The following is a 57,052-nucleotide window of genomic DNA, read 5'->3' as shown; positions in this document are numbered from 1 at the left end:
TGCTGAAGGACGAGAGCCGGCGCGACATGGAGGCGATCAAGGTGATCGGCAATGCCTGCATGGACAGCGCGGATTTCCGCGAGGGCCGGCAGGCCTTCATGGAAAAGCGGAAGCCGCAGTTTAGGGGGAAGTAATTTCGTCGTGGAGAGAGGCCAGGAGCACAGCCCCTACAGCGCTCCCAGCACCGCTTTCGTGATGTCAGCCGTGCCATTGCCGCCGCCGAATTCCATCGGCTTGATGCCGCCGGCATAGACCTGGTCCACCGCACGCTCGATCGTCTCGCCGGCTTCCGCAGCGCTCTCGATGCCGTGCTTGTCGGCGAGCCAATCCAGCATCATCGCGGCGGACAGGATCATGCCGGTGGGGTTGGCCTTGCCCTGCCCCATGATGTCAGGCGCCGTGCCGTGGCACGGCTGGAACACCGCGTATTTGTCACCGATGTCGGCGGACGGCGCCATGCCGAGGCCGCCGATCAGGCTCGCGGTGATGTCGGAGACGATGTCGCCGAACATGTTCTCCATCACCATCACGTCGAAATCCCAGGGACGCTTGACCAGCATCGCCGAGCAGGCATCGACATAGAGCCGGTCGGTCTTCACGTCAGGATGCTTCTTCTCGATCTCGTCGAAGATGCCGCGGAAGAACGCGAACGCCTTGAATACGTTCGCCTTATCGACGCAGGTGAGCGCGCCCGGCTTGCCGCGCGCCTTGCGCCGCTCGGCAAGGCGAAACGAGAACTCGAACAAACGCTCGGAGGTTTTGCGCGTGATCACCATGGTCTCGCGCGCGTCCTCGTGGGTGACGACGCCCTTGCCCATCGAGGCGAACAGGCCTTCGGTGGACTCGCGGATCACGACGAGATCGATGCCGCGCTGGTCCGCGCCGACGATCGGGCTCGGTACGCCCGGAATGAGGCGCGCCGGACGCACGCCGGCATAGAGATCGAAGATGAAGCGCAGCTCGATCTGCGGCGCGATCTCGGTGTTGTCGGGGTAGCGCACCGACGGCAGGCCGCAGGCTCCGAGCAGGATCGCGTCCGCCTCCTCGCAGAGCTTGATGGTGCTATCCGGCATCGACTTGCCGGTCGCGAGATAATGGTTGGCGCCGGCCGGCGCCTCGGTGAAGCGGAAGCCGAGGCCGGACTTCTCGCCGACCTTGCGCAGCACCTCCAGCGCCGGCGCCATGACTTCAGGGCCGATGCCGTCACCGGCGAGCACGGCAATGTGGAAGGCGTTGTTTGCGGACATTTAAGGCCTCAAGGGAGGTGTCAACCAGGTCGTCATTGCGAGCGAAGCGAAGCAATCCAGAACTGCATCCACGGAGACATTCTGGATTGCTTCGTCGCTTCGCTCCTCGCAATGACGAGGGAGAGAGCATTCGTTACGGCGTCAGCACCGTACGCCCGACCACCGCGCCCTGCTGCAATTGCAGCAGCGCGTCGTTGGCCTTGGCGAGCGGTTGCGGCGTCACCGGGATCGGCGGCACCTTCTTCGACCGCACCAGGTCGAGCAGCTCCTGCGTCTCGCGCAAGTTTCCGACATAGCTGCCCTGGATCGTCACCGCCTTGATCGGAATCAGCGGCAACGCCCAGGTCGCGCCGCCGCCGAACAGGCCGACAAGGACGAGCTTACCGCCCTTGGTCAGGCAGTCGAAGCCGAGCTGCGTCGTAGCAGCGTTGCCGACGAGGTCGATCACGGCGCGGATAGGGCCGCCCGCCTTCTTGGCAAGCTGCTCCAGCGCGTCAGGGGCCTTGGGATCGACGGTCGCAAGCGCACCGGCCTTCTCCGCCGCCTCGCGCTTCCTCGCGTCGATATCGACCATGATCGCGCCCTTGCCGCCCATCGCCTTGAGCAGCGACAACGCCATCAGGCCGAGGCCGCCGGCGCCGAACATCACGATCGGCGTGTCGAAATGCTGCTCGACCTTCTTCAGCGCGCTGTAGGTGGTGACGCCCGAGCAGGCATAGGGCGCGGTCGTTGCAGGATCGAGGCCTTTCAGATTGAGCAGGTAGCGCGGATGCGGCACCAGCATGTGATCGGAATAGCCGCCGTCGCAATAGACCCCGAGCGAGCGCGGCGTCAGGCACATGTTCTCGTCACCGGCGAGGCACGTGGCACATTTGCCGCAGCCGATCCAGGGATAGACCAGCCCGACATCGCCGACCTTCAGGTCGCCCTGATCGGTCGGCTTCACGTCGGGGCCGAAGGCGAGGACTTCGCCGACCGTCTCGTGGCCCATGGTCAGCGGCAGGTTGATGCCGCGGTCCTTCAACGAGAGCGGCTTGCGGCCATGGCCGAGATCGTAGCCGCCTTCCCAGATGTGGAGGTCGCTGTGGCAGACGCCGGCGGCCTTCACCTTGATCAGCACCTGCGTGCCCGAGGGCTGCGGCGTCGCCTCGTCGACCTCCTGCAGCGGCGCCTTGAAATCGGCAACCTTGAAACTCTTCATCGGCGTCCTCCCGCATGCTTCTTGTTGTCGCGCCACCATGCCATGGTCGGCGCGACCAGACAAACCGGTCTTAGTTCAGGCCAGCGGATGGTGGCAAGCCGCGAACTGGCCGGGTGCGACCTGGCGCAACTCCGGTATCTCCGTGCTGCAACGCTGATCTGCGCGCGGGCAGCGGGTGCGGAAGCGGCAGCCGGACGGCGGCGCAATCGGCGATGGCGGCTCGCCGGCCGCCACACTTTCGGCGGGTCGCACGTCCGGATCCGGCACCGGGATCGCCTGCAACAGCAGCGCGGTGTAGGGATGCGCAGGCCGCGCGAACAATTGCTCGGAGGGGGCGACCTCGCAGAGCCGGCCGAGATACATCACCGCGACGCGGTCGCTGACCGCTTTGACCACCGCGAGGTCGTGCGCGATGAACAGCAGCGTCAGGCCGAAGCGCGCCTTCATCTCCTCCAGCAGGTTGAGGATCTGCGCGCGGATGGAGACGTCGAGAGCCGACACCGGCTCGTCGCAGACGATGAATTCCGGGTTGAGCACCAGCGATCGCGCGATGCAGATGCGCTGGCACTGGCCGCCGGAGAATTCGTGCGGCAGGCGGGTCGCCACGAGATCGGGGTCGAGCCCGACCGCGGAGAGCACCTCGTGAACGCGCCGTTTGCGCTCGGCGGCATCCTTGATCCCGGCGATGATCAGCGGCTCGGCGACGATGTCGCCGATGCGCCGGCGCGGATTGAGCGAAGCAATCGGATCCTGGAAGATCAGCTGCACGCGGCGGCGCATCCGGCGCAGCGCCTCGCCCTCCATCGCGGTGAGGTCCTCGCCGTCGAACATCACGCGACCGGATTTGGCGCGGCGCAGTTGCAGCACCGCGCGGCCGAGCGTCGACTTGCCGCAGCCGGATTCGCCGACCAGCCCAAGCGTCTCGCCGCGCGCGACCTGGAGGCTGACACCGGAAACGGCATGAACAATCTTGTTGCCGAGGCCGTATTCGACCACGAGATTGTCGACGTTGAGAAGCGGCGCGGGGCGCGCGGCAAGCTGCATCATGCCTCGATCCCCTCCGTCATCCGGATCGGATGGAAGCAGGCATAGAGATGTCCCGACACCTCTGCGCTGGTCAGGACCGGTTTGGCCTCATGACAGCGCCCGCCGGCATAATTGCAGCGCGGCGCGAAGGAGCAGCCCTTCAGCGGGCGCGTCGGATCGGGTGGACGGCCCGAGATCGCCGGCAGCGGCGTATGCGGCGCGGTATCGAGCTTCGGGATCGCCGCCAGCAGCGCCTCGGTGTAGGGCATGTGCATGCGCTTGAACAAGGCTTGCGTCGGCGCGCGCTCCACCACCCGGCCGGCATACATTACCGCGACCTCGTCGGCGCGGCCGGCTACCACGCCGAGATCGTGGGTGATGATGATCATCGCCATGTGGCGGCGGCGCTGCTCGCGCGCGAGCAGATCGAGGATCTGCGCCTGGATGGTGACGTCGAGCGCGGTGGTCGGCTCGTCCGCGATCAGGAGCTTCGGCTCGCAGGACAGTGCGATCGCAATCGCGATGCGCTGGCGCATGCCGCCGGAGCATTGATGCGGATATTGCGCGAGCCGCTGCTCCGGGGCGGGAATGCCGACGGCGGCGAGCAGCTCGATGCTGCGGGCCTTCGCGGCGGGAGCGTCAAGCTCGAGGTGCTCCTGGATCGTCTCCATCAGCTGCGTGCCGATGGTGAGCACAGGGTTGAGCGAGGTCATGGGGTCCTGGAATACGACCGCGAGGTCGCGCCCGCGCAGCCGCCGCAGGCTTTCAGCCTCGAGCCGCACCAGATCCTCGCCGTCGAACATCACCTGGCCCGTCAGCTTCGCCCTCTTCGGCAGCAGCTGCAGCACGGCGCGCGAGAGCATGGTCTTGCCGCAGCCGGATTCACCGACGATTCCGAGCGTGCGGCCGGCCTGCAGCGAAAGGTCGACGTGATCGACCGCGCGCAGGTTTCCGCGCGGGGTCGGCAGCTCGACCGCGACATCCTCGATGGCCAGGAGCGGCGCGGTCACAGTGCCCCCTGACGTGGGTCGGTGAGAGCCCGCAAGGTGTCGCCGACGAGGTTGAACGCCAGCACGGTCGCAAACAGTGCTGCCGCCGGCAGAAAGGCGAGGCGCGGCGCGACGTCCAGACTGTCACGTCCCTCCCCGATCATGCTGCCCCAGCTCGGCATCGGCGGCGGCACGCCGAGGCCGAGGAAGGACAGCGCGCCCTCGACCACGATGGTGACCGCGACGCCGAGCAGGAAGAAGGCGAGCAGCGGCAGGATGACGTTCGGCAGCAGCTCGCGCAGCAGGATGCGCGCATGGCTCGCCCCTAACGCCTCGGCGGCGATCACGAACTCGCGCCGCGCCAGCGTCAGCGTCGCCGCGCGCGCCACGCGCATGAAAGCGGGAATGCCGAGCACGCCGAGGACAATAGTGAGGTTGGGGACCGACTGCCCGAGATAGGCGACCACCGCGAGCGCGAAGATCAGCGGCGGAAAGGCGAGCAACACATCCATGCTGCCGACCACCAGCGTCTCGAACCGGCCGCGGAAATAGCCGGCCAGCAGGCCGAGCGCGCCGCCGATGACGAGGCCGATCATGGGCGCGATCAGCCCGACCGTTAGCGACACCCGCGCACCAAAGATCAGCCGGGCGAGCTCGTCGCGGCCGAGCCCGTCGGTGCCGAGCCAATGTTCCCCGGAGAAGGCGGCGCGCCGTTCCAGCATGTCCATATCGGTCGGGTTCTGCAGCGGCAGCACCGGCGCCAGGATCGCTAGCGAAAGGATGATCGCAACCCAGGCGCTTGCGATCCAGAACAACAGGCCGAGCTTGGGCTTGCGGCCGACCGGCGCAGCTACCTCCTCGTCCTGGATCGACAGCTCAAGCGTGGCCATGGCGGATCCTGGGGTCGAGCACGGCATAGAGCATGTCGACGATGAAGTTGACGATGACGAAGCCGCAGGCGACCAGCAGCACCACGCCCTGGAGAATGACGAGGTCCCGGGTGTAGATCGCCCCGACCAGCAGCCGGCCGATGCCGGGCAGCGCGAAGATCGTTTCCACGATCAGCGTGCCGCCGAGCAGGCGACCGATATTGATGCCCGTCACCGTCACCAGGGTCAGCGAAGAAGGCTTCAGCGCATGCACCAACAGGATGCGCGATGGCTTGAGACCCTTTGCTTTCGCCAGCGCGATATAGTCCTCCTGCAACGTCGCGATCATGTCGGAGCGCAGCACCCGCATGATGCCCGGCCATTCCGCCAGCGCCAGCGTCAGCGCCGGCAGCACGAAGAAGCGCAAATTGGCCAGCGGCGCCTCGGTGAACGGCACATAGCCGGTCGCCGGCAGCCAGCGCAGCTCGACCGCGAACAGATAGATCAGCAGGATCGCAGTCAGGAACGACGGCATCGACAGCATCGCGAAAGCGCTGCCGGTCATGAAGCGGTCGAACGCACCGCCGGCGCGCGCGGCACAGGCGATCGCAACGGGAACACCGATCAGGAGCCCGATGAACTCGGCCATCAGCATCAGCTGCAGCGAGACCGGGATGCGTTCGGCCACCGCCTGCAGCACCGTCTGCCCGGTGCGAAACGAGCGGCCGAGATCGCCCTGCACCACGTGGCCGAGCCAGCTCAGGTAACGCCACCACAGCGGCTGGTCGAGTCCCATGTCGCGGCGCAGCGCCGCGACGTTCTCCGGCGTTGCCTGATCGCCCAGGATGACGAGCGCGAGATCGCCCGGCAGCAGCGAGGCGATCAGGAACGTCAGCAACGAGACGGCGAGCAGGACCGGCAGCATGGCAAGCAGCCGCCGCGCGACGAAGTTCAGCATCGCGCGGTCATTCCAGCCAGGTGGTCGAGACGTCGATCACGCCGTTGTAGATCTTCGGAAAGCCCTTCAGCCTGGCGCTGGACAGCGCGTAATAGGTATTCTGGAAGGTCCAGAACCAGATCGCCTCCTTGTTGATCAGACGGCTGATGGCGCAATAATCCTCGGTGCGCTGGCCGATGTCGGCGGTGACGCGCGCATGGTCCAGAAGCTTGTCGAGCTCGGGGTTCGCGTATCCGGCGAGCGCCAGCGGGCTGCCGCTGCGGAAATTCGCGTACATCTGCGGATCGGGATCGGCGAGATCGACGATGCGCCACGGCGTCAGCTGGAACTGCCGGGTGAAGGCGCGCGTCGGAATCGTGGCCTGGTCGACCTGCTCGATCTCCATGTTGGCGCCGACGCGCTTCCAGAATTGCTGCAGCACTTGGCCGACCATGCGGCCGCGCGGCGTCGCCGTCACCAGCATCTTGAACTCGACCGGCTTGCCGTACTCCTTGATCAGCGCCTTGGCCTTCTCAACGTCGAACGGCAGCGCCCCGTCGTCCTTGCACTTGACCCAGGAGCCGTCGCCGTAAGGATTGCTCGCGGGCCGGCTCAGGCCGTTGCTGATCGCTTGCGACATCTTGGGACGGTCGATCGCCATCACCAGGGCCTGCCGCACCCTCACGTCATCGAACGGCGCCACCTTGGTGTTGAAGGCGTAGACCTGCGCGCCCGAGCCCTTGTAGGTGTGCACGGTGAGCTTGGGGTCCTTCTGCGCCCTCATGATGTTGTCGGCGTCGTTCTCGTCATCCCAGATGATGTCGGCCTCGCCCGATTGCAGCGAGGCAAAGCGCGACTGCGCGTCGGGCAGCGGCTTCAGGACGATGCGGTCGAGATACGGGCGACCCTTGTCCCAGTAGTTCGGGTTCTTCTCCAGCACCATGCGGTCGCCGGCGGTCCATGATTTCAGGACGTACGGGCCGGTGCCGACGGGATTGCGGTTGTAATCGTCGCCCTTGGTCTTCCAGGCGGTCGGCGAATGGATGACGTTGTTCTGGCTCTGGATGGTGATCGTCGCCGGCAGGTTCACGGAAGGATCAGTGAGATTATAGACGATTGTGTATTCGTCCGGCGCCAGCACCTCCTTGACGTTGGTGATGTAGAAGGCGCAGCGGCACTTGTTGGCGGGGTCCTTCTGCCGGTCGAAATTCTCCTTGAAGGCCTGCGCATTGAACGGCGTGCCGTCGTGGAATTTGACGCCTTCGCGGAGCTTGAAGGTCCAGGTCTTGTAGTCCTCGGAATGGCTCCAGGACACCGCGAGCTTCGGCGCGGCCTCGCCCTTGTCATTCAGCGTCGTCAGCGTGTCGAAGATCGCGGCGGCAGCGGTGAAGGTCGAGGTGTCGTAGACGCCGACCTTGAGCGGATCGAAGCCTGCGATCTCCAGCTCCTGTCCGACCGTGATGCTGCCGCCTGATTTCTGCGCCTGCGCTGGCGTTGCCAGTGCAAATGCCGCAACGAGGAAAATAGGCACGCGCCTGCGTGCCAAGGCCGCCGCGTTCGTCATGGTTCCTCCCGGGATCCCTCGTCCGATGTTTCGGATCGTGAATGACTCGGAGGCGAGCTTGGCGACAAATGCCCGCCTCGGCAAGAGGAACGAACGAGAGTTCGAACGCCGCATGTGGCGGCGATGAGACTCAGGATGTCGCGGCCGTTTTGCCTGGCGGAATTGCCGTACCGTCCGCAAGGCCGATCTCCTGGCGCAACGCGTCGGTGTGCTCCCCGAGCACGGACACGGTCTTGGCCGGCGCCGTGTCAGCCCCCGACATCCGAAACGGCAGGTTGAGCACCTGGAACGAGCCGCCCTCGTCCCGCACCTCGGAGAGTGCCTGGCGGTGCGCAAGCTGCGGATCGTCCAAGGCCTCGGACACGCTGCGATAGGCCGAGGCCGGCACGCCGGCAGCGCCAAGCACGCGCAAGCACGCATCGGTCGAAAGCTGCCGCGACCAGATTTCGACGCCGTCCATCAGCTCGGCCCAGTTCGCGCGCCGCGCGGCATAGGTGGCGAAACGCGGATCGGAGACCCAGCCCGGGCGGCCGATCACCCCCATCAGGGCCTGGAACGTCTTCTCGCTGGCGATCGTGATCATGACGTAGCCGCTTGCCGTCTCGGTCGGTCCGAACATCGGGCGTGGCGGCGGCGGCACCGCGAATTGCGAGCTCTGCAGCTCGGTCAGCGTCAGCGACAGCATGGTTTCCAGCATGGAGACGTCGATGTGCTGGCCGGCGCCCGTCACGCTGCGTTGATAGAGCGCCGACGCGATCGCGCCAAAACCATAGGTCCCGGTGACGACGTCGGCGTGGTAGATACCGCAATAGTCGGGACGGTTGCGGCCCGGCTGGTAGGCGAGATGGGCCATGTCGTAGCCCGAGGCCGCGTGGATCACCGGGGCGTAGGCCGGCAGCTCGGCCGAAGGGCCGGTCTGGCCATAGCCCGAGATCGAGCAGTAGATCAGCCTCGGGTTGACCTGACGCAGGCTGTCGTAGTCGAGCCGAAGGCGGCGCATCACGCCGGGACGGAAGTTCTCGACCAGAATGTCCGACGTCGCGGCCAGCCGGCGCACCGCCTCCTTGCCATCCTCGGACTTGAGGTCGAGGACCACGCTCTTCTTGCCGACATTGAGCTGACCGAACGCGGTGCTGCAGCCGTTGCGGAGGGGAGGCCGCGTCCGCATCGTCTCGCCGCCATCGGTCTCGATCTTGATGACCTCGGCGCCCATGTCGGCGAGCATCCGTGTGCAATGGGGCCCGGCGATGGTGGTCGAAAAATCCAGCACCCGCAGGCCCGCGAAGGCCTTTGTCGTCGTCCCCTCATGCTTATCTGCTAGCTGCATGCCTGCCTGCGCCTTGAACTCGTGGAACCATCGAAGATCTTTGTTGTTGATGCGGCGACCCTAGAGGGCGGCGGCTGAGTAGGAAAGTGTTTACCGAACAGACGTGCCGCGTGGGCGGGCTTTGGATTTCCAGCACAACTGGACCCGTTCTTGCATAGCAGCAAGCGGGGTCGAAAGAGGGCGGTTGTTCTTGAGGGTCTTGTTCGTCACCACAGAGATGGACGACTTCGTTCGCGTCGGCGGACTGGGCGCCGTTTCCGCCGCCCTCCCCCGCGCACTTCGCTCCTTCGCCGATATCCGGATCATGCTGCCCGGCTATCGCGACATCATCGAGCAACTCACGCATATTCAGGTCGTTGGCCGCTGTCCCGCATTCGCGGAGATGCCGGCCTGCTCGCTCGGCCGTGCCGCGACCAAGGACGGCCTGCCGGTCTATGTGCTGTTGTGCTCGCAGCTCTACGACCGACCGGGCAACCCCTATGGCGACGAGCTCGGGCGCGATTGGCCCGACAACGACATCCGCTTCGCGCGCTTGGCCTCGGCCGCGGCTGAGCTCGCCATGGGCAAGCTGGACAAGAATTGGGCAGCAGACCTGATCCATGCCAACGACTGGCAGGCCTCGCTGGTGCCGGCCTATCTGGCCTGGCAGGGCGCCAAGCTGCCGTCCATCCTGACCATCCATAACCTCGCCTATCAGGGCCTCTTCCCGAAGGACTCGTTGCGGCGGATCGGCGCACCGGAGAGCTCCTTCCACATCGACGGCGTCGAGTTCTACGATCAGGTCTCCTTCCTCAAGGCGGGCCTCGTCTACGCCTCGCACCTCACCACGGTCAGCGGCACCTATGCGCGGGAGATCACCACGGCCGAGTTCGGCTGTGGCCTCGAGGGCCTGCTCCGCCTGCGCTCGGACGCCGCCGAGCTCACCGGCATCCTCAACGGCATCGACGAGAGCTGGGACCCGCGCTCCTGCGCCCAGCTCGCCCAGCAATTCGGCGCCGGCGACTGGGTCGGCAAGAAGGCGAATGCGGATTACGTCCGCAAGCAGTTCGGGCTGGCGGTCTCGCGCGGGCCGATGTTCGGCATCGTCGCGCGCCTCGTGCACCAGAAGGGGATCGACCTCGTGCTGTCGGCGGCGGACGAGATCGTCGATGCCGGCGGGCAGATCGTGGTCACCGGCTCCGGCGAGCCGGCGCTTGAGCAGGCCTTGATCGACGCGCACCGCCGCCGCCCCGACGCCATCGGAGTTGCGATCGGCTTCAACGACGCCCAGGCGCGGCGCATCTTCGCCGGCAGCGACTTCACCTTGATGCCGTCGCGGTTCGAGCCGTGCGGGCTCAGCCAGATGTACGCCCAGCGCTTCGGCTCGCTGCCGATCGGCCACCAGACCGGCGGCCTCGCCGAGACCATCAGCGACGGCGAGACCGGCTTCCTGTTCTCGAGGCCGTCGCGCGAGTCGTTCCTCGGCGGCGTGCGGCGCGCCTTCTCGGCCTTCATGGCCCACGACCAGCTCGACACGATGCGCCGCAGCGCCATGGGGCGCTCGTTCTCCTGGAGCATCTCGGCCGGCAGCTACAGCGCGCTGTACCGCAAGCTGGCGTCGGCGTGAGGCACCGCTGTCATTCCGAGGCGCGCCGTTTGGCGCGAACCCGGAATCCATCGCTCCGCCGGAAATGCTGGGAGAAATGGATTCCGGGTTCGCGCTCCGCGCGCCCCGGAATGACAAGCTGCAACGAGCTTGCCTCGAGTCCCTATTTCCCGCGCACATCCATCTGCGGACGGCCGATCCAGGCGCGATTAAGACACCGCGTCATCCAGTCGGGCCGCGCTTCGCCCCGCAGCCGCGCCTGCGCTTCCTGGTAGGGACCGACATAGCGCAGCCGGCCAGGCAATTTCGGATAGACGCGCCGGATCCACCGCAGCGCGTTATCGGCGGATCGGATCGCACGCGCGTCGAGCTCGAAGCCGAAGCCCGCGCGCAAGCGCTCGGGCAGCATGCTCGCGGTGAGCGCGCAATACCAGCGCGGCGGCCGCAGCCACGGGCGCGCGCCGCTGAATATCTGCGCGGCGATCTCGCGCGCCGCAGGGCCAACGGTTAGCGTCTCCGACTGCGCCATTGCCTTGGTGTAGGCGACGAAGCCGGACCAGTCCGCCGGCAAATCATCCCCCTTTAATCCGAAGAGGGCGCCGTACAGCCTGGCCTCGCTCCAATAGCGATCGCGCTCCTCCGCCGAGAGTGGCGGCAGCACCAGATCATGTGCCATGAGCGCGGTCTCGACCAGCGTGGCGTGGACCCAGCGCAGCGCGGGGATGTCGTTGGCGCAGTAGCGCGAGCCGGCCGCGAACGGCCCCACGGTCTCGGGCATCTCGCCGACGATCATGCTGTGACGCCGATGCAGCTGCCGGGACGACAGCAGCGCCCGGTCCAGCGAGCCGAACACCATCGTAAAGACGATGTCGAAGGTGCGATGGAAGCGGCCGATCGGATCGGCGAGGGTACGCGAATGCTCGGCGATCGCCGCCGCCACCCAGGGATGGGCCAGTTGCAGCAGCAGCGCACGGCCGGCGCCGAGAAAGAGCACGGCCTCCCGGTCGATCTGCCAGGTCAGTGAGGCCGGACCGAATACGCCCGCGACCGGTCCCGCCGCGTTGGCACGCAGCGTATCGAGCGACTCCTCCAGATCTTTCTCAGCGACCAACTGCAAGCCTCGCGACGAAGATACGGCGACCATACTCCGGACCGCGCGCCTGCAAAATCGTCGTCGTGCGAGGCTATGACGGACAGAGCCTCACTCCGCCGCCATCGGCATCTCGTCCATATGCTCGTGCAGCACGACGCCGGCGAGCGGATCGAATTCGCCGACCCAGGGCTTGCGCGCCAGCACCGATTTCGTGTGCGCATAGCCGGCGTGCCAGCGCCGCGTGATCCCGGACGGACTGAAGTCGATATCCTTGGTATGGGTCTCGTGCTCGAGCTGCGGCGCCAGCAGACGCACCACATGCATGCGGGTCGGGCAGCCGTAGCTCGTCAGTTCCCTCACCGCGGGATCGATGCGCTCGCTCTCGGGCAGCCGCGCCGCGAGCTGGTTAATGACGTGGCGCAGACGATGGGCCTGCTGCTGTCGCACGATCTGGCTGGCGATGCGGCTGGAATATTGCACGTCCTTGTGCCGGTTCAGCACCTCCGCCATCGTGGTCGGCTCCGGCCCGACCGGATTCCACAGATGCACGGAGAAGATCAGCGAGTTCCTGCGTGGATTGTCGTCGAACACGGCTTCGGTCGGCGTGTTCGACAGGATGCCGCCGTCCCAATAGAGCTCGCCGTCGATGCGCACGGCGGGGAAAGCCGGCGGCAGCGCGCCCGAAGCCATCACATGCTTCACCGTCAGCTCGCCGTCGCGGCTGTCGAAATAGCGCATTTCGCTGGTGCCGACATGAGCCGCACCGACCGTCAGACGCGGCGCGCAGCGGTTGGCGAGATCAAAATCGACGAGCTCGCTCAGCGTCTTCTCCAGCGGCGCGGTCGAATAATAGCCGGCGTGATCGGCGCCCAGCGGATAGGAATCGCCGGCATGGGCCAGCGGATTGGGCCGGAAGAAACCGGCAATGCCGTGGGTCACGGTCGACCAATAGGCCAGCTTCTCGTTGAAGCCGGGAAACGCGGTGCGCCAGTTCCAGACCGGCTGCTGCTCCATCCGCTTCCAGAACTCACGCAAGCGCGCGAGGCGGTGCTCGGGCGCGTTGCCGGCGATGAGGCTCGCATTGATCGCACCAATCGAGGTGCCGATGATCCAGTCCGGCTCGATGCCGGCTTCGTGCAAGGCCTGGTAGACCCCGGCCTGGTACGAGCCGAGCGCGCCGCCGCCCTGAAGCACGAGCACGACCTGACCCGGCAGGTCGTGCTGCTTATGCTGAGAATTGTCCTGCGTGCCCATGTCTCGCTCCTGGTGAGCTTGCACCGTTCGAGTATTCGACTTGCTGCGCCGGCCCATGTCAATGCGCGGTCCAACCGCCGTCGACCGGCAGCGCAACGCCGGTGATCGAGGCCGCCGCGTCCGTCGACAGGAACACCGCGAGTGCGCCGAGCTCCTCGACCGCAACAAAGCGCTTGTTCGGCTGTTGCGCCAGCAGCACGTCGCGGATCACCTGATCGCGGGAGATGCCATGGGCCTTGGCCTGGCCGTCGATCTGCGCCTCGACCAGCGGCGTATGGACATAACCAGGGCAGATTGCGTTGCAGGTGATGCCCTGCTCCGCCGTCTCCAGCGCCGTCACCTTGGTGAGGCCGACGATGCCATGCTTGGCGGTGACATAGGCTGCCTTGAACGGCGAACCGACCAGGCCGTGCGTGGAGGCAATGTTGATGATCCGGCCGAAACCGTGCTGCCGCATTGCCGGCAACGCGAGCCGCGTGGTGTGGAAGGCCGAGGACAGGTTGATTGCGAGGATCTGGTCCCACTTCTCGACCGGAAACTGGTCGAGCGGCGCGACATGCTGGATGCCGGCGTTGTTGACCAGGATGTCCAGCCGGCCGGATTGGGCCACCGTTGCCGCGATCATCTCGGCGATCGATTTCGGCCTCGTCATGTCCGCCGGCGAATAGCTGGCCTTGACGCCGAACTCGGCGGCGATCTGCTCGCGCGTCCGGCCGATCTCGCTGGCGACGCCAAGGCCATTGAGCACGATGTCGGCGCCCGAGGCGGCGAGGGCCCGCGCGATACCGAGACCGATGCCGCTGGTCGACCCGGTGACAAGCGCCACCTTGCCGACCAGCACGCGTGATGAAGCGGACGTCTGCGTCTCGATGGGGATATTCATGATCCAGGACCTCTTCTCGGCGCGACACCGCGCCAGCCTGGAGCGAAATGTGCGGGATCTCCGGGATTTGCGGAAATGCCGGTTGGCTTCCGAGTCGATACGTCCGCGCTATCGCAGGCGGGATGTCATTTTTCGCCCTGATCGGCTAGATTTCCGGTCGATTTTTGCTGGGAGCCGATCCATGGAAATGCACCAGGTCCGCTATTTCCTCGCGGTGGCGCAGCTCTTGAACTTCACGCGCGCGGCCGAGGAATGCAACGTCACGCAGCCCTCGCTGACGCGAGCGATCAAGCAGCTCGAGGCCGAGCTGGGCGGCGACCTGTTCCGCCGCGAACGCCCCGCCGCGCAATTGACTGAGCTCGGCCAGCGCATGCATCCACTCCTGAAGCAGTGCTATGACGCGGCCATCGGCGCGCGCTCGCTCGCCTCCTCGTTCAGGAGCGGAGAGATCGGTGCGCTCCGCATTGCGCTGACGCATTCGATCGACCTCGCTTTGCTGATTCCGCATCTCAACGAGATCAAGCGGCAGTTCAACCGGCTCGAATTCCGCTTTCTGCGCGGCTCGGGCCGGGAGGTCGGCGACTTCCTGAAGAAGGGCGAAGCCGAGCTCGGCATTGCGGCCGAGATCGACGAGGCCTGGGACCGGCTGGATGTCTGGCCGCTGTTCACCGAGAGCTTCGAGCTCGTCGTCGGCGATGGGCACCGGCTGGCCGGCCGCAGCTCGGTCGAACTGGACGACCTGCGATCGGAGCTGCTGCTGAGCCGAACTTTCTGCGAGCACGCGCGCCGCATCTCCGCGAGCCTGCGCGAGCACGGCATCGACATCGAACAGGGTCATGAGGTCTCGAACGAGCGCGATTTGATCGAGCTGGTCGAGGCCGAGATGGGCATCGCCATGGTGCCGCACACCTCGCCAGTGCCGGAGCGGCTGACCCGCGCCGCGGTCACGGGGCTGGACGCCCGCCGCACCGTCAATCTCTATGGGGTCGCCGGCCGGCAACGCACTGCCGTGGGCAACGCCGTGATGCGCATGCTGCGCGGCGCCGACTGGCGCGAGATCGCGGGGTAGTCTTTACAGTGTCGACCGCCCTTCCCCTCTCCCCCTGTGGGAGAGGGTGGCTCGCCGCATAGCGGCGAGACGGGTGAGGGGTATCTCTCCGCGACTCCAATCCTCATTTGTGATTGCGGAGGTACCCCCCTCATCCGGCGCTTCGCGCCACCTTCTCCCACAAGGCGGGAAGGAAGAAAGCGTAGCTCAATTCTCCTGGCTCGCACGCTCCAGCGCTTCGATCAGATCGTCAATCTCCATGCGCTTGCGGAAATCCGGATCGACAAAGCGGGCTTTCACGATGCCGTCGCGTCCGACCAGGAACACGGCCGGGATCGGCAGCATCCAGCCCTCATTGCCGTGGAATTTCGCCATGTCCTGATAGGACAGCAATTGCTGGATCTCGGCACCTAACCAGATCGCGAGGTTGAGCGACAGCGCATAGCCGTTGTCGAGATCCGTCAGGATCGGAAACGGCGCGCCGGATTCGGACTTGAGCTGCCCGGTATATTCCTGCGTCTCCGGCACGATCGCGACGACCTGCGCCCCCATCGCCTTGATGCGGTCCAGCGCCTGGACCACGGCGCGGACATTGAGCCGGCAATAGGGACACCAATGGCCGCGGAAGAACATCACCGCGACGGGGCCTCCCTCCAGCAGCGAGGGCAGCGACACGAGACGGCCACCCTCGTCGGGCAGCATGAACGGCGGCATCGGGTCGCCCGGCCGCGGCGCGGTCTCGCCGCCGCCGTTGTCGCTCAATCGCGCGACCAGGCGATCGACCGCCTCGCCATAGGCCGGAAAGACCTCGCGGCTGGCATCTGCATAGGCGCGGAGCTGTTCGTTCAGCGTGCTGTCCATGTCGCGGCAGCGCTGGAACGCGAGCCTGAGCTGTTCGGCATCGGCTGGCGAGAGAGACGTCATCTTCCTGCTCCGGCTTCCTTGCAGGCGAATATTAGTTTCCCGGTTCGCCCGCCCGCAAGGGGCGACCGCAATCGGGCGTGCTGGCATCGGACGCCGGATGCTGCGAAAGCGGAAATGCCGATGCCCAATCGGTTCGATAGCTGCCGCCTATCGGCATAGCGCGGGGCTATCGCATCGAAAGCAAGCCGGCATTTCAACATGGAAAAGGTCTCGACGAAGCTCCTGCCATAGCCCGCGGCCATCAGGGCTCGCGGCCAACAGAGGAGACTTTCCATGTCTAGCCATCTCACAATGTCGCGCGTGGTTTGGACAGGCGTTGCCGTTCTCGGCGCGCTGACATTTGCGACGCCGGTTTTCGCCGGCGAATGTCCGGCCGGCAAGACCAAGCCGAATGCGCAGCCGATGGTCGACTACAAGCCTGTCGGCGTTACCGACGTGACGCTCGGCGCGATCGATCTCGGCAAGCAGCCCGCCCGTATTGAGGGCCGCGAGCTGCGCTTCCGCAAGCTGACCATCGAGCCCGGCGGCATCGTGCCCTGGCACAGCCATGACGACCGTCCGGCCCTGATCTTCGTGCAGCAGGGCGAGATCGTCGAATACGCCTCCAACTGCGTCGACCCGATCGTGCACAAGGCCGGCGACATCCGCCCCGAAGTCCACGGCACCTCGCACTGGTGGAAGAACCTCGGCAAGGAGACCGTCATTCTCTATGTCGGCGACGTCCGCAAGGATCCCAACGATCGCCATATGTAATTCCGTGCGGCCATCCTTCGAGACGCCCGCTTCAGGCGGGCTCCTCAGGATGAGGACGGAGTGTGCGGCAGCAGCCTCGGCGGCCACGATGTCGCTTAGCCTCATCCTGAGGAGACCGCCACCGGGTCCGCGCAGAGCGCGGCCCGATGACAGGCTCCGCGGTCGTCTCGAAGGACGAGGCGCGCGCTCGGGGCATGCCAGGGCATGAGGGAGCGCAACGACATGACCGATCTTTCCGCATCGATCAAACCGATCGCGACGACGATGAATGCGCATTCCCCTGGCTTCGCGTTTCGCTCGCTCGTGATCGGCCTCACCGCATTCCTGACGGTCGTCGATCTCTTCGCGACGCAGGCGATCCTGCCCTCGCTGACACGGCACTACGGCGTCACACCCGCGGCAATGGGCTTTGCCGTCAATGCCAGCACCTTCGGCATGGCCGCAGCCAGCCTCGTCGTCGGCTTCTTCAGCCCGCGCATCGACCGGCGAACGGGCATCCTGCTCAGCCTGGCCCTGCTTGCGGTCCCCACCAGCCTGCTTGCTGTCGCGCCCAATCTTGCCGTCTTCGCCGCGTTGCGGGCCGCGCAGGGCCTGTGCATGGCGTCCGCCTTCGCGCTCACCCTCGCCTATCTCGGCGAGCAATGCAGCGCCATGGACGCCGGCGGCGCCTTTGCCGCCTACATCACCGGCAATGTCGCCAGCAATCTCGTCGGCCGGCTGATCTCGGCCGCATTGGCCGATGGCCTCGGCCTCGCCTGGAACTTCTACTTCTTCGCGGCGCTCAATCTTGCCGGCGCCGCGCTGGTCTATTTCACCGTCAACCGCGTGCCGCCGATGCATGCGATGACGCCGGCGGCTTCGCCGCTCGCCGCCACCATCGCGCATTGGCGCAATCCGCAGCTGCGCGCCTCTTTCGGCATCGGCTTCTGCATCCTGTTCGCCTTCATCGGCACCTTCACCTACGTCAATTTCGTGCTGGTGCGGCCGCCGCTGTCGCTCGGCATGATGGATCTCGGCCTCGTCTATTTCGTCTTCTTGCCGTCGATCGTCACGACGCTTCTGGCCGGCAGGGTGGCGGCGCGGCTGGGAACGCGGCCCACGATCTGGGGCGCGCTCGCTGTTGCCGGGCTCGGCCTGCCCTTGATGCTGTCGCCGCGTCTGGGCGAAGTGCTCGCCGGCATGGTCCTGGTCGGGGTCGGCACATTCTTCGCACAGGCCGCCGCGACGGGTTTCGTCGGACAGGCCGCAGCCGACAATCGCGGCATCGCCAGCGGGATCTATCTTACGTGTTACTTCTGCGGCGGACTGGTCGGCACCGCCGTGCTCGGGCGCCTGTTCGACGCTTTCGGATGGCAGGCGTGCGTATTCGGCGTGGGCGCGGCGCTCGCTGCCGCAGCCCTGCTTACATTCGCCCTGAAACGCTAGCGCTTGGCCGGCGCTTCCTGCGGCGGCTCGTCGTCGGCGATCGCGCGCCAGGCGGCGCCGTCGAGATCGTCGTACTGGCCGCTCCTGAGCGACCACAGGAAAGCGACGAGACCGGCACCTCCGAGCATCAATGCTAGCGGGACCAGGATGACCAGTATCTCCATTACACGATCTCCCGCGAGGCGCTGCGGGCGCGCAGCGAGTTCAGCATCACCAGGATCGACGATCCGCTCATGGCGGCAGCGGCGATCAGGGGCGTCACGACGCCGCTGATCGCAACCGGCACCGCGAGCACATTGTAGCCGATCGCAAGCCAGAGGTTCTGCCGCATCAAATGCAGCGCCTTGCGCGAGGCGTCGATGGCGGCGACGACGGGAGCCAGCGGCCGGCCGAGGAAGACGAGATCGGCGGTGGCCTGGCTGAGATGCGCGGCCGAGATCGGCGACATCGAGACATGGGCCGACGCGAGCGATGGCGCATCGTTCATGCCGTCGCCGACCATCAGCACTTTCGCACCGCGCCGTTTCAGCTCCTCGATCCGCGCGATCTTGTCGGCCGGGGTGACGCTGGCGCGCCACTCGGGGATGTCGAGCGATTGGGCCGCGGCCTTCACGGCCGGCTCGCGATCGCCGGACAGGATCTCGATGCCGATGTTGCGCGCCTTCAGAGCCGCGATCACCGCCTTGGCATCGGGTCGCAGGCCCTGGCGAACCGAGAGGATGAATTTTTCGCTGCCCTTGCTGAACGCGACGATGGAAGCTTCGGGATCGACCAAGGCGCTGGCGACCAGCGCCTCGGCACCGCAGAAGGAGGGACGGCCGAGGCGAAGCTCGAGGCCGTCGACGGTCGCACGGACACCCTGCCCGGCCTCCTCCACCGCACTGAGGATCGGAGACTTCGCACCGGCAGCTTGCGCGACGGCGGCAGCCACCGGGTGATGGCTCGACAGTGCGAGCCGGCCGGCGAGTTCGAAGACATCGGTGGGAATGTCGGCGGCATTCATCACTTCGAGCTCGGGCAGCGTCAGCGTGCCGGTCTTGTCAAAGATCACATGGTCGGCTTCAGCCAGCCGCTCGATCGCATCGCCCGCATTGAGCAGAACACCGGCCTTGAACATCGCGCCCGAGGCCACCGTCTGCACCGTCGGGATCGCAAGCCCTAGGGCGCAGGGACAGGTGATGATAAGCACGGCGACGCCGGTCACGATCGCATCGTGCCAGCTCGCACCGGCGAGGACCCATCCGAGAATGGTCAGGAGCGCGGTCGCATGCACCACCGGCGCATAGAGCCGCGAGGCCCGGTCGGCAAGGCGCATGTAGCGCGAGCGCGCCTGGAGCGCGTTGTCGAGCAGCCGCGTGATCTCGGCGAGCAGCGTCGCCTCGGAGGCAGCCGAGACCCGCACCCGCAAGCTGCCGGAGATGTTCATCGATCCCGCATAGACCGGCGTGCCCTGCTCGGCCGTGACATAGAGCGTCTCGCCGGTGATCAGGCTCTGGTCGATCTCGGAACGCCCTTCGATCACGGTGCCGTCGATCGCGCAGCGCTCGCCGGGCCGGAGCAGCACGATGTCGCCCGGATTGATCGCCGCCACCGGCACCTGCGAGATCTCGTCGGGCCCGATGAACTTCGCGGCCGTCTCAGCCTTCAGCGCGGCGAGATTGCCGGCGACCGCGCGGGTCCGCCGCCGCATGTTCTGGTCGAGGAAGCGGCCGACCAGGAGGAAGGTCAGCAGCATGATCGCGGCGTCGAAATAGGCATGCTCGGCGTGGTGGATGGTCTCGACCACGGACATGCCGAGCGCCAGGATCACGCCGATCGAAATCGGCACGTCCATGTTGGTGGTCTTGGCCGACAGAGCGCGCCAGGCCGAGCGAAAGAACGGCTGGCCGGCATAGGCCGCCGCCGGCAGCGCGATCAGCGCCGACAGCCAGTGGAAGAAATCGCGCTGCTCCGGCAGCATGTCCGAGACGTTGCCGGACCACACCGGGATCGACAGCATCATCACGTTCATGGTGGCGAACGCGGCGACCCCGAGGCAGCGCAGCAGGAAGCGGGATTCGGCGACCTCGGCCACTTCCGCACTCTCGGTCTCGAACGGATAGGCCTTGTAGCCGAGCTCTTCGAGCCGGTCGATGAAACGGCCGGGGTCGAGCGTGCCCGCCTTCCATTCCAGCGCGACGCGGCGGTCGGTGAGGTTGACGCGCGCCAGGGTGACGTCGGGGATGGCCGAGAGCCCGCGCTCGATCTTGGCCATGCAGCCGGCGCAGTGAACGCCCTCGACGGCGAGATCGATGTGCCGGAGGCCCTCGCCCGCATCGCGGACGTAATGAGAGAAATCGCGCGTGACCTGCATGACGGAATCCTTCAGTTCAGGATCACGCGGTTGCGCGACATGAACACGCGTGTCCCCCGCGCCTCGCCCTCGATCACCAGGTCCCATTGGCCCGGCGCGACGGACGCCGCATTGCCGCGATAGAGGCCGATGCCGGCTTCGCTGAGCTCGACGGCGAGGTCGGCGCGCTTGTCGGTCGGCCGCTCCAGCCGGCCGCCGAACTTCAGCCCGGAGATCGGCTGGCCGCCGGCGTCGCGGGCCTCGACCTGGACCGAGGCGCCGCCATCGTTGCGGCGCTCGACATGGGCGTTGACCTTCCACTTCCGCGCGGCCTGGTCCTGCGCCGCCGAGATCTCGCGATCGTAGACGAGGCCCGCGGCATAGGGGCTGTCGACGTCGGTGCCGGGCAGCGTTGCGATGGCGAGCTTCATCATGGTGGCATTGACGCCGATCACGAGGCCGAAGAAAGCGACCAGCATCAGGAAAACCTTGGTTCCGGTCAGCGGCTTGGATGACATGGTGGTCTCCTGATCTTACGGCGCGACAAAATTGTCGGTGGCGCTCGCGGCGACCCCGAGCCCGATGTCCATGACGTGGAAGCGGACCGGAATCGATTTCTCTGGATTGTTTTCGGCCGGCGCGGTGACCAGCAGCCGCAGCTCGCTGGTCGCATCGCGCGGGATCACGATGATCGGACGGTCCGGCGTGACCGAATCGATGCCGACGACGTGCATCGTGGGGTTCACGGGCCCCTCGACGTCGATCGCGATGACGCGGTCGTAGCCGCTCTTGTTCAGCAGCCGCACCGTATAGGCGTTGCGGATCGAGCCGTCGCTCAGCTTGACCGCGACCGGGTTGCGGTCGTGCAGCACGTTGACGTCGAGCAGGCTGCGGGTCGCCAGCGTATAGATCATGAAGCCGCCGACGGCCGCGATAATGGCACTATAGACGACGGTGCGAGGCCGGACGATCCGGTAGATCGGCGCCTTGCCTTCCTGGCGGCGATGGATGTTGATGTCGTTGTCGTAGCCGATCAGCCGCTTCGGCCGGCCGATCTTTGTCATCACGTTGTCGCATGCGTCGATGCAGAGGCCGCACTGGATGCATTCCATCTGCGGCCCGTTGCGGATGTCGATGCCGGTCGGGCAGACCGCGACGCATTGGTAGCAGTCGACGCAATCGCCGACCTGCTGGCCGAGGGCGCGCAGCTCGACGGCCTTTTTCACCGAGGTGCGCTTCTCGCCGCGGTCATAGCGATAGGTGACGTTGAGCGCCCATTCGTCGGTGAGTGCTGCCTGAATGCGCGGCCACGGACACATATAGGTGCAGACCTGCTCGCGCATGAAGCCGGCGAGCAGATAGGTCGTCGCGGTGAGGATGCCGATCCAGATATAGGCGAGCATCGGCCCCTGGAAGGTGACGAGCTCCTTCACCAGGGTCGGCGCGTCGTTGAAATAGAGCACCCAGGCGCCGCCGGTCCACCAGGCGATCATGAGCCAGATCGAATGCTTGAGCACGATCTCGGAGATGCGCTCCAGCTTCATCGGATCGGACGATTTGTCCTTCTTCATCCGCTCGCGCCGGTCGCCCTCGATCAGGCGTTCGACCGCGTAGAACAGGTCGGTCCACACCGTCTGCGGACAGAGATAGCCGCACCAGATCCGCCCGCCGATGGAGTTCATCAGGAACAGCGCCACCGCGGCGACGATCAACAGGCCCGTGAAGTAATAGACCTCCTGCGGCCACAGCTCGATGAAGAAGAAATAGAAGCGGCTGTTGGGAAGATCGATCAGCACCGCCTGGCTCGGCGCGCCGAGACCGCGATTCCAGCGCACGAAGGGCAGGAAGTAGTAGACGCCGAGGCAGAATGCCATCAGGCCCCATTTGATCCGGCGGAAAGTACCGGAGACGCTCTGGGGATAGACCTTCTTGCGGGCCGCATAGAGCGGCCCGACGTCGTCCGCGAGCTTCAGTTCGTTCGGATTGACGGTCTTGTTCATCGCCTCGAGCTTCTTCAAAGGTGCGATTAAACCTAGACCCGGCACCGCCGCGCAGGTTGATCCAACGCAAACGGGGGCGCTTTTCTTCGCCCCCGCCGGAAGTCGTCGGTCGCGGATCGGCCTATTTGCCGCCGCCGAGCGAGTGGACGTAGACCGCCATCGCCTTGATGGTGGCGGGATCGAGCCGGCCTTCCCAGGCCGGCATCACGCCGGCGCGGCCCTGGCCGATGGTCTCGATCAGGCTCGCCTCGTCGGAGCCGTAGAGCCAGATCTTGTCGGTCAGATCAGGTGCGCCCATCTCCTGGTTGCCCTTGCCGGCGTCGCCGTGGCAGGCGGCGCAATTCTCCGCGAAGATCTTCTGGCCCTTGGCGGCGTCATAGCCGTTGCGGGTCGACAGGCCCGACAGCGACCGCACGTAATTGGCGGCGGTGACGATCTCGTCGCCCTTCAGCACGCCATCCTTGCCGAAGGCGAGCATCTGCCCCTCATGGGTCTTGGCATGGCCCGACCGCACGCCGAACTGGATGGTCTGCATGATCTGGTCGAGCGAGCCGCCCCACAGCCATTCGTCGTCGTTCAGGTTGGGATAGCCCTTGGACCCCGTCGCACCCGTGCCGTGGCACGGCGCGCAATTGTCGCCGAACACCGTCTTGCCCTTGGCGCGCGCAAGCGCCAGCAGAGCCGGATCCTTCTGGATGTCGGCGAGCGAGGCCGTGCCCAGCGCCGCCATCTTGTCACCCCGGATCTTCTCGAGGTTGGCGAGCTCGACCGCGACGTCGGCGCGCGAGGAGTAGCCGAACAGGCCGGTGGTGCTGCTTTGGATCAGCGGCCAGGCCGGATAGACGATCCAGTAGCCGATCGACCAGACGATGGTGAGATAGAAGGTGATCACCCACCACCGCGGCAGCGGCGTGTTGAGCTCCTTGATGCCGTCCCACTCGTGTCCGGTCGTTGACTTGCCGGAGACGGAATCGATGTCGCTAGAATGATCGGTCATGTTTTCTCACTCCTCCCGCAAGGGCAGGTGCGCTGCCTTGTCGAACGCAGCCTTGTTACGGGGCCAAAATGCGTAGGCGATGATCGCGAGAAAGATCGCGACGAACACCGGTGTCCAGATCGTCGTCGCGAGATCGGACGCAAGATTATGGACGGTCAGGATGGCTTTCATCGTTCATGCCTTCTCAGCGAAGATTGGCTTTCTCGTTGTAGATCTTGAAGTCGACCAGCGTGCCGAGCATCTGCAGGTACGCGACCAGCGCGTCCATCTCGGTCGGCGTGCCGGTCTTGCCGTCGAAATTGCGTACGACGGCCTTGGCGTAGCGCTTGGTGAAGGCGTCGGTGCCGGCATTGTCCGGATCGGCCTGGGCCTTCAGGTCGCCGGCGGCATTGGCGATCTGCTCGTCGCTATAAGGGACGCCGACGGTCCTGAGGGTGCGCATGTCGCCGGCGATCGCATCCGGGTCGACCTCGGCCTTGCTGAGGAACGGATAGCCGGGCATCACGGACTGCGGCACGATCGCGCGCGGGTTGGCCAGATGGGTGACGTGCCACTCGTCGGAATATTTGGCGCCGACACGGGCGAGATCCGGGCCGGTGCGCTTGGAGCCCCACTGGAACGGGTGATCGTACATGCTCTCGGCGGCGAGCGAGAAGTGGCCGTAGCGCTCGACCTCGTCGCGCAGGGGCCGGACCATCTGCGAATGGCAGAGATAGCAGCCCTCGCGGACATAGACGTTGCGCCCCGCCAGCTCCAGCGGCGTGTAGGGCCTGACCCCATCGACCTTCTCGATCGTGCTCTTGAGGTAGAACAGCGGAGTGATCTCAACGAGACCACCGACCGCGACCACCAGCAGGATGCCGACAATCAGGATGATCGAGTTCTTTTCGAAGATTTGGTGGCGTGTCCAGAACGACATTGCTTGAGCTCCTCATTCCGCCGGCTGAAGAGCGACGGGCATCTGGACTTCCTGCTCGCCGACGCGAACCGTCATCCAAAGATTGTAGGCCATGATCAGCGAGCCGATCAGGAACAGGCCGCCGCCTGCGGCGCGGATGATGTAGAAGGGATGCATCGCCTCGACGGTCTCGATGAAGGAATATTCGAGGAAGCCGAGCGAGGTGTAGGCGCGCCACATCAGGCCTTGCAGGATGCCGGAGACCCACATCGCCGAGATGTAGAGGACGATGCCAAGGGTGGCGACCCAGAAGTGCCAGTTGACGAGCTTGAGGCTGTAGAGGCCCTTGCGGTTCCAGGCCCACGGCACCAGGCAGTACAGCGCGCCGAAGGAGACGAAGCCGACCCAGCCGAGCGCGCCGGAATGCACGTGGCCGATGGTCCAGTCGGTGTAGTGGCTGAGCGAATTGACCACCTTGATCGACATCATCGGGCCTTCGAAGGTTGACATGCCGTAGAAGGCGACGGAGACCACGAGCATGCGCAGCACGGGATCGGTGCGCAGCTTGTCCCAGGCACCCGACAACGTCATCAGGCCGTTGATCATGCCGCCCCAGGAGGGCATCCACAGCATGATCGAGAAGGTCATGCCGAGCGTCTGCGTCCAGTCCGGCAGCGCCGTGTAGTGCAGATGGTGGGGACCTGCCCAGATGTAGAGGAAGATCAGCGCCCAGAAGTGGATGATCGAGAGCCGGTAGGAATAGATCGGCCGCTCGGCGCGCTTCGGGATGAAGTAGTACATGATGGCGAGGAAGCCGGCGGTCAGGAAGAAGCCGACCGCGTTGTGGCCGTACCACCACTGGAACATGGCGTCCTGGATGCCGCCCCAGGCGACGTAGGACTTCGAACCGAACACCGAAACGGGCAGCGCCGGGTTGTTGCCGAGATGCAGCACCGCGATCGTCACGATGAAGGCGAGATAGAACCAGTTCGCAACGAAGATGTGCGGCTCCTTGCGCTTGAAGATGGTGGCAAGGAAGACGAGCAGATAGACGACCCAGACGATCGTCAGCCACAGATCGGCGTACCATTCCGGCTCGGCATATTCCTTCGACTGGGTGACGCCGAGCAGATAGCCGGTGCCGGCGATCAGGATGAAGAAGTTGTAGCCGAGCACGACGAACCACGGCGCGAGGTCACCGGCAAGGCGCGCGCGGCAGGACTTCTGCACCACGTAGAAAGAGGTCGCGATCAACACGTTGCCCCCGAAGGCGAAGATCACGGCGGAGGTGTGCAGCGGACGCAGGCGGCCGAAGCTGATCCAGGGCAGATCGAAGTTCAGCGCGGGCCAGGCCAGCTGCGAGGCGATGATGAGGCCGACGAGGAATCCGGCAATGCCCCAGAACATCGCCATGAAGGCCGAGAACTTGATCGGCCCCATGCTGTAGTTCGGGCGGCCGTTGATCTCCTGGGCCGGCAGCGCCGCCGGCCGCTCGAAGTAGCGGTTGACGATGAAGAACACCGCAGCGAGGCTCGCCGCCGCGCTGAGCGCAGCGTGGAACGCGAAGGGCGCATCGAGCGCCTTGGCCGAGGCGATCACGCAGAGGAAAGCGGTGACTGCGAATACGACAGCCAAGCCGCTTTCACCGATGGTCATGGATTTTGAGATGGAGGGCTGGCTCATGCGGATTCTCTCTGAAAGAACACGCTGCCAGAAACCACATCCACCCTCGCGGCGAATTGATTGAAATCAAGATAGATGGATTTCTGTTAATGTGAGCCGATGCAGTGCCAGTTGAAATGCCCTCTCCCCTTGTGGGAGAGGGCAGCGAGAAAGGTGCGGCAAACTCACTTGGGTGAGGGGTTGGTTCCGCACGAAAAGTTTTTCCGTTGAAGCGGACCCCTCATCCGGCGCTTCGCGCCACCTTCTCCCGCAAGGGGAGAAGGGAAGAAAGATAGATAACCTCCGTGAAATCGCGGAGGTTGGAACAGAAGGATCCAGACCTCACTCCCGCGCCGTCGCCTTGAGCGCCGCGATGACGTCCTCGCGCGCGATGATGCCGGCCAGCTTCTGTGTGCCGTCGAGCACGATGATGCTCCTGATGCGGTGCTCGACCATGATCTGGAGCACGCGCGTCAGCCGCGTGTCGGGGCTGACATAGATGAACTCGGGCGTCATGACGTCGCCGATCTTGCGGCTCATCAGGTCGTCGTAGCGCGGCAACATCTGGCTCGGCGTGAAGGCGAAGCACTTCAGGATGTCGAACTTGGTGACGATGCCGACCACCTGCCCGTCGTCTTCGACCGGATAGGAATTGAAATCGTCGGTCTCGAACATCTCGCTGAGCTGGAACAAATCGAGGCCGCGCTGCACCGTCTTGACGTTGCGCGTCATGTAGCCGTCGACGGTCTGTTCAAGAAATTGGTACACGGCGCGTCCTCCTCGATTCCTCCAACTGGCCGGACGATGGTCAGTGCGACAGCAGCACGCTGCGGACGGTTTGCGTCACCAGATATTGGGTGACGCCTCCGAGGATCAGTTCGCGAAATCTCGAATGACCATAGGCGCCCGCGACGATCAGGCCCGCGCCGGTGTCGCCGGCGACTTTCTCCAACCGCGCAGCAGGGGTTTCGTTTCCTGCGGCCTCGAGAACCCGCGCAGTCGCGGTGATGCCGTGGCGGCCGAGCCAGGCGGCAACGTCGCTGACACCGGCCATCACGGCCGAACGGTCGTCGCCCCGCTCCGGGATTTCCACGATGGTGACGTCCTTCGCCTTGTGCAGCATCGGCAGCGCGCCCGCCACCGCCCGCCGCGCTTCCGGCGTGTCCTTCCACGCCACCAGCACGCTGCGCAGGTCGAGCCAGTTGGCCCGGTCGGGAACGACGAGCAGCGGGCGGCCGGTCTGCATCACCAGGTCCTTGGGACTCGCCAGCGAGAAAGCATCGGAGAAGGCCGGGCTCTGCCCGCCGCTGACGACGATGTCGGCGCAACGCGCCTGCGCCGTGACGAAGCGGGCCGGATAATCCATCGCGCTGCGCCACTCCGCATGCCCACCGCGATTCTTCACGGCGGCGCGGAATTGCGCTTCGAGCCCGGCCAGCCGCCGCTTGATCGAAGCTTCGCCCTCGTCGATCAGCGCTTGCGCCTCTGCGCCGTCGGTGAAATAGAGCGGCGGGACGAACTGCGCCGCAGCGACCCCGACGATGGCCGCCTCGAATCGTTCGGCGAGCTCGCCTGCGACCTGAAGACGCGCTTCGTTGGGCTGATCGAGCGCCAGGCTGACCATGACGGTGGCGTATGTCATCGGGGATCTCCAGCATTACAGAATTTTTTGAATCCTAGACCTGCTGCCGCGCAACAGGCTGAGCTAGATCAAATCGAGGTCTCTGGCTGCCCACTCTCCCGGAATGGGGAGTCCGGCAGTGGATTCAACGTCCACGCTTGCCTCCGGCCGAGCCTTGGGCGACATTGCCGAAGCGGTAACGGCATCCTGCCGGTCCGCCGAGAATAGGAGCAGAACCTTGGCGCCGACCCGCGGGAACCATCCGGCAGACGATGGTCGGGGCGAGCATTTCCGAGTCCGCATCGAGGGATTCGGGGTCGGCACCTGGGACCTCGACCTGCAGACTCGCGAGCTCGACTGGTCGGACACGGCCAGGCGACTGTTCGGCCTGCAGCCGGACCGGGCCGTCAGCTACGATCTCTTTCTTTCCCTGTTGGAGCCGGGCGATCGGGACCACCTCCTGAAGGCGATCGGGCGCACATCGGAAGGTGGCGGGGGCCTCGACTTGTCCTTCAAGGTCAGCGGCGCGTCCGGAAACGGCCAATGGATCCGGGCCAGGGCCGGCGTGATCCGGGACGATGCGGGCATGCCGCGTCATCTCAGCGGGATATTCCTGGACATCAACGAGGAGAAGCAGCTCGAAGAGGCCCTGCGGTCCCAGGAGAATCATCTTCGCTCGATTCTCGAAACGGTGCCCGATGCCATGATCGTCATCGATTCACGCGGCATCATGCAGCTCTTCAGCAGCGCGGCGGAGCGGCTGTTCGGCTACAGCAAGCAGGAAGCGATCGGCCGGAACGTGAGCATTCTCATGCCGGAGCCCGATCAGTCGCGTCACGACAGCTATCTCACGCGCTATCTCAGGACCAATGATCCGCACATCATCGGCATCGGCCGGATCGTGACGGGCAAACGCCGCGACGGCACGACCTTCCCGATGCACCTGTCCGTCGGGAAGACGCAACGCGCGGGCGAGCCCCATTTCACCGGCTTCGTCCGCGACCTCACCGAGCACCAGCAGACCCAGGCGCGGCTCCAGGAGCTGCAATCCGAGCTCGTGCACGTGTCGCGGCTGACCGCGATGGGCGAGATGGCTTCCGCGCTCGCCCACGAGCTCAACCAGCCGCTGGCGGCGATCAGCAATTACATGAAGGGATCGCGGCGCCTCCTCGCCGGCAGCACCGATCCCAACATGCCGAAGGTCGAAAGCGCGCTGGACCGCGCGGCGGAACAGGCATTGCGCGCCGGCCAGATCATCCGCCGCCTGCGCGACTTCGTCTCCCGCGGCGAATCCGAGAAGCGGGTCGAGAGCCTGTCCAAGCTTATCGAGGAAGCCGGCGCGCTCGGGCTCGCCGGCGCGCGCGAGCAGAACGTGCAGCTCCGCTTCAGCCTCGATCCCGACGCCGACCTCGTTCTCGCCGACCGGGTGCAGATTCAGCAGGTGCTGGTCAACCTGTTTCGCAACGCGCTCGAGGCGATGGCGCAGTCGCAGCGGCGCGAGCTCGTTGTCGCCAACACCCGTGTCGCCGACGGCATGATCGAGGTGGAGGTCGCCGACACCGGCATCGGCTTCCGGGAAGACATCATTCCAAACCTGTTCCAGACCTTCTTCACCACCAAGGACACCGGCATGGGCGTGGGACTCTCCATCAGCCGCTCGATCATCGAGGCCCATGGCGGCCGCATGTGGGCCGAGAGCAACGCAGCGGGCGGAGCGACGTTCCGCTTCACCCTGCCGGCAACCGACGAGAGCTGATCCATGACGACCAAGGGAAATGTTTACGTCATCGACGACGACGCGGCGATGCGGGACTCGCTGAACTTCCTGCTGGATTCCGCCGGCTTCGCCGTCACTTTGTTCGACGACGCGCTCGCCTTTCTTGAAGCCCTGCCCGGCCTCGGTTTCGGCTGCATCGTCTCCGACGTGCGCATGCCCGGCCTCGACGGCATCGAGCTCTTGAAGCGGATGAAGGCGCAGCAAAGCCCGTTTCCGATCGTGATCATGACCGGTCACGGCGACGTGCCGCTGGCGGTCGAGGCGATGAAGCTCGGGGCGGTCGACTTCCTGGAAAAACCATTCGATGACGACCGTCTCACTGCCATGATCGAGTCGGCGCTCCGCCAGGCCGAGCCCGCCGCCAGGAACGAAGCCGTCGCGCAGGACATCGCTGCCCGCGTCGCATCCTTGAGCCCGCGGGAGCGCCAGGTCATGGAGGGGCTGGTCGCGGGCCTCTCCAATAAGCTGATCGCCCGCGAATACGACATCAGCCCGCGGACCATCGAAGTCTACCGGGCCAACGTCATGACCAAGATGCAGGCGAGCAGCCTTTCGGAACTGGTTCGCCTCGCGATGCGCGCCGGCATGCTCAACGATTGAGGCAGGTCAAGGCGGCTTCACGGGGCCATGCTAGTCAGACAGCATGGTTGATGTCAGCCCACATGGTGCGCGGCCATCGTCCTCCCCACAACCCACCGTCTTTGTGGTCGATGATGATGCCGCAGTCCTCGGATCCCTGCGTTTTCTGTTGGAAACCGACGGCTTCGCCGTGCGGACCTTCAGGAGCGGCACGGCGCTGCTCAATCTTGGCGCCGCCCCCGGGCCGGACTGCTACGTCATCGACTACAAGATGCCCGACATCAACGGCATCGATTTGACCGGCCGGCTTCGCAAATCCCACCGCGACGCGCCCGTGATCCTGATCACCGGCTATCCCGACGAGAACATCTCGGCCCGGGCCGCGATGGCGGGCATCAAGGACGTGGTTTTGAAGCCGCTTCTGGATGAAAACCTCGTCAAGTGCATCCGCCACGCGATCAAGGACCGCCCCCGCGCCTGACCTACGGGATTCTACGTAAGGCACCCCCCTTAAGATATCTCGCGAAATTTTCGAGGCACCCGATACCACGTAGGAAAGCGTCATCACAACGGAGATGGCGCAGATGCTGACCCAGACGCTCAACACCCCGGCGATCAACACCCAAATCGGTGGCAAGATTGCCCCTGCCCACCCTGTTACCGACCAGTTCGGCGCGATCGTGGGCCATGTCGGTCTGGTCGCCACCGAGTTCTCCTACGGCAAGGACGAGGAGATCTATGGCGAGGAGGAGGCGGCCGAATATGTCTATCAGGTCGTCACCGGCGCAGTACGCAGCTACAAGCTTCTCTCCGACGGCCGCCGCCAGATCGGCGCCTTCCATCTTCCCGGCGACGTCTTCGGCCTCGAATCCGGTCCCGCTCACCGCCTCGCCGCTGAAGCCATCATCGACACCAGCGTTCGCCTCGTGAAGCGCGCCAGCCTGGAAAAGGCCGCCGGCACCGACGTGCAGGTCGCCCGCAAGCTCTGGGCCATGACCGCCGGCGAGCTGCGCCACGCTGAGGACCACATGCTGCTGCTGGGCCGCAAGACTGCGATGGAGCGCGTCGCGACCTTCCTGCTCGAAATGGACCGCCGCCTCGCCGTCGCCGGCATGATGGCGCTGCCGATGTGCCGCCGCGACATCGGCGACTATCTCGGCCTCACGCTGGAGACCGTGTCGCGCGCGCTGTCGCAGCTTCACGCTCAGGGCATCCTCGGTTTCTCCGGTGCCCGCCAGATCGTGCTGCGCAACCGCCAGCGCCTGCACAATCTCGACGCCTGATGCTTCTTCCTCCCCCCACTTTGGCCGGCTGAATTCGTTTCAGTCGGCCACTTCTTTGGTGGCGGTCAGACCCGTGCGCCGCGTCTCCGGCATCACAAAGAAGATCAGCAGGAGCCCCGCTGCGGCAACGCCGGACAGCCCGATGAATGCGGTGGCATTGCCGAACTTGTCGCTGACATAGCCGCCAAGCACCGTGCTCAGCGACGCGCCGATGCCCGTTGCGGTGCCGACGATCCCCTGCGCCAGGTTGAAATGCCCGCTGCCGAACGCGACGTCGGCGACGATCAGCGGGATCATCACCGCGAAGACCGCCGCGGTGATGCCGTCGAACACCTGCACCAGCACCAACAGATACGGATCGCGCACGGTCGCAAACAACAGGCCGCGAATCGCCAGAGCACCGAATCCGATCAGCAGCAGCGGGCGCCGGCCCCACGCTTGCGCCTTGCGCCCCACCGTCGGCGACAGCAGCGCCACGATCGCTTGCGGAACGACGATGCAAAAGGCGACGAGCACGGTCGCCCATTGGCTCGATCGCGCCGTCACCGCGCTCGCCATCAGCGGCATCATCGCGGCGTTCGCGAGCTGCAGCAGCAGCACGCTGAGCGCGAACACGATGAGCGGGCGCTGCCGGATCAGGTGCCAGATATTGGGATCGCCGCGGTCGGCGGCTTCAGGCGGCAGCTCGCCGTGACAGCGCCTGATGTCGACCTCGTTCTCGCGGATGCGCGACAGAGCGATCAGGGTTGGAATCACGAGCAGGAAGGTGACCAGGAAGACCGAGCGGCTCGATAACAGGTAGCCCGCGGTGCCCATCACCGCCGCCGCGACGCCGTTGCCGAGCGAGGCGAAGCGCGCGTTGCGCCCGAGCCGCTCGCCGATCGCGAGCGGGCCGACGAGGCCGAGGCTGATCGCGGCGATCGCCGGCCCGAGCACGCAGCTCGCCATCGCATGCAGCGTGGCGGCGGTCACCACGACGGCGAAGATCGGCATCGCCGCATAGGCCAGCGCGCAGGCGCCGATGGTCGCGATCGCGAGGGCAGCGACGAGGCGCTCCGATTTCGCGGCATCGATGATCGCGCCGCCCGGCATCTGGCCGATCAGGGCGACGATGCCGCCGATCGACAGCACGAACCCGATCTCGACCTGGGTCCATTTCTGCGTCGTCAGATAGACCGCGATGAAGGGACCGAATCCGGTCTGCACGTCGGCGAGGAAGAAGATGAACCAGTCGAGGCCGCGCAGGCTCTGGCGCGACGGCGCCGGAATGCCCGCAGCCGCCGGCTCCGCGACGTTGTCCTGCTCGACGACGCCGCCGCGATCTGCATGATTCGGCTTCCTCGACAACAGCACGGGCGGTCAGCCCTCCCTGCACCTCACTGGATCGCTTGCAGCGGCTGAAGGCTGCCGGACGCGCCGAGCACGACGATCGGCGTGTCCTCCTTGTATTCCGGTGCGGCCGCGACCTGCGCCTTGGTCAATTCCAGCGTGATGCTGTCCTTCTTGTTGGCGATCTTGCCGAAGCGCAGCGCGTTCCAGTCGACGACGATCTTGCGGCTGCCGACGCCGAGGAAGCCGCCGAAATCGATCGCCGCAGCGCGGACATGGCCGGTGCGATCGACGATGACGTCGACGATGCGACCCATGTCCTCGCCGGCGGCGCTGCGAACGTCGCGGCCGAGAACGCCGTGGGCCTCGCTCGCGCCGATGATGGTCACCGATGGCGGCGGCGCGGCGTCCTTGGGCGTGACGGGCACCGTGGAAGCCGGCGGTTGCACATTTGCCGGTGCCTTTGCCTCGCTCGGGGATGCAGGCGGCTCCTCGGCCGCGCGCGATTCGGCGACCGTCAAGCCCGCGACGATCGCCACGCCCAAGACCAACCTTCCGATCGCACGCATGACCTCCTCCTCGCGCCTCTAGCGCGCCAGCACGATCGAGACCTGGATCTGACCGCGCGTGCGCAACACTTCCAGCGCCACGTCGTCGCCGTGACGGCTGACGCGAAGATCGACGCTGGATTCGCCAAGGCGCAGATCGCGCAGGATCACCTCGTTGAGGAACGCCGGCAGATGCGGGTTGCGCAGGCGAATCTCGCCGCGCGCGACGTCGAACTCGAGGCCGAGTGCCGCCTCCAGCAGCGTGAACGGCGTCGCGCTGGCCCAGGCCTGCGGCGCGCAGGCGACCGGGTACAGCGTCGGCCCGCGCCGCTTCTCGCGCCGGAAGCCGCAGAACAATTCGGGCAACCGGCGCAAATCCATGTAGGTCGCGGCATCGAACAGACCCTTGAAGACATGCGCCACCGAATGCTTGAGGCCGTAGCGCGCCAGCCCCAGCGCGATCAGCGCGTTGTCGTGCGGCCAGATCGATCCGTCATGGTAGGACATCGGGTTGTAGCGCACCTCGCCTTGCGCGACGGTGCGGATGCCCCAGCCCGAGAAGAAATGCGGCCGCATCAGATCGGCGGCGACGAGACGCGCGCGGTCCTCGCGGACCATGCCGCTGAACAGGATCTGCCCGGCATTCGAGGTCCTCACCTTGCAGGGCCGCTTCTTGCCGTCGAGCGCGAGCGCATAGGTGCCGAGCTCCTCGCACCAGAACGCCTGCTCGAAGCGCTCGGCGAGCGCCCTGGCTTCGGCCTCGAGCTTGCGCACGCGGTCCGGCTTGCCGAGCCGCAGCGCGCAACGCGCCGCGAGCTGCTTGGCGGCAAAGACGTAGCCCTGGACCTCCGCGAGCGCGATATTGCCCTCGGCAAGCCGGCCGTCGGCATGGAAGATCGCGTCATAGGAATCCTTCCAGCCCTGGTTCGCCAGCCCTTTCTCGGTCGCGCGCTGGTATTCGACGAAGCCGTCTTGATCGGGATCGCCCGGACCGTCGATCCAGGCGAGCCCCGCCTCGATCGCGGGCCACAGCTCGATCAACGTGGCCTCGTCGCCGGTGCGCTCGAAATAGCTGCCTGCGAGCAGCACGAACAGCGCGGTCGAATCGACGCTGCCGTAGTAATGCGCGAACGGGACTTCCCCGAGCGCCGCCATCTCGCCGCCGCGCATCTCGTGCAGGATCTTGCCGGGCGCGGCGTCCGCGAGCGGATCGACCGCCGCGGCCTGGAAATGCGCGAGCCGGCGCAGGACGCCCTTGGCAATGCGCGGATCGACCCAGAGCATCTGCAGCGCGGTGATGAGGCCGTCGCGCCCGAACGTCGTCGAGTACCAGGGAATGCCGGCATAGGGATAGCGTCCCTGCGGCGTCTCGGTCATCAGCATGTTGAGGTCGGCCATGGCCTGGCACAGCACCTCGTTGAAGATGTTGTTGGAGGTCTCGATGCTGGCCGCGCCCATGGTCGACTGCCGCATCTCGCGGCGGTGCGCCAGCAGACCCGGGAAGAACCGCACCGGCTTCTCCGTCAGCGGCCGGTTGCAGGACACGGCCACGAACAGCGATTTGGCCTGGTGCGGCTCAAGGTCGAGTTCCCAGGTCGCAGCGTTGACCGAGAGCCGCGTCGGACGCGGATCGAAATGCAGGCCGGTGGTCCGCTCGGCGTCGTCAAGGCCGCGATACTCGAACAGGACGTCGGTCGGCCCGAGCAGCCGGCCGGTTCCGACGCCGCGGCGCGGCCGCCGCTCGCCGCGAACCTCGAACAGATCGGCGAAGTCGTTGCCGAACAGCAGCGTCAGCTCGAAGCTGGTGCGCCGGTCGCCATGGTTCTGCACGCCGATGCGCTGGTAGGCGGTGCCGCGCCACAGGAAGATGGTGCGCACGACGTGCAACAGGTCCTTTTGTAGAACGAGGTTGCCCTGCCGGTAGATGTCCGGATTGGTGAGATCGACGGTCAACGCCGAATTGTCGTCGCGCAGATTCGAGCCGAGCAGCAGCGGCTGGAGATCGTCGAGCACGAGCTCCAGCCGCGCAAGATAGCGCGTGTCGTGATGGAACAGTCCGTCCGGCCCGCCAGCGGACGCGCCGATGTCGCCGTGGCTGTCGAGCACGATGAAGGTGTCGTCGTGCTTGAGCGAACGCCGCGGCCGGGCCGAGGGCCCGGTCATCGGAATGTAGAAGGGCTGTTCCGCGACCTGTTCCGGGGTCCGCGTCACGGAGACGAACTGGGTTACGGCTTCTGCCGACATGAGCTGCTCCCCTGCGCTTGATTCGAAACGCGACCGACTCGAGAACGCGACTGTTGGTTTACGCGGCGGCTTGCGCGAGCCGGCTCATTTCCTGCGTGACCAGCTCACGATACGGCCCGTGACCCTGCATCAGGCGCTCGGGCGAGCCGTCCTCGATGATCTTACCATTCCTCAACACCACGACACGATCGAAATTGCGCAGCGTCGCAAGGCGATGAGCGATCGCGATCACGGTGCGGCCGCGCATCAGGCGGGACAGCGCCTCGCGGATCGCCTCCTCGGATTCGCTGTCGAGCGCGGCGGTCGCCTCGTCCAGCAGCAGGATCGGCGCGTCCTTCAGGAAGGCGCGCGCGATCGCGATGCGCTGGCGCTGGCCGCCCGACATCTTGACGCCGCGGTCGCCGACCATGGTGTCGAGGCCCTCGGGCAGGCTCTCGACGAAGTCGCAGCGCGCTGCGATCGCCGCGCGCAGCACCTCGTCGTCGGTCGCGTTCGGCCGACCATAACGGATGTTCTCGCGAATCGAGCGATGAAACAAGGAAATGTCCTGCGGCACGACGGAAATCGCCTCGCGCAGGCTCAGCTGCGTCACCTTCGAGATGTCCTGGCCGTCAATGGTGATATTGCCCTCGTCGACGTCGTAGAAGCGCTGCAGCAGCGTGAACAGCGTCGACTTGCCGCCGCCGGACTGGCCGACCAGTCCGACGCGCTGGCCGGGCTGGAGGCGCAGGCTGAAGCGCTCGAAGATCTTGTCGCTGCCGGGATAGCCGAAGGTGACGTTGTTGTACGCGATGGCCGCGCCGCTTTTGACCAGGGGCTCGGCCTCGGGATGATCGCGGAGCTCGTGCGGCACCAGCAGCGTGGCGATCGCCTCTGTCAGACGCGCGACGTGCTGGGTGACGTCGACCAGCGCCACCGCGAGATCGCGCGTCGCGCTCAGGATCGAGATGCCGAGCGTACAGACCAGCACGACGTCGCCGGTCGTCGCTTGGCCCTTCTGCCAGAGCGAGATCGCCCAGGCCATCAGCGCAATGGTCAGAAGCACGGTGATGACGGCATGCAACAGCCGCAGCTTCTCCAGATAACGCAGGCTACGGCTGCGCGCGGTCAGCTCCTGGTTCACGGTCGCGTCGAACCGCTCATGCTCGTGGCTGATGCCGCAGAAGGCGCGCACCAGCGGCATGTTGCTGATGACGTCGATCATCTCGCCGTCGACCAATGCGGCCTTGTCGGCGAAATCGTCATGCAGCGGCTTGCCGGCCGCGGCCAGACGAAACATCGCAACCACCATACCGCCCGCGATCGCGATCAGGCCGAGCGCCATGTAGGGACTGACGGTTCCAATCAGGATGATTGCCGCAATTGTGGCAATGCACGGCGGCAACACATTCCAGACGAACATGTTCTCGACGGTGAACACCGCGTTCGAGGTCGCGGTGATGCGGCTCGTCAGCATGCCGGGCATCCGGTCCGAGAAGTAGCTCGGGGCGTGCCCGGTCAGATGACGAAATATGTCACGCCGTAAATCGCCCGTGACCCGGACGAAGGTGAAGCTCGCCGTCCAGCTTGCGATCCGCCACAGGAAGTTGTCGGCGGCAATCAGTGACATGAGCAGAATGAATGCCAGCCATACGCCACCGCCATACGAGGGACCGGCCGACAAGGCGTCAACCAGAGCTTTGACGCCATACTGGGTGCCTACGGAGCAGGCAACGGCCCCCACGACCGCGGTCAGGATCACCAAATGCGACGCGAGACGACGCCGGAGATAGCGCAGGACAAAGGCAAATGGCCTACGCGCGTACCCAGAAAGCTGATCCATATGGCTGTCGCCCCGTTATGCTGATTTTTCGTTTCGTTACTGGTCGAGTGAACATCGACCGCTTCGCCTCGGTTCCCGGGCAATCCCATCACGACATGCGGATGCGGACGATGTGCGAAGATGTAGTGGCAGCATCGCGACGCTCCGCCGACGTGTCGAATATGTAACGTTCGGGGGAAGGAACTTCGCAGGTGCGGGAACGTTCCCTCGTCTGGCATTGCCGGTGCCGTTAAGGCGGGGGTTTCAACTTCATGATCGCAGAGGAGATGGTGAGATGCGCATCGCGCAGGTAGCTCCGTTGACGGAGGCTGTTCCACCCAAGCTGTATGGCGGCACCGAGCGGGTGGTGCATTGGTTGACGGAAGAGCTGGTGGCCCTGGGCCATGACGTGACGCTTTTCGCCAGCGGCGACTCGCGGACATCGGCCAAGCTCGATGCATTATGGCCGCGGGCGCTTCGGCTCGACGGTTCCGTGCGCGATCCCAACGCGCTGCACATGGTGCTGCTGGAGCGGGTGCGGCAAAAATGTGACGACGAGGAGTTCGATTTCCTCCACTTCCATCTCGACTATTATCCCTGGTCGTTGTTCCACCGCCAGCCGACCCCGTTCGTGACGACGTTGCACGGCCGGCTCGATCTTCCCGAGCATCAGCCGGTCTTCAACACGTTCACCAAGATGCCGGTCATCTCGATCTCCAATGCGCAGCGGCGGCCGGTGCCGCAGGCGAACTGGGTGACGACGATCCACCACGGCCTGCCGGAGAAGCTGCTGACGCCGAAGCCGGCGAAACAGGAATACCTCGCCGTGCTCGGCCGCATCGCGCCCGAGAAGGGCGTCGATCGCGCCATCAAGATCGCGACCCATTGCGGCATTCCGCTCAAGATCGCGGCCAAGGTCGACCGTGCCGACCAGGATTATTACGACGAGCTGATCCGGCCGATGATCGAGAACAATCCGTTGGTCGATTTCATCGGCGAGATCAGCGATCACGAGAAGTCGGATTTCCTCAGCGGCGCGCTCGGCCTCTTGCTGCCGATCGACTGGCCGGAGCCGTTCGGCCTCGTCATGATCGAGGCCATGGCGTGCGGAACGCCGGTCGTCGCCTTCAACCGCGGCTCGGTGCCGGAGATCATCGACGAGGGCCTCACCGGCTTCATCGTCGAGGACGTCATCAGCGCCGCGGGCGTGGTGAACCGGCTTCCGCAACTCGACCGCGCCGCGATCCGCAAGCAGTTCGAAACGCGCTTCACCGCGCGGCGCATGGCCCTGGACTACCTCGCCGCATATCGCAGCCTGACCGAGGCGCAGGCACCGCGGATCAAGCTGGTGAGCAGCGCAGAGTAGGAAGGCAACTTAGGCGCAAACCTCATGGCCGGGCCAGTACCGGCCATGATTTGCGTAAGCGCCCGGCCCTATCAATTCGTCATTGCGAGCGCAGCGAAGCAATCCAGGATCTTTCCGCGGAGGGACTCTGGATTGCTTCGCTGCGCTCGCAATGACGGAGGACTTGGCGACGGCCTCCTACCCGACCCTCACCCGCTTCGGCTCGGCGATCTCGAACATCCTTCCTACGCCGCTCACCCCGCTACATCCCCAATAGCCGCGGCAGCCACAGCGACAGGCCCGGCCAATAGGTCACCACCACGAGGAAGCCCAGCATCGTCAGCAGCCACGGCCACACTGCGACCGTGAGCTCGGTGATCCCCATCTTGGCGATGCCCGAGGCGACGTAGAGATTGAGGCCGACCGGCGGATGGCACAGGCCGACCTCCATGTTGACCGTCATCAGGATGCCGAAATGGATCGGGTCGATGCCGAGCTTGACCGCGACCGGAAACAGGATCGGGGCCATGATCAGGATGATCGAGGACGGCTCCATCACGTTGCCTGCGAGCAGCAGCAGGATGTTGACGAGCAGCAGGAAACCGATCCAGCCCAGGCCCTGGTCGATCATCCATTGCGCCAGCGCCTGCGGCACGTTCTCGTAGGTCATCAGGAACGAGAACAGCACGGCATTGGTGATGATGTAGAGCAGCATCGCCGAAAGGTTGGCCGACGACAGCAGCACGCGCGGCACGTCGCGCAGCTTCAGGTCCTTGTATATGAACACCGCGACGATGAAGGCGTAGACCGCGCTGACGGCGGCAGCTTCAGTCGGCGTGAACAGGCCGCTGTAGATGCCGCCGATCACGATCACGATCAGGAGGATGCCCCAGATCGACTTGCGGAACGCATCGAGACGCTCCATGAAGGTCGCCTTCGGCATCCGCGGATAGTCGTTGCGCCAGGCGCGATAGAACGTCGTCATGCCGAGCAGCGTGGCGAGCGCAAGCCCCGGCACGATGCCGGCGATGAAGAGCTTGCCTACCGAGCTGTTGGTGGAGACGGCGTAGAGCACCATCGGGATCGATGGCGGAATCAGAATGCCGAGCGAGCCCGACGTCGTGATCACGCCGGCGCCGAACCGCTTCGGAAAGCCTTGCGCGACCATCGCGGGCAGGATCACTGAGCCGATCGCCACCACCGTCGCCGGCGAGGAGCCGGAGATCGCGGCGAACAGCGCGCAGGCGACCACGCCCGACAGCGCGAGCCCGCCGTACCAATGGCCGACCAGCGAGGTTGCGAAGGTGATCATCCGCCGCGCCACACCGCCATGGGTCAGGAAGTTGCCGGCGAGGATAAAGAACGGGATCGCCATGATCTCGAAATTCTCGATGCCGGTGAACAGCTTCAGCGCCACCGATTCGGTTCGCACGTCGGTCAGCGTGAACATGAAGCTGAGCACGGTCAGACCCAGCGCGATCGAGATCGGCATGCCCGTCAGCATCAGCGAGAGCAGCAGCGCGAACACGATGAAGACGCGCAGGCCCTGCGGCAAGGTGATGACATGGGCCGCATGCGCGAAGCACAGCGCGACGATCAGGACCGGCAGCAGCATCAGGATCCAGCCGAGCGGGCTGCGCTCGTCCCGGACCACCTGGGTGGGCGTGACCGGCGCAGGATGCACCGGATCCGCCTCGACGCCCTCGACGCCCGCCATATCGTGATGCGGCAGCTCGCCGGTGCGGTAGAACGACCAGGCGACCTGCAGGAAGCGGAAGCACATCAGGCCGGAGCCGATCGGAATGGTGAGGTACACCACCCACATCGGCGCCTCGAGGTCGTTGGACTGTTGGCCGCTGTGCCACATGTGGCTGACGAAGGCGGCTCCGAAATAGCCCACGATGGCGGTGAACAGCGCACCGCACAGCAGGCCGAAGGTGATGATGCGACGGCGCGAGCCGCCGGGCAGGATGTTGACCAGCACGTCGACGCCGACATGGATGCCGGTCCGCACGCCATAGGCGGCGCCGAACTTCGCCATCCAGATGAACATGTAGATGCAGAGCTCCTGCGCCCATGACAAATCGAGCGCGGCAAGCCAGGCGAACGTCGCGCGCGCGGGCACGGCGAGGACGGTGAGGTTGCGGGCTTCCGCCCATTTGGCGAGGTCGATCGACAGCCCGGCGCCGTAACGGTGCACCACCGCGACGAAGATGAGCGACGTCGCAGCCGCGATCATCGTCGCGATCAGCCATTCCTCGAGATGATCGAGAAAGCGATTCAGCACACGCAGCAACTTGGTCCCCCCGGATTGGATCATTCAAGCGCAACGGCCGGGAGCGCAATTGCCCCCGACCGTTGGTACTGTTGTTATTGGGCCGCAGCCGTCGGTAACAATGAGAGCTAAGCGCTGCCAAGCTAACGTGATGACCGCCGGATGCGCAAGCCGGCATCCGCGCGAGTCCAAGGCAACGCGTGCTATGCCGCATTGCGGCAGCGCCATCAGCCTTTCCGTTGCGCGACCATGAAGAGGCGCCGGAACGGGAACAGCGTCTGCCCCGCCGCATTCTTCGGATAGGCGCTCGCGACGCGCATCCCGTAGGCGGCTTCGAACGCGGCCTTCTCCTCGCCTTGGAGCACGTCGAGATAGCGCGTCAGCCAGGTGCCCTTGGTCCATTCCTTCACGGGATTGTCGCCTTCGAGCACTTGCAGATATTCGGTCTCCCAGATGTCGATGTTGGCCGACATCGGCGCGAGCAGATCGTGATAGAAGCCCGGCCCTTCCACCGGCGGCGGGGTGACGAGATGCTCCACCTTGGAGCGCCATGGGCCGTCGAGCGCAGTCTCGCCGATCAGCACATGCGAAGGCGCGAGGAAATTGCGCGGCATCTGCACCGCGAGCATGCCCCCGGGCGTCACCTTCTCCATCAGCGACGGAAACAGTGCCGCATGATTGGGCAGCCAATGCAGTGCGGCATTGGAATAGATCAAGTCGTACTGCCCAGCGGGACTCCAATGGCCGAGATCCTCATGTGACCATTCCACGTCAGGCGCGGCCTTGCGTCCTGCCGCGACCATCTCCGCCGAGCCCTCGACCCCGGTCACGCGTGCCTCCGGCCAGCGCTCCGTGATCAATTTGGTGACGTTGCCGGCGCCGGCGCCGAGATCGGCGATCGCGCGTGGGACAAAATCGGGAATCCGCATCAACAGGTCGACGGCGGGCCGGAGCCGATGGCCGGAGAACTTCAGATATTGCTGCGGATCCCAGACCATCCTTCGACGCCTTTTGTTTTTCGTATTTCCTTCGCCAAGGCTTTTGTCCTTAAACAAGGCTCTTGTCCTTCGGCAAGCCTCTTGGTTACCACTGCTCGTCCCGGTCGGGCAATTCGCAAGCCCGCGGGACAGAGCGGCAAACGAACAACAAAAAGCAGGCAGGACCAAGGGAGCGTGCGACCATGGACCTCGGGCTCAAATCGAAAACCGCTGTCATCACCGGCGCGAGCATCGGCATCGGCCGCGCCATCGCCAGGGGCCTCGCCGCCGAAGGCGTGCGCGTCATCGGCGTGGCGCGCCGTACCGATCTCCTCGCCGAGCTGGTGAAGGAGATTGCTACCAGGCAAGTGCACTCCCTCTCCCGCTTGTGAGAGAGGGCTGGGGAATGTTTCCGCAATGGGATAGCCCCGAGAGGAGAAAGCCCTGACCCGCGCCGGAGCCTGTCGTCGGGCGCGCCGTGGGCGCGAGCCGGTGGCGTGACCTCTCCCGCATCCGCCTTCGCCAAGGCTTCGGCGGACAAGAGCGGGAGAGGTTGCACCGAGCCCGTGGCAATCGATTCAACCTAAAGCCATTCCGCTCTAACTGCGCATCCGACGGCCTCATTGTCGCCGGACCTCACGGTTTGACGTAGCTCCAGCCCTGTTCCTGCAGCTCCATGACGCGGACGACACCCGATTTGACCACCGTCGCCTGCGGAATCAGATTGATGTCCTTGTTCTCCGCCTTCCGCATATTTTCCTGGGTGATGCCGCAGGCTTTGAAGGAGATTTCGGGATTGCTCATCGCGAGCACCTCGATGCGTGGCTTTACCGGCGAGGTATCATCGCGCAGCATATGAAGACCGGGACCAAAGGTGACAATCTCGATTGAGACTGGTTCACCGAGATCGCGGTAATATTGCGCGACATTGGTGGCATTGTTGAGCGTGAGGTTCATCATCGCAGGTTCGTTGGAATTGACCTGCAATATCAGCTGGTGCGGCTTTTTGACGATCTCGGGTTTTGTCGCCTGAGCCATCGCCGCCCGTGTCGCAGCGGTTTGCTTGCTCGTGTGAGTCTGCCCCGGCTTGCTCACGTGCATCCGTCTAGTCGGTTGCTTCGGATCGCGTGCTTGATTCTTCTCGCTCATCTGCGGGATCAACTGGTTGTCCTGTTGCGCCTGCGCGCTTGGTTCGACCAGAAGCACCATCGCCAGGCCGCCGATGATTGCTATCGTCAACTTCGGATTGATCATCTCGTGTCTCCCGTTCCTTGACCATCACCTTCCCGGTCTGGCGACGCTATGTGGCCATTTGCATGCAGCCGCCATTCTCTTGCGCACGTTCTCGAATCCGCTGAGCAGGAACTGTCCGTCTTGCACCTGACCAGTGCGGGCGAAAAGGCGCACGACGATGTGACCCTCGTCGGGTAGCGCGTTCAGCAACTTTACGACGTCGCCCCCGAAAGCGACGCCGGAGCCGAATGACGGCGACGCCGCCGCGAGTTGCATCGGCGTGTCCGCATTCAGCCGAAAGGAGATGACGTATTCGTTGGCGCTCCGTGACAGCGCCGGTCCGGCGACCGTGACTTCCGTTCGGCCTTTGCGGCAGTGGATTGCGAGTTGCATCGTGGCTCCATCCGAGCCGCCAACCGAAAAGGTGGTGGCGGTGACGACGGGTGAATAGTCGACCGGCGAGGTGGTCTCGCTGATCAGCCAGCCGCCGTCTGACGCCCGCCGCCCGGGCGGCGGAATCTTACGTGACAGTTCTTGCAGGCATTCCAGCCGACCCCGCCCTTCCATCGCCGAACAAGCCCGAAGTGATTCGACGGCATCGCCCGTGTCTTGCGCGTAAGCGATTCCGCAGGCTACGTTCAAGGCGACGGCGAACGGAGGAACGGCACTCTTCATGGCCTCGCCTGTACGCTGCGTGCCTTGCGATCCAGCCATTCCTGCGCAGCCGGGAAGCGGGTGAGCCCGGGGACGGACGCCGCGAGATTGATGGACTGCCATTTCGGATCGAAGCCTGGTGCCTGCAGGCGGTCAATCCGCGAGAACAGGTACTCGACGAGGCGCGCCACGCGTTGATAGCGGTTTGAGCGTGGCGGCCAGTTGAATGCAACGAGAGCCGTCGGCACGGCAAGAGTCGCAACCCGCTCACCCTGTTTGATCAGATTGGGATACTCGTTGGCGTTCAAGGTCGCCGGCAGATAATAGTCCTCGAACTTCCTGTCGTAATGGACCGGCAGGAACTTGAATCCAGCTTCCCAGCGGCCTCGCACGAAGGCGTCCACGGGCTTCGACGTGATGAACACGACGGCCGACATCTCCCCCTTGCGCATCTGTTCCAGGGCAAGCTGATGCGGAATGAACGTCTTGTCGACGTCGATGCCGAGGCGGCTGAAGATCAGCGGACCGGAATAGGCGGCTGCGGTGCCCTGAGTATTGAAGTTCACCTTCTTGCCGGCAAGGTCCTGCAGGCTCGTGATCTCCGGCCGCACGAAGATGTGCAACTCGGACGGAAACAGATTGAGCAGATAAGTGATGCGGCTTTGGATCTGCGGAACCTGAAGCTTGTACTCCTCGAGCGCGTCGGAATTGATGATCGCGGTATCGACACCACGCAGATAGAGCAGCGCATTCAGATTGTCGGTGGCGCCCCGGGTGACGATCGGCAGGAGATGCAGCTCTGCTCCGTCGTCGACGACACGGGCCATTTCTGCCGCGAGGCGGATCGGCGCGCCCTCGAGCAGGCCGCCGGCGAGCCCGACGGTCCAGGCGTTCATCCGGCCCTTTTCGCTCTCCTGAGGGAGCGGCCGTCGGAGCATTTGTGCATCGGCCTTGGCGGATCTTGCGGTTTGTGCTTCCAGGCAAGTCGTTTGAAGCAGCACGGCAATCGGCACCAGCGCGGCGAGCACGAGCGACGAGAGCGACCTTGGCAGCTTGTTCATGTCGTTCCTTTCCGGATTGCCCACCGTCACCACTCTTCCCGGCATGAATGCAAAGCCCACTCTCAGTGATGCAATGCATCCAGTCGTTCCTTGGCTCCGCGAATGCCGCTCCTCTGTGCCTTCGCGTAGAGCTCGCGCGCCTTGGCCGCCTCGCCGCGCGTTCCATAGGCACCCCAAGCCGACAGAACCGCCGGATCATATGTCTCCGCGAGCATGAAGGTGGCCTGCGCACTGTTCTTCTCAGCCGCAAGCTCGAGCACAATCCGCGCTGCACCGATATTGCCCTGATCGAGCAACGCTCTGGCACGCGGGATCAATCGGGCCTCCACCTCGTCCTGGCCTGGATTCGTCGGCGGCTCCGTTGCGGTCACGTTCTGCGCCGTCGACAAGGTCGGGCCGCCGTTTCTTTGCGCCGCCGGGGCGTGCTGATCGATAAGGCGCGATACCGAGGCGATCTCGCTCTCCCTGGCTTCAGTCCTGCTCCGCTCCCGCTCCAGCGACTGTCGCAGTTCGGCGATCTCCCGGTTCGCTGCCTGTCTCTGCTGCGAGGCTGCATCGTTCGCCTCGCGCAGATGCCCGTTCAGCGATTCGATGACGCCGCGCGTTTGCGCAAGCTTGCTCTCCAGCGCGGCAGCATGAGCCTGGGCCTCTTCGAGGGCACGGCGTTGTTGCTCGGCGTTCGCCGTTGCCGACCGCGCGGCGTCCTCTTGTTGCGCGAGGGCTGCGTTCCTTTCGCGCTCCTGCTGCAAGGACTGCCGCAATTCCGCGATCTCCCCGCCCACCGCCTCGCTTTGCTCCGCCGTCGCACCGTCGGCCGTAGCCGATCCGCCAGTCATGCCGGCAAGCTCGCTCGCGAGGGCGGCGGCGCGTGACTGCGCCTCGTAGCGTTCTTGCTCAGCGCTTGCCGCTATCGCCTGCGCGGCGCTCACTCGCTTCGCCAGGACGGCGCTCTTTTCCCGCTCCTGCTGCAGGGACTGCCGCAGTTCAGCGATCTCCCACGCCGCCGCATCCCTCTGCTGTGCGGCCACCTCGTCCGCCTCGCGCGCCTGCGCGATACGAGCCTCTACTTCGCGGCGGGTTCCGGCAAGTTCGTCCGCGAAGGCGGCGCTGCGGGCTCGCTCAATTTGAAGAGACTGCCGCAGCTCCTCCGTGGCAGTTTCCGCTGCATGCGTGCGCTGGACCGCCTCTTCGAGCTCCCTGCGCGCGCCGGCCAGTTCACCGGAGAGCGCGTCACTGCGCCCATCGGCGTCGAGCCGTGGTGGCGGGCCCGCCGCGCTTGCGGAGACCGCCTGAATCGGGGCCTCGGACATTTCGCTCTGAAGGAGTGCTGGCGATCCGGTCGCGAAATCAGGCCGCTGGTCGAGGCCGGCGGCGCTCCCGCCGTCGATTCGAGTTGTTTCGGCAGTCGGTTGTGCGTTGAACGGGTCGAAAGCACCGAGCAGGGTCACCCCAGCGAAGATAAGGGCGACCAGAACGACAGCTGCAATGAGCGAACTACCCGTCTCCTCCGGATCGTTATCCTCGGTCTCACCCCACCAATGGGTCCGTGAAGAGCGGAGCGCTGAGCCGTCCTTTGCGCCCCATCTGCCCGTCTCGGGCGACCCGTGACCGAGCTCCTCCGCCGCATCTTCTATTCGGGTGCTTTCTCGGTCCCTGGGTGCAGTATCGATTGATTGGCGCATGCATCACGCCTCTCTCAAGAGCAACTCCAATGGAGCGATCGCCCAGCCTGTTCGCATGGTTTCGGCACCCGATCAGAACACGCGTAGATAATGTGTTGCGGCGCGGCGACACGCCCAAATTAAATATAGCAATTAACTCAAATACATATAATTTTGACCATATTCAAAAGTCAAATTAAATATGCTCGTCGGATGCCGTTAAACACCTCATACATCGCATGGAATATAGGGCTGGCGCCCCGAATCTGCGTATCTGACCATGTTCTCGTCGCGTCTAGGCATGGAGGAATGACCATGCGCATTGCATTGCCGTATTTGGGAATTGGCGTCTGTTTGTCTGTTGCCAGCTGGCTGGTGCTCGGGCTTGTGCTCTAGCAGCGGTTTTCCGTAAGAACTCGGAATCGAACTGGGGTGGTCGCGCAAAATCACCGATCCAACGGCGCTTTGATCTTTGGCATGTTCCGATCGCGGTCGGCGACGTCCCTGCCGCGCGTGTCAATCAAATTTCATGAACCTTTGCTATGGTCATCAACACTCATAGGTTTAAGTCCATTCTGTTTCTTGGCCCAGCTGTTCATTTCCTGACAGTCATAGTTTAGGGCGCGTCATGAGTACTCGTGGTCAGTGCGACCGTATTGCGATTCTGCGTCAACGTGTTTTGTCGCTCAGCTCTCAACTGACGGAGCTTCAGAACCTTCGTACCCGCCTGGAAAAGGCTGAGGAACGACGAATGCGCAAACGTTCAAAAGTCACTGGTACCTTGGCGATGCGGCGCCGATCTTGGCAGTAGGCGAGTCGACAGCCCAAGCCCGCGTCGGGAGCGCCTCAAATTTTGGGGCCGTAACTCCCAGATGCGGGCCTTCACTTGGGCCCATGCCCGATACACACTCAGGCGTGTCCTTCGGTTGTTCTCGTGCCACCACAGCTGGCTTGAAATCGCCGAAAACGGCCTGGCTTGACCGCATGGGTGCGTGCGCTCGTGGTGTTTTTCGCCTCGCGGGCGCGATACATCACGGGAGCGGTGATCCCGGTGGATGGGCGGCTTGCGGCGGTATCAGTTCTAGGAATTCATGCGATGCGTTCGACATTGAAGAGCGTGAGGGTTGGGGTCGGCCTCTTGATGCTCGTTGCCGCAGTTCACTTGACCTCCGCCGCGTTTGGCGAGGACAAGCAGAGCGCCGTCAGTCGAGATGAGGCCGCCGCGTTCGATCCCATTCGGTTTGGAGGCAGAACGGATTTCCGGGTCTCAGCCCTCGCCGAAGTCCTGCGGCAGGTGGCGTGCGCGGCACAACGCGAAAACTGCGACGCCGAAAAAGGCATAAACAGATTCCGCTTCGCTTCTTGGTCGAGAGAGAGCACCGTCTCGTCCTCGTATATTGTCAGTGGATCTTGGGAAGTCATCTCGTCTTCGACCTCAAGGACGCGCGCCACCCGAAGCTCGTCGTGTTTCCATTCCTCGCACAGAACACCGGGTTCGGCACCACGCCGCGGCCGGGCCTCATCACCTGGCGAAAGGAGGCCGGTGAGTTCGAGGCTGAGACCGGAACAGACATGTGTCCGAGCTCTCGCCTTCGTCACGTCTACCGCCTTGGAAGGACCGAAGGCTTTACCAGTGGCACCAGCAGCTTCGTGCTCGTCCGCGTGGATGTCACGGCGCGCGGCTGTGGGGGTGACCAGCCGTGGTCGACGGTGTGGCAAGCACCGAACTGGCCGGAGTCGATGATCGTGCGGTGAGGACGAACGTGAGGGATGGCCAGGGTTATCGCACATGACTTGGCCGGTGCGCACGCCTCGTCCTTCGAGACGGCGCTTACGCGCCTCCTCAGGATGAGGCTAATCGGCGTCAGTGTCTTCCGAGACTGCAGCCACACACTCCCTGCTCAGGAGCCCGCCTGAGCCGGCGTCGCGAAGGATGGCACAGAAAAAGGCTCTCGGCCCTTCGGTGGATGGCGGGTTGCGGTATCAGGTCTAGGAGCGAAGGCTCTCGTCCCAAGGATTGCTGCGCCGCGGAATAGTCGGGGTTACGGCAACGTTGATTTGCGTCAAGCGAGTGGTCGAGTCGTTGCGAGATCGTCGCGCGCTATCGGCGAGCCGACACGTGACTGCAGATATCCGTGTTGATCGTCTGTTGACCGGCGATCGCTTCGCATGGCGACCGGCCTTTGGAGTGCGCGCGGTGAACGTTTGGACGCGTTGGGTGCCCGGGATCGATACGCTTCGGTACTACGAAGCGGCCTGGCTTCGGCATGATGTCTTCGCAGGTCTCGTGCTGGCGACCATGCTTGTCCCGGTCGGAATTGCCTATGCCGTGGCGTCCGGTCTGCCGGGCATCCACGGCCTCTACGCGACCATCGTCCCGCTTCTGGCCTACGCGATGTTCGGTCCGAGCCGCATCATCGTGCTCGGACCGGACTCGGCGCTGGCAGCTGTCATCCTCGGCGTCATCGTCCCCCTGTCCGGCGGCGATCCGGTCCGCGCCGCAATGCTTGCCGCCATGATGGCGCTCGTTTCGGGAACGGTGCTCATTGTGGCCGGCATCGCACGGTTAGGGTTCGTGACGGAGCTGCTGTCCAAGCCGATACGGTACGGCTACATGAACGGGATCGCGCTGACCGTTTTGATCAGCCAGTTGCCAAAGCTGCTCGGCTTCTCGATCGAAAGCGAAGGACCGCTGAGAGACCTATGGGCGATCGCCGTTGGGATCGGTGATGGCAAGATCAATTGGGCCGCATTCGCAGTCGGGCTTGGTACGTTGATCGTCATCCTGCTGCTCAAGGACAGCAAGCGACTGCCGGGAATCCTGATTGCCGTCGTCGGAGCGACCCTTGTCGTCTCACTCCTTGATCTGGGAACTGGTTATGGTGTGAAAGTCTTGGGGCCACTTCCACAAGGTCTGCCGGCCTTCTCCATTCCCAGGATCGGCTATGGCGATCTGATCCCCGTGCTGGCCGGCGGCTGCGCCATCGCTCTGGTCTCGTTCGCCGATACCAGCGTGTTGTCGCGAACCTATGCTGCTCGTCTGGGCGACAAGGTCGATCCGAACCAGGAGATGGTGGGCCTCGGCGCGGCCAATTTGGCGACCGGCTTTTTCCAGGGCTTCCCGATCAGCAGCAGTTCCTCGCGCACGCCCGTTGCCGAAGCCGCCGGCGCCCGCACCCAGCTCACATGTGTCGTCGGCGCGTTTGCGATCGCGTTCCTTCTGTTGGCTGCGCCAAACCTGTTGCAGCACCTGCCGAATGCCGCATTGGCCGCCGTGGTGATCGCAGCCGCAATCGGCCTGATCGAGATCAGTGATCTCAAACGAATCTACCGGATCCAGCGCTGGGAATTCTGGTTGACCGTGCTGTGCTTCGTGGGCGTAGCCGTGCTCGGCGCAATTCCCGGAATCGGCCTCGCCATCGCGGTCGCCATTGCCGAGTTTCTGTGGGACGGCTGGCGTCCGCACTCCGCAATTCTCGGGCGGGCGCAGGGCGTCAAGGGCTATCACGACATCACGAGATATCCCGATGCCCGCCTGATACCCGGACTGGTGCTGTTCCGCTGGGACGCGCCGCTGTTCTTCGCCAATGCCGAGTTCTTCAAGGAACGTATTCTGGCCGCGGTCGAGCAATCGCCGACACCCGTGCGCTGGCTGGTCGTCGCCGCCGAACCGGTCACGAGCGTCGACGTCACCGCCTGCGACACAATTGCCGAACTGGACGAGGCGCTCCACGTCAGGAGCATCGAACTTTGCTTTGCCGAGCTGAAGGATCCCGTGAAGGACAAGCTGAAGCGGTTCGGGTTGTATGCGCAGGTCGGCGAAGCCCAGTTCTTTCCGACCATCGGCTCGGCCGTCTCGAGCTACCTCCACATCAACAATGTCGAATGGGAGGACTGGGAGGATCAGGTCGAGGTCGGTCGTCACGTCGGGTCTTGACGAGCCGGCCAGCGCGACAACCAGCGCAGGGCCGCACCTGCGGCCATTTTCGGCGAGCATGGCGGCCAACCGCCAGACCGCCGCCGGCAATAAGCGAGTCATTGCTGAACCGCGGGCGCGCACTTCGTGCCCGGCTTCGGGGAACATGGGCCCAATCCAATCGTTGCCTCCGCTCCACTGGAGGAAAGTTCATGCCCAAGAAATCGCTCGCCGAAATCTCAAAGGAAATGGCCGGCATCGACATCGCCATTCTCTCGACGCACACCGAGAACGGCGAGATTGCCAACCGTCCGATGAGCAACAACGGCGACGTCGCCTACGACGGCACCTCGTACTACTTCACCTACGAACAGGCGCGAACGGTGTCGGACATCCAACGAAATCCCAAGGTAGCGCTCGGATTCTCATCGGAGGCGGGCCTATTCTCGAAGGGAATCTACCTCGCGGTCGAAGGGACTGCCGAGCTGATCCGCGACAAGGCCGCCTTCCAACAGCATTGGACCAGCGACCTCGACAAGTGGTTCGAAAACGGAATCGATACGCCGGGCATCGTCCTGATCAAGGTCAAAGCCAAGCGCATCACTTATTGGACGGGCCGCGAAGAGGGTGAGGTCGTGATCTGACTGACGCGGTGATCGTGCGCCGATTCCTCGATTGGTTCTTCAGGAGCCGCGAAACCGGTGCCATCACCATCGCGCAATGGCCCAACCTCATTCTATGGATCGTGATCGTCGCGGGCCTTCTGCTTTGGATCTGGCCTTCCGCGGGAAGAGCCAGCGTCGCCCTGACAATCGTCTTTAAAAGCGGACTAGTGATTTGGGGCGCCGATGAGATTATCCGCGGCGTGAATCCCTGGCGGCGCTGCCTCGGCGCTGCGGTCGTCGTCTACGAGCTCAGCACGTTTGTGCCGTAAGGTGGGTTCGACGAAGCACGCCTAACCTTCGCGGTTTGCTGATCCCTGCGCATCGCGCCGCCATGCACCCGAGCTGACGCCGACGATCGCGGCCTGGAGCGACATTTTCTCGTACGACCAATAGCCTGCCGGAGCGAGATCGAGGGGCACCGAACTTCACCCCTGCCCCGCCGGCGGGACCACGTACAGCGTCAGCGCGAACACGGCATAGATGAAGATCAGCAGGGCGCCGACGAACCAGGCCGAGCGCCCGCTGGCCGTGATGAAGGCCGACGTCACCGTCGCGATCATCATCATGGTGACCGCGCCCGGCCAGAACTGCAGGTCCATCGGCTTCGGCCCCACGACATAGCTGAGCAGCACCAAAGCGGGTGCGACGAACAACGCGATCTGCGAGGCGCTGCCGAGCGCAATGCTGACGGCCATGTCGAGCCGGTCCTTGCGTGCCGCGGCGAAGGCCACCGCGAATTCCGCGGCGGCGCCGACCAGCGAGACGACGATGAAGCCGACGAAGGCCGGGCTCATTCCGAAGGTTTCCGCCGCCTTCTGCACCGATTCCACGAAGATCTCGCTGACCAGCGCGACCAGCACGGTGACGACCAGCAGCGTGCCGACGGCCGTTCCGATCGGCCAGTGCGCCTCCTTGTCGTCGTCGCCGTGACCGGCGCTTGCGAACAATTCCTTGTGCGTTCGAAGCGAGAACAACAGGCCGAGCCCGTAAGCTGTGATGAGCAGGACCGAAATGCCGAGGCTGAGCTTGTTGAGGATGCCCCCGCCCTGCGGCAGGTGGTCGAGATCGGCGACCGCCGAAGGCGCAAGCAGCGCGACGGTCGCCATCAGCAACAGGCCGGACGAGAGCCGCGCACCGGCGCGGTTATATTCCTGCACATGATAGCGCAGGCCGCCCAGCAACAGGCAGGCGCCCAGCATGAACACCGCGTTGGTGACGATCGCGCCCGCGATCGAGGCCTTCACCAGCATGTACTGGCCGGCGCGCAGCGCCGTGATGGCGATGATCAGCTCGGTCAGATTGCCGAGCGTTGCATTGAGCAATCCGCCCACGGCATCGCCAGTCTTGGCGGCGACCGCCTCGGTGGCGTGGCTGAGCAGCGCCGCCAGCGGAACGATGGCCAGCACCGCGAGCACGAACAGCAGCGTGTGGGAATGCGGCGCCACCGCCTCGGCCACCAGCACGATGGGCACGAAGGCCAGCATCCAGAGCAAAGGGGTATTCCGGATTTCCCTGAGCAGAATCTGCATGTAGCCGCCCTTCCATCGATGCGCTGATGGAAAGTTCGGGCGGCCGCGCAGGTCGAGTGTTGATCTGTCTCAACGTCGGCGTGGTGGAGGCGGCGCGCGCAGGACGCGCATGCGGCCTGCTCCCGGCCTGATCGCTGCCACGCTGGCATCCTGCCAGTGTTTTGCCCGACGGGTCAAGTTGATCACGGCTGCGACCGCCGTTTGCGACACGGCGGGAAAATGCCTTGTCGATCAAAGGGCCTCCTACTGTGCATGGGGTTGTTTTTCGACTTTTCTTTTGGCCTCGCCCTTGCGCCCGCAGCGCAAGCGCGTCGCCCGACCTTCGCGCATACACAGCATGCAAGCTTGCGCCTGTGGAAGCCGGCGCCTCCGTAGTACATGCCGAACGTCCCCCATGGCTACGCCGCCGGAGCAGCGCGCCAACAAAAATGACGATCACGTTACCTGCCGCCGCGCGCGAGCCCGACCATCCCACCGCCGACGGTCTTCCGTCGACGCAGCGGCGCTGGGCGGTTGCCGCGATCTTCACTGCGCTCGCGATGGCCTCGCTCGACACTGCCATTGCCAACATCGCCCTGCCGGCCATCGCCGCCGACCTGCACGTCACGCCGGAGCAGTCGGTCTGGGTCGTCAACGTCTACCAGATCGCGCTGGTGGCGACGCTCTTGCCGCTGGGAGCGCTCGGCGAGATCGTCGGGCACCAGCGCATCTATCTCGGCGGACTGATCCTATTCACCATTGCCTCGCTGTTTTGCGCGGTGGCATGGTCGCTCGACAGCCTGTTGCTGGCGCGCGCGCTGCAAGGGCTGGGCGCGAGCGGCATCATGAGCGTCAACACCGCGCTGGTGCGCTTCGTCTATCCCGGCCGCATGCTCGGCCGCGGTTTCGGTCACAACGCGCTCGTGGTCGCGACCGCCTTCACCTTCGGGCCCTCGATCGCCTCCGCCATCCTCGCCTTCGGCCCGTGGCCGTGGCTGTTCGCCGTCAACATCCCCTTCGGCCTCATCGCGATCGGCATTGGCTTTGCCATGCTGCCGAAGACTCCGCGCGCCGATCACGGCTTCGACTTGCTCGGCGCGATCCTGGCCACCGCCTGCCTCGGCCTGTTCATCACCGGCATCGGCAGCGCCGCGCACAATCTGTCGCCATTCGTGGTCGGCATCGAGCTGGTCACCGCCCTCGTGCTCGGTGTGATCCTGACCCGCCGCCACGCCGACCATCCCGCGCCGATGCTGCCGATCGACCTGTTCGCCAGGCCGATGTTCGCGCTGTCGGCGGCAACGGCGGTGTGCTCCTTCGCCGTCCAGGGCCTCGCCTTCGTCTCGCTGCCGTTCTATTTCGAGGATGTGCTCGGCCGCTCGCAGGTCGAGACCGGCTTCTTCATGACGCCCTGGCCGCTGGTGGTCGGCATCATGGCGCCGATCGCAGGCCGCCTCTCCGACCGCCATGCCGTCGGGCTGCTCGGCGGCATCGGCCTCGTCCTGCTGGGTCTCGGCATGGCGCTGCTCGCGACACTGCCGCCCAATCCCGCCATTGCCGACATCATCTGGCGGATGGTGATCTGCGGCATGGGCTTCGGCTTCTTCCAGGCGCCGAACATGAAGGCGGTGATGGCAAGCGCGCCGCCGCACCGCAGCGGCAGCGCCTCCGGCATCGTCGCGACCGCGCGCCTAACTGGGCAGACCACTGGCGCGGCGCTCGCCGCCGCCTGCTTCGCACTCGCTGGCCACGAGGGCGCGACGCTGGCGCTGGCGCTCGGCGCGGGCTTTGCCGCGCTCGGCAGCGTGATGAGCTTCCTGCGGCTCGCCGTGAAGTAAGCTGTCAGGCCGCCGTCACGCCGACAGCCACCGGAGCGACGGTCTCGTTGTCCAGCGCGGCCAGGCGCTCGTCGATCGCCGCGATGACCTTGCGGGAGTACGGGCCGAGATGTGCATAGGCCGCGATCATCTGCACGGCGATGCGCGCCGATGACGTGTCGCGCTTGGCGCAGTTCATGAAGGTCTGCCAGAGCGGCCCCCGCGCCTCAGGAAGCGCGGACACCACCTTGTGCACGGTCTCCATGGCTCCGAGCTTGGAGCGGATATCGCCTTCGGCAAGCTCGGAACGCTGCCTCGACCGGTCGAGCAGCGTCATCAGGCGGTCGACACGTGCTGCATAGGCCGCCGGGCTGTAGATGTGTTCCAGCACCCGCTTGTAGTCCGTCAGAATGTCGCGCAACGGGCGGACCGGATCGAAATTGATGCCCGCCGTGCACTGATCCGCGCCAATCGTCGGGGCCACGTCGTGCCCGGAATGCAGCCGGCCTTCGCGCTCCAGCCGGCGCGTGAGCTGCGTGTTGGGCAAGGCATAGAGCAGGCCGACCATGGCGACGGGGATTGCCGCCTCCTCGATGAAGTCGATCATCGCCTCCGCCATCGAGACCTTCTCGTTGTCGAAGCCAACGATGAAGCCCGCGGTGACGAGCATGCCGGCGGCGTAGATCTTGTGGATGCTCTCGGCGATGTTGCGCCGCGTGTTCTGCTTCTTGCGCATCGCGACCAGCGTCGCCGGGTCCGGACTTTCGATGCCGACGAAGATGCCGAAGAAATTGGCCGCACCCATCAGCTCCAACAGCTCCGGGTCGTCGGCGAGATTGACCGAGGCTTCCGTGGAGAATTCGAACGGATAGCCGTGCGTGCGCTGCCATTCGGCGAGCTTCGGCAGGAACTGCCGCAGCGACTTCTTGTTGCCGATGAAGTTGTCGTCGACGAAGTCGAGATGACCGCGATAGCCCATCTTGTAGAGCGTCTCGAGCTCGACGAACATCTGCTCGATCGTCTTGGTCCGCGGCACGCGCCCATAGAGCTCGATGATGTCGCAGAACTCGCAGGTGAACGGACAACCGCGCGAATATTGCACACCGAGATAGAGATAGTCCTCGAACTTGAGCAGGTCGAAACGCGGCACCGGCGTCTTGGTGACGTCGGCCTGAAACTTCGGTGCGGTGAAGAGGCCGGAACGCGCGCCGCTCTCCCAGGCCGCAATGAATTCGTTCATGACGCTCTCGGCCTCGCCGAGCACCCGGAAGTCGGCCCGTTCATAGATATGGGGGCTCGAGGTGGGGTCGGGTCCGCCGACCACGACCGGCTTGCCGGCAGCGCGGCAGAGCTCGATCAGACGCAAGGTGTCGGCCTGCTGAGGCAACATTCCGCCGGTGAAGACGACGTCGGCCCAGGCGAGATCCTCCTCCCCGAACGGCGCGGTGTTGCAATCGATCAGCCGGACGGTCCAGCTCTCGGGCAACATCGCGGCAACGGTGATCAGGCCCAAGGGGGCGGCCGGGCGCTTGACGCCCAGCACTTTGCAGGATTCGCCGAAGGTCCAGAAGGACTCTGCCGAGAACAGCGGGTAGAGCATCAGTACGTTGCAGGGACTCGGCACGTTCATGGAACTCCTTTTGCGTCGGCGCAGTGTACCAAAGCGCCCGCGACTTGCACCCCGGCAATAGGGACAAACTGTCGCCGCAGCGCAAGCCGCGCGGGGTCCTGGAACCGGCATTCACAGCCGGACGTCGCCTCAAGCCGCGGATTGGCGCCCTCGGAACAAGGCCTCAACCCGAATCGATTGCGAAGGGATGAGCCAAAACGGCGTCCCGGTCCATACCCAGAGCGGGGGCCAAGCGCCCTGGTCGCGCTCGGTTTGTTGATTTGAACCTCGGACTGTTGATTTGAACCGTTCCAGTTTGCCGCACACATTGCGCCCCTGAGTTCAATCGGTGGATTGGGCCAATCAGGGGACTTGCGATGGCAAACCTAACAATCAACGGAAAACCCTTCACGCTCGACGTCGAGCCGGATACGCCGCTGCTTTGGGCAATCCGCGAGAATGCCGGCCTGACCGGCACCAAATACGGTTGCGGCATTGCACAATGCGGTGCCTGCACGGTTCACCTCGACGGCGTTGCGATGCGCTCCTGCGGCATCTCGGTCAGCGAGGCCGAGGGCAAGCAGATCACCACCATCGAGGGGCTCGCCTCGGGCAATACGCTGCACAAGGTGCAGGAGGCCTGGATCGCCCAGGACGTGCCGCAATGCGGCTATTGCCAGAGCGGCATGATCATGGCGGTGGCCGCGCTCTTGAACGAGAAGCCGAAGCCGACCGACGCCGACATCGACGAGGCCATCACGAATATCTGCCGCTGCGGCACCTTCCAGCAGGTGCGCGAGGCGATCCACACGATCGCGAGCGCGTAAGGAAATCCCCACATGAACAAGCATATATCGCCGCGGCTCAACCGCCGCGCCTTCGTCATCGGCACCGCTGCGGTCGGTGCCGGCCTTGCCATCGGCCTCGACCTGCCCTTCGGCGGCCCCGCCGTGGTCCGCGCCGCCGACGGCTCGCCGGAGATCGGCGCCTGGGTCGTGGTCAGGCCCGACGACACCGTGGTGATCCGCATCGCCCGCTCGGAGATGGGCCAGGGCTCGCTGACCGGCCTCGCCCAGCTCGTTGCCGAGGAGCTCGAATGCGACTGGACCAAGGTCACGACCGAATATCCGACCCC

At 64.9% G+C, this 57,052-nt stretch carries 51 protein-coding genes and 2 pseudogenes (2 of these 53 running past the window's edge); 18 read left to right on the top strand and 35 right to left on the bottom strand.

The window, feature by feature from the left end:
• A protein-coding gene (locus tag I6F09_RS11405; protein WP_225188076.1) for an enoyl-CoA hydratase crosses the window boundary here: on the top strand, positions 1–134 show its final stretch. 688 nt of this gene lie to the left of the window's left edge; 134 of the gene's 822 nt are visible here — the last part of the coding sequence; its start codon lies off the left edge, out of view; the stop codon is at positions 132–134.
• 33 nt (positions 135–167) lie between these two features.
• Here I6F09_RS11405 and I6F09_RS11400 read toward each other — a convergent pair whose 3' ends face one another.
• The 8 genes from I6F09_RS11400 to I6F09_RS11365 form a co-directional block, all read right to left on the bottom strand.
• Complete coding sequence (locus I6F09_RS11400) at positions 168–1,247, bottom strand: isocitrate/isopropylmalate dehydrogenase family protein (RefSeq protein ID WP_057026781.1); 1,080 nt, start codon at positions 1,245–1,247, stop codon at positions 168–170.
• A 133-nt stretch (positions 1,248–1,380) separates the two neighbouring features.
• Positions 1,381–2,448 (bottom strand): alcohol dehydrogenase, encoded by a 1,068-nt coding sequence (locus I6F09_RS11395; protein ID WP_036025902.1) that lies wholly within the window; start codon positions 2,446–2,448, stop codon positions 1,381–1,383.
• 75 nt (positions 2,449–2,523) lie between these two features.
• Positions 2,524–3,495, bottom strand: a complete 972-nt coding sequence (locus I6F09_RS11390) for an oligopeptide/dipeptide ABC transporter ATP-binding protein (RefSeq protein WP_225188075.1) — start codon at positions 3,493–3,495, stop codon at positions 2,524–2,526.
• Positions 3,492–4,484, bottom strand: coding sequence for an ABC transporter ATP-binding protein (locus I6F09_RS11385; protein ID WP_225188074.1), 993 nt, complete (start codon positions 4,482–4,484; stop codon positions 3,492–3,494). The genes I6F09_RS11390 and I6F09_RS11385 overlap by 4 nt, the downstream gene beginning before the upstream one ends.
• On the bottom strand, positions 4,481–5,353 hold the full coding sequence (locus tag I6F09_RS11380) for an ABC transporter permease (RefSeq protein ID WP_036004454.1): 873 nt from the start codon (positions 5,351–5,353) through the stop codon (positions 4,481–4,483). The genes I6F09_RS11385 and I6F09_RS11380 overlap by 4 nt, the downstream gene beginning before the upstream one ends.
• Positions 5,340–6,290, bottom strand: coding sequence for an ABC transporter permease (locus I6F09_RS11375; RefSeq protein WP_036025925.1), 951 nt, complete (start codon positions 6,288–6,290; stop codon positions 5,340–5,342). The genes I6F09_RS11380 and I6F09_RS11375 overlap by 14 nt, the downstream gene beginning before the upstream one ends.
• A gap of 7 nt (positions 6,291–6,297) precedes the next feature.
• Entirely contained in the window at positions 6,298–7,833 is a 1,536-nt protein-coding gene (locus I6F09_RS11370; RefSeq protein ID WP_225188073.1) for an ABC transporter substrate-binding protein, read from the bottom strand.
• Positions 7,834–7,963: 130 nt separating this feature from the next.
• Positions 7,964–9,160 (bottom strand): CoA transferase, encoded by a 1,197-nt coding sequence (locus I6F09_RS11365; protein WP_225188072.1) that lies wholly within the window; start codon positions 9,158–9,160, stop codon positions 7,964–7,966.
• 190 nt (positions 9,161–9,350) lie between these two features.
• On the opposite strand from I6F09_RS11365, the gene glgA reads away from it, so the two are divergent.
• Entirely contained in the window at positions 9,351–10,766 is a 1,416-nt protein-coding gene (gene glgA, locus I6F09_RS11360) for a glycogen synthase GlgA (RefSeq protein WP_109145885.1), read from the top strand.
• Positions 10,767–10,908: 142 nt separating this feature from the next.
• Here the strand turns inward: glgA and I6F09_RS11355 are convergent, their stop codons facing one another.
• The 3 genes from I6F09_RS11355 to I6F09_RS11345 all read right to left on the bottom strand — a co-directional run bounded on the left by I6F09_RS11355 (position 10,909) and on the right by I6F09_RS11345 (position 13,975).
• Positions 10,909–11,856 (bottom strand): oxygenase MpaB family protein, encoded by a 948-nt coding sequence (locus I6F09_RS11355; protein WP_225188071.1) that lies wholly within the window; start codon positions 11,854–11,856, stop codon positions 10,909–10,911.
• 90 nt (positions 11,857–11,946) lie between these two features.
• A complete protein-coding gene (locus I6F09_RS11350) occupies positions 11,947–13,092 on the bottom strand; it encodes a patatin-like phospholipase family protein (protein ID WP_225188070.1) in 1,146 nt (381 codons plus the stop codon).
• A 58-nt stretch (positions 13,093–13,150) separates the two neighbouring features.
• Positions 13,151–13,975 (bottom strand): 3-hydroxybutyrate dehydrogenase, encoded by an 825-nt coding sequence (locus I6F09_RS11345; RefSeq protein ID WP_225188069.1) that lies wholly within the window; start codon positions 13,973–13,975, stop codon positions 13,151–13,153.
• A 181-nt stretch (positions 13,976–14,156) separates the two neighbouring features.
• Here I6F09_RS11345 and I6F09_RS11340 point away from each other — a divergent pair, with 181 nt between their 5' ends.
• Positions 14,157–15,044, top strand: a complete 888-nt coding sequence (locus I6F09_RS11340; protein WP_036004434.1) for a LysR family transcriptional regulator — start codon at positions 14,157–14,159, stop codon at positions 15,042–15,044.
• Positions 15,045–15,230: 186 nt separating this feature from the next.
• Here the strand turns inward: I6F09_RS11340 and I6F09_RS11335 are convergent, their stop codons facing one another.
• The gene (locus I6F09_RS11335; protein ID WP_225134164.1) at positions 15,231–15,947 is read right to left on the bottom strand and encodes a peroxiredoxin-like family protein; all 717 of its coding nucleotides are present in this window, start codon (positions 15,945–15,947) and stop codon (positions 15,231–15,233) included.
• Positions 15,948–16,220: 273 nt separating this feature from the next.
• Between I6F09_RS11335 and I6F09_RS11330 the strand changes: the two genes are divergently transcribed.
• Entirely contained in the window at positions 16,221–16,700 is a 480-nt protein-coding gene (locus I6F09_RS11330; protein WP_225112673.1) for a cupin domain-containing protein, read from the top strand.
• Positions 16,701–16,922: 222 nt separating this feature from the next.
• Positions 16,923–18,125, top strand: a complete 1,203-nt coding sequence (locus I6F09_RS11325) for an MFS transporter (RefSeq protein WP_225188068.1) — start codon at positions 16,923–16,925, stop codon at positions 18,123–18,125.
• Here I6F09_RS11325 and ccoS read toward each other — a convergent pair.
• From ccoS to I6F09_RS11275, 10 genes are all read right to left on the bottom strand, one after another.
• Positions 18,122–18,289, bottom strand: coding sequence for a cbb3-type cytochrome oxidase assembly protein CcoS (ccoS, locus tag I6F09_RS11320; protein WP_008550618.1), 168 nt, complete (start codon positions 18,287–18,289; stop codon positions 18,122–18,124). The two genes, I6F09_RS11325 and ccoS, sit on opposite strands and share 4 nt — an antisense overlap.
• Positions 18,289–20,478, bottom strand: coding sequence for a cation-translocating P-type ATPase (locus tag I6F09_RS11315; RefSeq protein ID WP_225188067.1), 2,190 nt, complete (start codon positions 20,476–20,478; stop codon positions 18,289–18,291). Before I6F09_RS11315 ends, ccoS begins: the two co-directional genes overlap by 1 nt.
• A gap of 11 nt (positions 20,479–20,489) precedes the next feature.
• On the bottom strand, positions 20,490–20,975 hold the full coding sequence (locus tag I6F09_RS11310) for a FixH family protein (protein WP_057026793.1): 486 nt from the start codon (positions 20,973–20,975) through the stop codon (positions 20,490–20,492).
• Positions 20,976–20,990: 15 nt separating this feature from the next.
• Positions 20,991–22,457 (bottom strand): cytochrome c oxidase accessory protein CcoG, encoded by a 1,467-nt coding sequence (gene ccoG, locus I6F09_RS11305; protein ID WP_225188066.1) that lies wholly within the window; start codon positions 22,455–22,457, stop codon positions 20,991–20,993.
• A gap of 121 nt (positions 22,458–22,578) precedes the next feature.
• Positions 22,579–23,454, bottom strand: a complete 876-nt coding sequence (ccoP, locus tag I6F09_RS11300) for a cytochrome-c oxidase, cbb3-type subunit III (protein WP_225188065.1) — start codon at positions 23,452–23,454, stop codon at positions 22,579–22,581.
• 6 nt (positions 23,455–23,460) lie between these two features.
• Positions 23,461–23,625 (bottom strand): cbb3-type cytochrome c oxidase subunit 3, encoded by a 165-nt coding sequence (locus tag I6F09_RS11295; protein ID WP_225188064.1) that lies wholly within the window; start codon positions 23,623–23,625, stop codon positions 23,461–23,463.
• Positions 23,626–23,638: 13 nt separating this feature from the next.
• On the bottom strand, positions 23,639–24,373 hold the full coding sequence (gene ccoO, locus I6F09_RS11290) for a cytochrome-c oxidase, cbb3-type subunit II (RefSeq protein WP_225188063.1): 735 nt from the start codon (positions 24,371–24,373) through the stop codon (positions 23,639–23,641).
• A gap of 12 nt (positions 24,374–24,385) precedes the next feature.
• On the bottom strand, positions 24,386–26,035 hold the full coding sequence (gene ccoN / locus I6F09_RS11285; protein ID WP_036004408.1) for a cytochrome-c oxidase, cbb3-type subunit I: 1,650 nt from the start codon (positions 26,033–26,035) through the stop codon (positions 24,386–24,388).
• Positions 26,036–26,356: 321 nt separating this feature from the next.
• Positions 26,357–26,782: a CBS domain-containing protein gene (locus I6F09_RS11280; protein WP_225134168.1), complete on the bottom strand. Its 426-nt coding sequence runs from the start codon at positions 26,780–26,782 to the stop codon at positions 26,357–26,359.
• A 40-nt stretch (positions 26,783–26,822) separates the two neighbouring features.
• Complete coding sequence (locus tag I6F09_RS11275) at positions 26,823–27,656, bottom strand: universal stress protein (protein ID WP_225171708.1); 834 nt, start codon at positions 27,654–27,656, stop codon at positions 26,823–26,825.
• Positions 27,657–27,873: 217 nt separating this feature from the next.
• Between I6F09_RS11275 and fixL the strand changes: the two genes are divergently transcribed.
• From fixL to I6F09_RS11255, 4 genes are all read left to right on the top strand, one after another.
• Entirely contained in the window at positions 27,874–29,391 is a 1,518-nt protein-coding gene (gene fixL / locus I6F09_RS11270) for a sensor protein FixL (protein WP_225188062.1), read from the top strand.
• Positions 29,392–29,394: 3 nt separating this feature from the next.
• Positions 29,395–30,012 (top strand): response regulator FixJ, encoded by a 618-nt coding sequence (gene fixJ / locus I6F09_RS11265; RefSeq protein ID WP_036025946.1) that lies wholly within the window; start codon positions 29,395–29,397, stop codon positions 30,010–30,012.
• Positions 30,013–30,055: 43 nt separating this feature from the next.
• Positions 30,056–30,472, top strand: a complete 417-nt coding sequence (locus I6F09_RS11260) for a response regulator (protein WP_036025947.1) — start codon at positions 30,056–30,058, stop codon at positions 30,470–30,472.
• A 103-nt stretch (positions 30,473–30,575) separates the two neighbouring features.
• Positions 30,576–31,274, top strand: coding sequence for a helix-turn-helix domain-containing protein (locus I6F09_RS11255; protein ID WP_036025973.1), 699 nt, complete (start codon positions 30,576–30,578; stop codon positions 31,272–31,274).
• Between the two features lie 39 nt (positions 31,275–31,313).
• Here I6F09_RS11255 and I6F09_RS11250 read toward each other — a convergent pair whose 3' ends face one another.
• Genes I6F09_RS11250 through I6F09_RS11235 form a run of 4 tightly spaced genes read right to left on the bottom strand, consistent with a single transcriptional unit; the run spans position 31,314 to position 37,217 of the window.
• Entirely contained in the window at positions 31,314–32,627 is a 1,314-nt protein-coding gene (locus tag I6F09_RS11250; RefSeq protein WP_225188061.1) for an MFS transporter, read from the bottom strand.
• A 23-nt stretch (positions 32,628–32,650) separates the two neighbouring features.
• Complete coding sequence (locus I6F09_RS11245; RefSeq protein ID WP_036025949.1) at positions 32,651–33,172, bottom strand: PRC-barrel domain-containing protein; 522 nt, start codon at positions 33,170–33,172, stop codon at positions 32,651–32,653.
• Between the two features lie 18 nt (positions 33,173–33,190).
• Complete coding sequence (locus I6F09_RS11240; protein ID WP_036004384.1) at positions 33,191–35,395, bottom strand: amylo-alpha-1,6-glucosidase; 2,205 nt, start codon at positions 35,393–35,395, stop codon at positions 33,191–33,193.
• A gap of 58 nt (positions 35,396–35,453) precedes the next feature.
• Positions 35,454–37,217: an ABC transporter ATP-binding protein gene (locus tag I6F09_RS11235; protein WP_036004382.1), complete on the bottom strand. Its 1,764-nt coding sequence runs from the start codon at positions 37,215–37,217 to the stop codon at positions 35,454–35,456.
• Positions 37,218–37,491: 274 nt separating this feature from the next.
• On the opposite strand from I6F09_RS11235, the gene I6F09_RS11230 reads away from it, so the two are divergent.
• Complete coding sequence (locus I6F09_RS11230) at positions 37,492–38,562, top strand: glycosyltransferase family 4 protein (protein WP_036004379.1); 1,071 nt, start codon at positions 37,492–37,494, stop codon at positions 38,560–38,562.
• A gap of 241 nt (positions 38,563–38,803) precedes the next feature.
• Here the strand turns inward: I6F09_RS11230 and I6F09_RS37695 are convergent, their stop codons facing one another.
• The 3 genes and pseudogenes from I6F09_RS37695 to I6F09_RS11215 form a co-directional block, all read right to left on the bottom strand.
• Entirely contained in the window at positions 38,804–40,084 is a 1,281-nt protein-coding gene (locus tag I6F09_RS37695) for a TRAP transporter large permease subunit (protein ID WP_036025977.1), read from the bottom strand.
• Positions 40,085–40,303: 219 nt separating this feature from the next.
• Positions 40,304–40,780, bottom strand: a pseudogene (locus tag I6F09_RS37690) (TRAP transporter small permease subunit); the annotation flags it as partial.
• A 263-nt stretch (positions 40,781–41,043) separates the two neighbouring features.
• Positions 41,044–41,814 carry a methyltransferase domain-containing protein gene (locus I6F09_RS11215; RefSeq protein ID WP_225188060.1) on the bottom strand — a complete coding sequence of 257 codons (771 nt, stop codon included), beginning with the start codon at positions 41,812–41,814 and terminating at the stop codon, positions 41,044–41,046.
• Positions 41,815–41,996: 182 nt separating this feature from the next.
• Here I6F09_RS11215 and I6F09_RS11210 point away from each other — a divergent pair.
• Positions 41,997–42,149, top strand: a pseudogene (locus I6F09_RS11210) (SDR family NAD(P)-dependent oxidoreductase); the annotation flags it as partial.
• Between the two features lie 280 nt (positions 42,150–42,429).
• Here the strand turns inward: I6F09_RS11210 and I6F09_RS11205 are convergent.
• The 4 genes from I6F09_RS11205 to I6F09_RS11190 all read right to left on the bottom strand — a co-directional run bounded on the left by I6F09_RS11205 (position 42,430) and on the right by I6F09_RS11190 (position 46,423).
• The gene (locus tag I6F09_RS11205; RefSeq protein ID WP_225188059.1) at positions 42,430–43,047 is read right to left on the bottom strand and encodes a hypothetical protein; all 618 of its coding nucleotides are present in this window, start codon (positions 43,045–43,047) and stop codon (positions 42,430–42,432) included.
• A 24-nt stretch (positions 43,048–43,071) separates the two neighbouring features.
• The gene (locus tag I6F09_RS11200) at positions 43,072–43,701 is read right to left on the bottom strand and encodes a hypothetical protein (RefSeq protein WP_074447514.1); all 630 of its coding nucleotides are present in this window, start codon (positions 43,699–43,701) and stop codon (positions 43,072–43,074) included.
• Positions 43,698–44,741, bottom strand: a complete 1,044-nt coding sequence (locus I6F09_RS11195; protein WP_157783996.1) for a TAXI family TRAP transporter solute-binding subunit — start codon at positions 44,739–44,741, stop codon at positions 43,698–43,700. The genes I6F09_RS11200 and I6F09_RS11195 overlap by 4 nt, the downstream gene beginning before the upstream one ends.
• A gap of 62 nt (positions 44,742–44,803) precedes the next feature.
• Positions 44,804–46,423 carry a hypothetical protein gene (locus I6F09_RS11190; RefSeq protein WP_225188058.1) on the bottom strand — a complete coding sequence of 540 codons (1,620 nt, stop codon included), beginning with the start codon at positions 46,421–46,423 and terminating at the stop codon, positions 44,804–44,806.
• A gap of 1,389 nt (positions 46,424–47,812) precedes the next feature.
• On the opposite strand from I6F09_RS11190, the gene I6F09_RS11185 reads away from it, so the two are divergent.
• The 4 genes from I6F09_RS11185 to I6F09_RS11170 all read left to right on the top strand — a co-directional run bounded on the left by I6F09_RS11185 (position 47,813) and on the right by I6F09_RS11170 (position 51,252).
• The gene (locus I6F09_RS11185) at positions 47,813–48,157 is read left to right on the top strand and encodes a hypothetical protein (RefSeq protein WP_225188057.1); all 345 of its coding nucleotides are present in this window, start codon (positions 47,813–47,815) and stop codon (positions 48,155–48,157) included.
• A 442-nt stretch (positions 48,158–48,599) separates the two neighbouring features.
• Positions 48,600–50,339, top strand: coding sequence for a sulfate permease (sulP, locus tag I6F09_RS11180; protein WP_225112685.1), 1,740 nt, complete (start codon positions 48,600–48,602; stop codon positions 50,337–50,339).
• A gap of 191 nt (positions 50,340–50,530) precedes the next feature.
• Positions 50,531–50,962 (top strand): pyridoxamine 5'-phosphate oxidase family protein, encoded by a 432-nt coding sequence (locus I6F09_RS11175; RefSeq protein ID WP_109144574.1) that lies wholly within the window; start codon positions 50,531–50,533, stop codon positions 50,960–50,962.
• 14 nt (positions 50,963–50,976) lie between these two features.
• Positions 50,977–51,252 (top strand): hypothetical protein, encoded by a 276-nt coding sequence (locus I6F09_RS11170; protein ID WP_225127481.1) that lies wholly within the window; start codon positions 50,977–50,979, stop codon positions 51,250–51,252.
• A gap of 156 nt (positions 51,253–51,408) precedes the next feature.
• On the opposite strand, the gene cax is transcribed toward I6F09_RS11170, so the two are convergent.
• Entirely contained in the window at positions 51,409–52,512 is a 1,104-nt protein-coding gene (gene cax / locus I6F09_RS11165; protein ID WP_225188056.1) for a calcium/proton exchanger, read from the bottom strand.
• Between the two features lie 428 nt (positions 52,513–52,940).
• On the opposite strand from cax, the gene I6F09_RS11160 reads away from it, so the two are divergent.
• Entirely contained in the window at positions 52,941–54,329 is a 1,389-nt protein-coding gene (locus I6F09_RS11160) for an MFS transporter (protein ID WP_225188055.1), read from the top strand.
• A gap of 4 nt (positions 54,330–54,333) precedes the next feature.
• Here the strand turns inward: I6F09_RS11160 and I6F09_RS11155 are convergent, their stop codons facing one another.
• Complete coding sequence (locus tag I6F09_RS11155; RefSeq protein WP_225184574.1) at positions 54,334–55,938, bottom strand: B12-binding domain-containing radical SAM protein; 1,605 nt, start codon at positions 55,936–55,938, stop codon at positions 54,334–54,336.
• Positions 55,939–56,294: 356 nt separating this feature from the next.
• Here I6F09_RS11155 and I6F09_RS11150 point away from each other — a divergent pair, with 356 nt between their 5' ends.
• Together I6F09_RS11150 and I6F09_RS11145 are read left to right on the top strand one after the other, a co-directional pair.
• Positions 56,295–56,744 (top strand): (2Fe-2S)-binding protein, encoded by a 450-nt coding sequence (locus I6F09_RS11150; protein ID WP_036004329.1) that lies wholly within the window; start codon positions 56,295–56,297, stop codon positions 56,742–56,744.
• A 12-nt stretch (positions 56,745–56,756) separates the two neighbouring features.
• Positions 56,757–57,052, top strand: partial view of a molybdopterin cofactor-binding domain-containing protein gene (locus I6F09_RS11145; protein WP_225188054.1) — the 5' portion only. It continues 1,891 nt past the right edge of the window; only the first 296 of its 2,187 coding nucleotides appear in the window; it begins with the start codon at positions 56,757–56,759; its stop codon lies off the right edge, out of view.

The sequence above is a fragment of the Bradyrhizobium sp. IC3195 genome (assembly GCF_020193585.1).
GTDB lineage: Bacteria > Pseudomonadota > Alphaproteobacteria > Rhizobiales > Xanthobacteraceae > Bradyrhizobium > Bradyrhizobium yuanmingense.
Note: the sequence above shows the minus strand (reverse complement) of the source record. Positions and strands in the feature narration are given on the sequence as shown.

Coding starts and splice junctions, on each gene's coding strand:
- I6F09_RS11400 (WP_057026781.1), bottom strand. CDS start 1,247: ATGTCCGCAAACAACGCCTTCCACATTGCCGTGCTCGCCGGTGACGGC.
- I6F09_RS11395 (WP_036025902.1), bottom strand. CDS start 2,448: ATGAAGAGTTTCAAGGTTGCCGATTTCAAGGCGCCGCTGCAGGAGGTC.
- I6F09_RS11390 (WP_225188075.1), bottom strand. CDS start 3,495: ATGATGCAGCTTGCCGCGCGCCCCGCGCCGCTTCTCAACGTCGACAAT.
- I6F09_RS11380 (WP_036004454.1), bottom strand. CDS start 5,353: ATGGCCACGCTTGAGCTGTCGATCCAGGACGAGGAGGTAGCTGCGCCG.
- I6F09_RS11375 (WP_036025925.1), bottom strand. CDS start 6,290: ATGCTGAACTTCGTCGCGCGGCGGCTGCTTGCCATGCTGCCGGTCCTG.
- I6F09_RS11370 (WP_225188073.1), bottom strand. CDS start 7,833: ATGACGAACGCGGCGGCCTTGGCACGCAGGCGCGTGCCTATTTTCCTC.
- I6F09_RS11365 (WP_225188072.1), bottom strand. CDS start 9,160: ATGCAGCTAGCAGATAAGCATGAGGGGACGACGACAAAGGCCTTCGCG.
- I6F09_RS11350 (WP_225188070.1), bottom strand. CDS start 13,092: ATGGGCACGCAGGACAATTCTCAGCATAAGCAGCACGACCTGCCGGGT.
- I6F09_RS11345 (WP_225188069.1), bottom strand. CDS start 13,975: ATGAATATCCCCATCGAGACGCAGACGTCCGCTTCATCACGCGTGCTG.
- I6F09_RS11340 (WP_036004434.1), top strand. CDS start 14,157: ATGGAAATGCACCAGGTCCGCTATTTCCTCGCGGTGGCGCAGCTCTTG.
- I6F09_RS11335 (WP_225134164.1), bottom strand. CDS start 15,947: ATGACGTCTCTCTCGCCAGCCGATGCCGAACAGCTCAGGCTCGCGTTC.
- I6F09_RS11330 (WP_225112673.1), top strand. CDS start 16,221: ATGTCTAGCCATCTCACAATGTCGCGCGTGGTTTGGACAGGCGTTGCC.
- I6F09_RS11325 (WP_225188068.1), top strand. CDS start 16,923: ATGACCGATCTTTCCGCATCGATCAAACCGATCGCGACGACGATGAAT.
- ccoS (WP_008550618.1), bottom strand. CDS start 18,289: ATGGAGATACTGGTCATCCTGGTCCCGCTAGCATTGATGCTCGGAGGT.
- I6F09_RS11315 (WP_225188067.1), bottom strand. CDS start 20,478: ATGCAGGTCACGCGCGATTTCTCTCATTACGTCCGCGATGCGGGCGAG.
- I6F09_RS11310 (WP_057026793.1), bottom strand. CDS start 20,975: ATGTCATCCAAGCCGCTGACCGGAACCAAGGTTTTCCTGATGCTGGTC.
- ccoG (WP_225188066.1), bottom strand. CDS start 22,457: ATGAACAAGACCGTCAATCCGAACGAACTGAAGCTCGCGGACGACGTC.
- ccoP (WP_225188065.1), bottom strand. CDS start 23,454: ATGACCGATCATTCTAGCGACATCGATTCCGTCTCCGGCAAGTCAACG.
- I6F09_RS11295 (WP_225188064.1), bottom strand. CDS start 23,625: ATGAAAGCCATCCTGACCGTCCATAATCTTGCGTCCGATCTCGCGACG.
- ccoO (WP_225188063.1), bottom strand. CDS start 24,373: ATGTCGTTCTGGACACGCCACCAAATCTTCGAAAAGAACTCGATCATC.
- ccoN (WP_036004408.1), bottom strand. CDS start 26,035: ATGAGCCAGCCCTCCATCTCAAAATCCATGACCATCGGTGAAAGCGGC.
- I6F09_RS11275 (WP_225171708.1), bottom strand. CDS start 27,656: ATGACATACGCCACCGTCATGGTCAGCCTGGCGCTCGATCAGCCCAAC.
- fixJ (WP_036025946.1), top strand. CDS start 29,395: ATGACGACCAAGGGAAATGTTTACGTCATCGACGACGACGCGGCGATG.
- I6F09_RS11260 (WP_036025947.1), top strand. CDS start 30,056: ATGGTTGATGTCAGCCCACATGGTGCGCGGCCATCGTCCTCCCCACAA.
- I6F09_RS11255 (WP_036025973.1), top strand. CDS start 30,576: ATGCTGACCCAGACGCTCAACACCCCGGCGATCAACACCCAAATCGGT.
- I6F09_RS11245 (WP_036025949.1), bottom strand. CDS start 33,172: ATGCGTGCGATCGGAAGGTTGGTCTTGGGCGTGGCGATCGTCGCGGGC.
- I6F09_RS11240 (WP_036004384.1), bottom strand. CDS start 35,395: ATGTCGGCAGAAGCCGTAACCCAGTTCGTCTCCGTGACGCGGACCCCG.
- I6F09_RS11235 (WP_036004382.1), bottom strand. CDS start 37,217: ATGGATCAGCTTTCTGGGTACGCGCGTAGGCCATTTGCCTTTGTCCTG.
- I6F09_RS11230 (WP_036004379.1), top strand. CDS start 37,492: ATGCGCATCGCGCAGGTAGCTCCGTTGACGGAGGCTGTTCCACCCAAG.
- I6F09_RS11215 (WP_225188060.1), bottom strand. CDS start 41,814: ATGGTCTGGGATCCGCAGCAATATCTGAAGTTCTCCGGCCATCGGCTC.
- I6F09_RS11205 (WP_225188059.1), bottom strand. CDS start 43,047: ATGATCAATCCGAAGTTGACGATAGCAATCATCGGCGGCCTGGCGATG.
- I6F09_RS11200 (WP_074447514.1), bottom strand. CDS start 43,701: ATGAAGAGTGCCGTTCCTCCGTTCGCCGTCGCCTTGAACGTAGCCTGC.
- I6F09_RS11195 (WP_157783996.1), bottom strand. CDS start 44,741: ATGAACAAGCTGCCAAGGTCGCTCTCGTCGCTCGTGCTCGCCGCGCTG.
- I6F09_RS11190 (WP_225188058.1), bottom strand. CDS start 46,423: ATGCGCCAATCAATCGATACTGCACCCAGGGACCGAGAAAGCACCCGA.
- I6F09_RS11175 (WP_109144574.1), top strand. CDS start 50,531: ATGCCCAAGAAATCGCTCGCCGAAATCTCAAAGGAAATGGCCGGCATC.
- cax (WP_225188056.1), bottom strand. CDS start 52,512: ATGCAGATTCTGCTCAGGGAAATCCGGAATACCCCTTTGCTCTGGATG.
- I6F09_RS11160 (WP_225188055.1), top strand. CDS start 52,941: ATGACGATCACGTTACCTGCCGCCGCGCGCGAGCCCGACCATCCCACC.
- I6F09_RS11155 (WP_225184574.1), bottom strand. CDS start 55,938: ATGAACGTGCCGAGTCCCTGCAACGTACTGATGCTCTACCCGCTGTTC.
- I6F09_RS11150 (WP_036004329.1), top strand. CDS start 56,295: ATGGCAAACCTAACAATCAACGGAAAACCCTTCACGCTCGACGTCGAG.